The 56965-nt window shown below is 67.5% G+C and carries 48 protein-coding genes, 9 tRNA genes and 2 pseudogenes (2 of these 59 running past the window's edge); 23 read left to right on the top strand and 36 right to left on the bottom strand.

Annotation, left to right across the window (positions count from 1 at the left end):
• Nucleotides 1–82: the 3' portion of an energy transducer TonB gene (locus SAOR_RS04225; protein ID WP_123590699.1), read on the top strand. It extends 764 nt beyond the left edge of the window; the window shows 82 of its 846 coding nt (coding positions 765–846); the start codon falls outside the window, past its left edge; the stop codon is at nucleotides 80–82.
• Nucleotides 83–270: 188 nt separating this feature from the next.
• Here SAOR_RS04225 and SAOR_RS04220 read toward each other — a convergent pair whose 3' ends face one another.
• From SAOR_RS04220 to fadB, 3 genes are all read right to left on the bottom strand, one after another.
• A complete protein-coding gene (locus SAOR_RS04220) occupies nucleotides 271–1173 on the bottom strand; it encodes an OmpA family protein (protein ID WP_123590700.1) in 903 nt (300 codons plus the stop codon).
• 162 nt (nucleotides 1174–1335) lie between these two features.
• On the bottom strand, nucleotides 1336–2514 hold the full coding sequence (fadA, locus tag SAOR_RS04215; protein WP_123630349.1) for an acetyl-CoA C-acyltransferase FadA: 1179 nt from the start codon (nucleotides 2512–2514) through the stop codon (nucleotides 1336–1338).
• Nucleotides 2515–2598: 84 nt separating this feature from the next.
• Nucleotides 2599–4749, bottom strand: coding sequence for a fatty acid oxidation complex subunit alpha FadB (gene fadB / locus SAOR_RS04210; RefSeq protein WP_123630348.1), 2151 nt, complete (start codon nucleotides 4747–4749; stop codon nucleotides 2599–2601).
• 241 nt (nucleotides 4750–4990) lie between these two features.
• Here fadB and SAOR_RS04205 point away from each other — a divergent pair, with 241 nt between their 5' ends.
• From SAOR_RS04205 to SAOR_RS04145, 13 genes and pseudogenes are all read left to right on the top strand, one after another.
• Nucleotides 4991–6055: a phasin family protein gene (locus SAOR_RS04205; RefSeq protein ID WP_123630347.1), complete on the top strand. Its 1065-nt coding sequence runs from the start codon at nucleotides 4991–4993 to the stop codon at nucleotides 6053–6055.
• Nucleotides 6056–6156: 101 nt separating this feature from the next.
• On the top strand, nucleotides 6157–7089 hold the full coding sequence (locus SAOR_RS04200; RefSeq protein WP_123630346.1) for a metalloregulator ArsR/SmtB family transcription factor: 933 nt from the start codon (nucleotides 6157–6159) through the stop codon (nucleotides 7087–7089).
• The gene (locus SAOR_RS04195; protein WP_123630345.1) at nucleotides 7086–7814 is read left to right on the top strand and encodes a TVP38/TMEM64 family protein; all 729 of its coding nucleotides are present in this window, start codon (nucleotides 7086–7088) and stop codon (nucleotides 7812–7814) included. The genes SAOR_RS04200 and SAOR_RS04195 overlap by 4 nt, the downstream gene beginning before the upstream one ends.
• Nucleotides 7815–7867: 53 nt before the next feature.
• Nucleotides 7868–8377: a Na+/H+ antiporter subunit E gene (locus SAOR_RS04190; RefSeq protein ID WP_123630344.1), complete on the top strand. Its 510-nt coding sequence runs from the start codon at nucleotides 7868–7870 to the stop codon at nucleotides 8375–8377.
• 4 nt (nucleotides 8378–8381) lie between these two features.
• Nucleotides 8382–8669: an MrpF/PhaF family protein gene (locus SAOR_RS04185; protein WP_185015540.1), complete on the top strand. Its 288-nt coding sequence runs from the start codon at nucleotides 8382–8384 to the stop codon at nucleotides 8667–8669.
• Nucleotides 8670–8702: 33 nt separating this feature from the next.
• A complete protein-coding gene (gene mnhG / locus SAOR_RS04180; RefSeq protein WP_123630343.1) occupies nucleotides 8703–9038 on the top strand; it encodes a monovalent cation/H(+) antiporter subunit G in 336 nt (111 codons plus the stop codon).
• Nucleotides 9035–9598, top strand: coding sequence for a DUF4040 domain-containing protein (locus tag SAOR_RS04175; protein ID WP_185015539.1), 564 nt, complete (start codon nucleotides 9035–9037; stop codon nucleotides 9596–9598). The genes mnhG and SAOR_RS04175 overlap by 4 nt, the downstream gene beginning before the upstream one ends.
• A complete protein-coding gene (locus tag SAOR_RS04170; protein ID WP_123590708.1) occupies nucleotides 9598–10029 on the top strand; it encodes a Na(+)/H(+) antiporter subunit B in 432 nt (143 codons plus the stop codon). The genes SAOR_RS04175 and SAOR_RS04170 overlap by 1 nt, the downstream gene beginning before the upstream one ends.
• A pseudogene (locus SAOR_RS04165) lies at nucleotides 10026–10406 on the top strand (cation:proton antiporter subunit C); the annotation flags it as partial. The gene SAOR_RS04170 and the pseudogene SAOR_RS04165, both read left to right, overlap by 4 nt.
• Nucleotides 10407–10564: 158 nt before the next feature.
• Nucleotides 10565–12031 (top strand): monovalent cation/H+ antiporter subunit D family protein, encoded by a 1467-nt coding sequence (locus SAOR_RS04160; protein ID WP_123630363.1) that lies wholly within the window; start codon nucleotides 10565–10567, stop codon nucleotides 12029–12031.
• Entirely contained in the window at nucleotides 12028–13488 is a 1461-nt protein-coding gene (locus SAOR_RS04155; RefSeq protein ID WP_123630341.1) for a monovalent cation/H+ antiporter subunit D family protein, read from the top strand. The genes SAOR_RS04160 and SAOR_RS04155 overlap by 4 nt, the downstream gene beginning before the upstream one ends.
• Nucleotides 13489–13501: 13 nt before the next feature.
• The gene (locus tag SAOR_RS04150; protein WP_123590711.1) at nucleotides 13502–13765 is read left to right on the top strand and encodes a hypothetical protein; all 264 of its coding nucleotides are present in this window, start codon (nucleotides 13502–13504) and stop codon (nucleotides 13763–13765) included.
• A gap of 1 nt (nucleotide 13766) precedes the next feature.
• Complete coding sequence (locus tag SAOR_RS04145; RefSeq protein WP_245965388.1) at nucleotides 13767–15458, top strand: Na(+)/H(+) antiporter subunit D; 1692 nt, start codon at nucleotides 13767–13769, stop codon at nucleotides 15456–15458.
• Between the two features lie 114 nt (nucleotides 15459–15572).
• On the opposite strand, the gene dnaQ is transcribed toward SAOR_RS04145, so the two are convergent.
• The 3 genes from dnaQ to SAOR_RS04130 are packed head-to-tail and all read right to left on the bottom strand — an operon-like array spanning nucleotide 15573 to nucleotide 17404.
• Nucleotides 15573–16310 carry a DNA polymerase III subunit epsilon gene (gene dnaQ / locus SAOR_RS04140; protein WP_123630340.1) on the bottom strand — a complete coding sequence of 246 codons (738 nt, stop codon included), beginning with the start codon at nucleotides 16308–16310 and terminating at the stop codon, nucleotides 15573–15575.
• A 30-nt stretch (nucleotides 16311–16340) separates the two neighbouring features.
• Nucleotides 16341–16790, bottom strand: coding sequence for a ribonuclease HI (gene rnhA, locus SAOR_RS04135; RefSeq protein ID WP_123630339.1), 450 nt, complete (start codon nucleotides 16788–16790; stop codon nucleotides 16341–16343).
• Nucleotides 16787–17404, bottom strand: coding sequence for a class I SAM-dependent methyltransferase (locus tag SAOR_RS04130; protein ID WP_185015538.1), 618 nt, complete (start codon nucleotides 17402–17404; stop codon nucleotides 16787–16789). The genes rnhA and SAOR_RS04130 overlap by 4 nt, the downstream gene beginning before the upstream one ends.
• A gap of 167 nt (nucleotides 17405–17571) precedes the next feature.
• On the opposite strand from SAOR_RS04130, the gene gloB reads away from it, so the two are divergent.
• The 3 genes from gloB to SAOR_RS04115 all read left to right on the top strand — a co-directional run bounded on the left by gloB (nucleotide 17572) and on the right by SAOR_RS04115 (nucleotide 20854).
• Nucleotides 17572–18348 carry a hydroxyacylglutathione hydrolase gene (gene gloB, locus SAOR_RS04125; protein WP_123630337.1) on the top strand — a complete coding sequence of 259 codons (777 nt, stop codon included), beginning with the start codon at nucleotides 17572–17574 and terminating at the stop codon, nucleotides 18346–18348.
• A 166-nt stretch (nucleotides 18349–18514) separates the two neighbouring features.
• Entirely contained in the window at nucleotides 18515–20020 is a 1506-nt protein-coding gene (locus tag SAOR_RS04120; protein ID WP_185015537.1) for a LysM peptidoglycan-binding domain-containing protein, read from the top strand.
• A 39-nt stretch (nucleotides 20021–20059) separates the two neighbouring features.
• Nucleotides 20060–20854, top strand: coding sequence for an enoyl-ACP reductase FabI (locus tag SAOR_RS04115; RefSeq protein WP_123630335.1), 795 nt, complete (start codon nucleotides 20060–20062; stop codon nucleotides 20852–20854).
• Nucleotides 20855–20913: 59 nt separating this feature from the next.
• Here SAOR_RS04115 and SAOR_RS04110 read toward each other — a convergent pair whose 3' ends face one another.
• The 23 genes from SAOR_RS04110 to nadA form a co-directional block, all read right to left on the bottom strand.
• Nucleotides 20914–22800: a SurA N-terminal domain-containing protein gene (locus tag SAOR_RS04110; RefSeq protein ID WP_185015536.1), complete on the bottom strand. Its 1887-nt coding sequence runs from the start codon at nucleotides 22798–22800 to the stop codon at nucleotides 20914–20916.
• A 204-nt stretch (nucleotides 22801–23004) separates the two neighbouring features.
• A tRNA-Asp gene (locus tag SAOR_RS04105) sits at nucleotides 23005–23081 on the bottom strand.
• An 11-nt stretch (nucleotides 23082–23092) separates the two neighbouring features.
• Nucleotides 23093–23168, bottom strand: a tRNA-Val gene (locus SAOR_RS04100).
• A 43-nt stretch (nucleotides 23169–23211) separates the two neighbouring features.
• Nucleotides 23212–23484: an HU family DNA-binding protein gene (locus tag SAOR_RS04095; RefSeq protein WP_123590719.1), complete on the bottom strand. Its 273-nt coding sequence runs from the start codon at nucleotides 23482–23484 to the stop codon at nucleotides 23212–23214.
• A 212-nt stretch (nucleotides 23485–23696) separates the two neighbouring features.
• A complete protein-coding gene (lon, locus tag SAOR_RS04090) occupies nucleotides 23697–26084 on the bottom strand; it encodes an endopeptidase La (RefSeq protein ID WP_123630333.1) in 2388 nt (795 codons plus the stop codon).
• A 124-nt stretch (nucleotides 26085–26208) separates the two neighbouring features.
• Nucleotides 26209–27486 (bottom strand): ATP-dependent Clp protease ATP-binding subunit ClpX, encoded by a 1278-nt coding sequence (gene clpX, locus SAOR_RS04085; RefSeq protein WP_123590721.1) that lies wholly within the window; start codon nucleotides 27484–27486, stop codon nucleotides 26209–26211.
• A gap of 160 nt (nucleotides 27487–27646) precedes the next feature.
• Nucleotides 27647–28291: an ATP-dependent Clp endopeptidase proteolytic subunit ClpP gene (gene clpP / locus SAOR_RS04080; protein WP_123630332.1), complete on the bottom strand. Its 645-nt coding sequence runs from the start codon at nucleotides 28289–28291 to the stop codon at nucleotides 27647–27649.
• A 28-nt stretch (nucleotides 28292–28319) separates the two neighbouring features.
• Complete coding sequence (gene tig / locus SAOR_RS04075) at nucleotides 28320–29645, bottom strand: trigger factor (RefSeq protein ID WP_123630331.1); 1326 nt, start codon at nucleotides 29643–29645, stop codon at nucleotides 28320–28322.
• A gap of 117 nt (nucleotides 29646–29762) precedes the next feature.
• A complete protein-coding gene (locus SAOR_RS04070) occupies nucleotides 29763–30755 on the bottom strand; it encodes an aldo/keto reductase (protein WP_123630330.1) in 993 nt (330 codons plus the stop codon).
• Between the two features lie 94 nt (nucleotides 30756–30849).
• Nucleotides 30850–30924: transfer RNA gene (locus SAOR_RS04065), tRNA-Lys, on the bottom strand.
• A 38-nt stretch (nucleotides 30925–30962) separates the two neighbouring features.
• A tRNA-His gene (locus SAOR_RS04060) sits at nucleotides 30963–31038 on the bottom strand.
• 909 nt (nucleotides 31039–31947) lie between these two features.
• Nucleotides 31948–32023: transfer RNA gene (locus SAOR_RS04055), tRNA-Arg, on the bottom strand.
• An 86-nt stretch (nucleotides 32024–32109) separates the two neighbouring features.
• Nucleotides 32110–32186: transfer RNA gene (locus tag SAOR_RS04050), tRNA-Pro, on the bottom strand.
• Between the two features lie 124 nt (nucleotides 32187–32310).
• Nucleotides 32311–33711 carry a cysteine--tRNA ligase gene (gene cysS / locus SAOR_RS04045; RefSeq protein WP_123630329.1) on the bottom strand — a complete coding sequence of 467 codons (1401 nt, stop codon included), beginning with the start codon at nucleotides 33709–33711 and terminating at the stop codon, nucleotides 32311–32313.
• A gap of 601 nt (nucleotides 33712–34312) precedes the next feature.
• Nucleotides 34313–35290 carry a thiamine-phosphate kinase gene (gene thiL, locus SAOR_RS04040; protein ID WP_123630328.1) on the bottom strand — a complete coding sequence of 326 codons (978 nt, stop codon included), beginning with the start codon at nucleotides 35288–35290 and terminating at the stop codon, nucleotides 34313–34315.
• Nucleotides 35291–35303: 13 nt separating this feature from the next.
• On the bottom strand, nucleotides 35304–35816 hold the full coding sequence (gene nusB, locus SAOR_RS04035; protein ID WP_245965386.1) for a transcription antitermination factor NusB: 513 nt from the start codon (nucleotides 35814–35816) through the stop codon (nucleotides 35304–35306).
• A 7-nt stretch (nucleotides 35817–35823) separates the two neighbouring features.
• Nucleotides 35824–36306, bottom strand: a complete 483-nt coding sequence (ribH, locus tag SAOR_RS04030) for a 6,7-dimethyl-8-ribityllumazine synthase (protein WP_123630327.1) — start codon at nucleotides 36304–36306, stop codon at nucleotides 35824–35826.
• Nucleotides 36307–36372: 66 nt separating this feature from the next.
• On the bottom strand, nucleotides 36373–37506 hold the full coding sequence (gene ribBA / locus SAOR_RS04025; protein ID WP_123630326.1) for a bifunctional 3,4-dihydroxy-2-butanone-4-phosphate synthase/GTP cyclohydrolase II: 1134 nt from the start codon (nucleotides 37504–37506) through the stop codon (nucleotides 36373–36375).
• 103 nt (nucleotides 37507–37609) lie between these two features.
• Nucleotides 37610–38203: a riboflavin synthase gene (locus SAOR_RS04020; RefSeq protein ID WP_123630325.1), complete on the bottom strand. Its 594-nt coding sequence runs from the start codon at nucleotides 38201–38203 to the stop codon at nucleotides 37610–37612.
• A gap of 7 nt (nucleotides 38204–38210) precedes the next feature.
• Nucleotides 38211–39341: a bifunctional diaminohydroxyphosphoribosylaminopyrimidine deaminase/5-amino-6-(5-phosphoribosylamino)uracil reductase RibD gene (gene ribD, locus SAOR_RS04015; RefSeq protein ID WP_221179867.1), complete on the bottom strand. Its 1131-nt coding sequence runs from the start codon at nucleotides 39339–39341 to the stop codon at nucleotides 38211–38213.
• On the bottom strand, nucleotides 39338–39844 hold the full coding sequence (gene nrdR, locus SAOR_RS04010; protein ID WP_123591302.1) for a transcriptional regulator NrdR: 507 nt from the start codon (nucleotides 39842–39844) through the stop codon (nucleotides 39338–39340). The genes ribD and nrdR overlap by 4 nt, the downstream gene beginning before the upstream one ends.
• 24 nt (nucleotides 39845–39868) lie before the next feature.
• Nucleotides 39869–41146: a serine hydroxymethyltransferase gene (gene glyA, locus SAOR_RS04005; protein ID WP_185015535.1), complete on the bottom strand. Its 1278-nt coding sequence runs from the start codon at nucleotides 41144–41146 to the stop codon at nucleotides 39869–39871.
• Between the two features lie 170 nt (nucleotides 41147–41316).
• Nucleotides 41317–42417: a quinolinate synthase NadA gene (nadA, locus tag SAOR_RS04000; protein ID WP_123630323.1), complete on the bottom strand. Its 1101-nt coding sequence runs from the start codon at nucleotides 42415–42417 to the stop codon at nucleotides 41317–41319.
• 99 nt (nucleotides 42418–42516) lie between these two features.
• Between nadA and SAOR_RS03995 the strand changes: the two genes are divergently transcribed.
• On the top strand, nucleotides 42517–43356 hold the full coding sequence (locus SAOR_RS03995; RefSeq protein WP_123630322.1) for a DUF6502 family protein: 840 nt from the start codon (nucleotides 42517–42519) through the stop codon (nucleotides 43354–43356).
• Entirely contained in the window at nucleotides 43346–44779 is a 1434-nt protein-coding gene (locus SAOR_RS03990; RefSeq protein ID WP_123630321.1) for a DUF5666 domain-containing protein, read from the top strand. The genes SAOR_RS03995 and SAOR_RS03990 overlap by 11 nt, the downstream gene beginning before the upstream one ends.
• Before the next feature lie 1012 nt (nucleotides 44780–45791).
• Here the strand turns inward: SAOR_RS03990 and SAOR_RS03985 are convergent.
• The 5 genes from SAOR_RS03985 to SAOR_RS03965 form a co-directional block, all read right to left on the bottom strand.
• Nucleotides 45792–48794, bottom strand: a complete 3003-nt coding sequence (locus tag SAOR_RS03985) for a beta strand repeat-containing protein (RefSeq protein WP_123630320.1) — start codon at nucleotides 48792–48794, stop codon at nucleotides 45792–45794.
• A 209-nt stretch (nucleotides 48795–49003) separates the two neighbouring features.
• Nucleotides 49004–50788, bottom strand: a complete 1785-nt coding sequence (gene aspS, locus SAOR_RS03980; protein WP_123630359.1) for an aspartate--tRNA ligase — start codon at nucleotides 50786–50788, stop codon at nucleotides 49004–49006.
• Between the two features lie 105 nt (nucleotides 50789–50893).
• Nucleotides 50894–51298, bottom strand: coding sequence for an FmdB family zinc ribbon protein (locus tag SAOR_RS03975; RefSeq protein ID WP_123591308.1), 405 nt, complete (start codon nucleotides 51296–51298; stop codon nucleotides 50894–50896).
• A 36-nt stretch (nucleotides 51299–51334) separates the two neighbouring features.
• The gene (locus tag SAOR_RS03970; protein WP_123630319.1) at nucleotides 51335–52687 is read right to left on the bottom strand and encodes a UDP-glucose dehydrogenase family protein; all 1353 of its coding nucleotides are present in this window, start codon (nucleotides 52685–52687) and stop codon (nucleotides 51335–51337) included.
• 124 nt (nucleotides 52688–52811) lie between these two features.
• A tRNA-Val gene (locus SAOR_RS03965) sits at nucleotides 52812–52886 on the bottom strand.
• A 121-nt stretch (nucleotides 52887–53007) separates the two neighbouring features.
• On the opposite strand from SAOR_RS03965, the pseudogene SAOR_RS03960 reads away from it, so the two are divergent.
• The 3 genes and pseudogenes from SAOR_RS03960 to SAOR_RS03950 all read left to right on the top strand — a co-directional run.
• A pseudogene (locus SAOR_RS03960) lies at nucleotides 53008–54099 on the top strand (DegT/DnrJ/EryC1/StrS family aminotransferase); the annotation flags it as partial.
• A 62-nt stretch (nucleotides 54100–54161) separates the two neighbouring features.
• Nucleotides 54162–54237 (top strand) — tRNA-Ala (locus SAOR_RS03955).
• 1 nt (nucleotide 54238) lies between these two features.
• Nucleotides 54239–54314 (top strand) — tRNA-Glu (locus tag SAOR_RS03950).
• Nucleotides 54315–54749: 435 nt separating this feature from the next.
• Here the strand turns inward: SAOR_RS03950 and SAOR_RS03945 are convergent.
• Both SAOR_RS03945 and SAOR_RS03940 read right to left on the bottom strand, forming a co-directional pair.
• Nucleotides 54750–55967 (bottom strand): MFS transporter, encoded by a 1218-nt coding sequence (locus SAOR_RS03945; protein WP_123591311.1) that lies wholly within the window; start codon nucleotides 55965–55967, stop codon nucleotides 54750–54752.
• A 166-nt stretch (nucleotides 55968–56133) separates the two neighbouring features.
• Complete coding sequence (locus tag SAOR_RS03940) at nucleotides 56134–56751, bottom strand: TetR/AcrR family transcriptional regulator (protein WP_123630317.1); 618 nt, start codon at nucleotides 56749–56751, stop codon at nucleotides 56134–56136.
• Nucleotides 56752–56909: 158 nt separating this feature from the next.
• Here SAOR_RS03940 and putA point away from each other — a divergent pair, with 158 nt between their 5' ends.
• Nucleotides 56910–56965, top strand: partial view of a bifunctional proline dehydrogenase/L-glutamate gamma-semialdehyde dehydrogenase PutA gene (gene putA / locus SAOR_RS03935; protein WP_123630316.1) — the 5' end (the start) only. The gene runs 3172 nt beyond the window's last position; the window shows 56 of its 3228 coding nt (coding positions 1–56); its start codon is at nucleotides 56910–56912; its stop codon lies off the right edge, out of view.

Raw genomic sequence — 56965 nt, 5'->3', positions numbered from 1 at the left:
CCAGCCGTTGCCGAGCATGCCGCAGCGCATGCGGCGCAACCGGCTCGAGCTGATCGTGCCGGTGGTATTCTCATTGCGCTAGCCGGATGGCCGGGCGCGACGCGACCTGTTTGTCCGGGCACAGAACTGCCGGCGCAAGCGGTTCCGGTGTACAAGGTCCCTTCCGCGAGCGGCCGACACGGGCAAGGGTGCATCACCCGTGCGGCGCGGACTATTCGAACGAATCGCCCCGACGCGCGCTGACACGGCCCGGCGACGCGACGTCGCGGCCTACCAGGCGACCAGCTCCACGCGGCGATTCTTGGCCTGCCCTATATCGCTTTCGTTACTCGCCCGCGGCGCGGTGTAGCCCACGCCCCACGGCTTGAGCCGATCCGGATCGACCCCGTAGCGGGCGGTCAAGGCCTCCACGACCGCCTCGGCCCGCCGCTTGGACAGATCGATGTTGTAATCGAAACCGCCGCGGCTGTCGGTGTGGCCGACCACGAGCAGACGCCGATCCGGCTGTTCCGCCATGAGTTTGGCGATCTCGCCGAGCGTGGACTGAGACTCGGACTTGATCTGCGCACTGTCGGTATTGAAGAAGATGCCGTAGAGCGCCACCCGGCCCTTGGTGTCCAACTCATCGGCCATCTCGGCGGCGTTGACCGAGATGGCGCCGATCTCACGGGCCTGCACCTGCAGCGTATCCAGCTGAACGGCGACGACGCCGTTGCCGATCGGCGTCACTTGGACGGCCGCATAGACGTCGCCGCCACCGGCTGAGCGCCGGACCGCGCGATAGTACGACCCGCTACGGCGAGAAAAGAGATCGGCGGCGGCGCGGGCGCCCGGCGAGGCGCGCTCGAACATCGGCCCGCAGGCCTCGGCTTCGCACGCGTAGAGCGTGTCGAAGCCGGCGCGGGCGAGACGCGTCGCGTAGCCCTCGGCGATCGATTCCGCATCCGCGGCCTCGGCCAGCCGATAGGTACGGCGCGCGAGCGCGCCCTCGACCGTGCGTGTCGCCGATATATTGCCCTGAATACCGCCGCGTTGAACGATACGATCGGTGATCAACGGGTAGGTGGCGAACGCTTCCCGGGACTCGCCCACGATTTCGGCGCCCTCGGGCGGCGAGACGGCCGGCGCCACGTTCTGTGCAACGGCGGCCGGCGCCGCCATCAGCAACAGCAAAGACAGAAACCAACCGAGTCGGACAACGCATCGCATGCCGCGATAGTAACCGCGTCACCGCCTGCTGTCAGCGTTTACCGCGGGCAATCGATTGTCCCGCAAGACAAAGCGGGGCCGGCGACAGGCCGGCCCCGGAACGACTCGCGAGCGAGCGGCGAGCGCTCAGTCGACGCGTTCGATCACCGTGGCGATGCCCTGTCCCATGCCGATGCACATGGTCGCCAGGCCGAGCGTGGCGTCCTTGTCCTCGAGGATGTGCGTCAGCGCGCCGGTGATGCGCGCCCCCGAGGTGCCCAGCGGATGGCCCAGTGCGATCGCGCCGCCGCGGATGTTGATCGAGTCCTGGCGGTCCTCGATGCCCAGCTCCCTGAGCACGGCGAGGCTCTGGGCGGCAAAGGCCTCGTTGAGCTCGATATAGTCGATATCCGAGAGACTTACGCCTGCTCGTTCGAGTGCTTTCTTGCTCGCCGGCACGGGGCCGCGCCCCATCACCGACGGATCGCAGCCGGCCACGGCCATGCCGCGAATGCGGGCCATCGGCTCAAGGCCCAGCGCCTTGGCCTTGTCGGCGGACATGACGAGCACGGCGGCCGCGCCGTCGGAGATGGCCGACGAATTGCCGGCCGTGACCGTGCCACCGCGCGGATTGAAGGCCGGACGCAGCGCGCCGAGGCCTTCCATGCTCGCGTCGCCGCGCACGACTTCGTCGAAGTCGCACATGCGGGCATGGCCCTTCGCGTCGTGGCCCTTGACGGGCACGATCTCGTCGGCGAACTCGCCGTCGACGTTGGCGCGGTGCGCGCGCTGATGCGAGGCCAGCGCGAACTTGTCCTGGGCTTCACGATCGATGCCGTGGATGTTCGACAGCATCTCGGCGGTGAGGCCCATCATCGCCGCGGGCTTGGCGACGTATTTCGACAGCTGCGGGGCGATATCCACGTTGTAGTCCATCGGCACGTGGCCCATGTGCTCGACGCCGCCGCAGATGAAGACGCCGTCGATACCGGCCGCGATCTGGCCGACCGCGGTATGGATCGACTGCATGGACGAGCCGCACAGGCGGTTCACGGTCTGGCCGGCGACCGCATGCGGCAGGCCGGCGATCAGCGCGGCGTTGCGGCCGATGTTGAGCCCCTGTTCCTTGGTCTGCTGCACGCAGCCCCAGATCACGTCCTCGATGGTCTCGGGGTCGATCGCGGCATTGCGCTCCAGCAGCGCTTTCATCAGGGCCGCGGACAACTCTTCGGCGCGGGTGTTACGAAACATGCCGCCCTTCGAGCGGCCCATGGCGGTACGTACCGCGTCAACTATCACGACTTCGTTATTGCCGTTGGCTTGCATGATGTTCTCCGAAAGATCGGTGAGCCGATCGGTGGTCGCCGGCCCGCGCGGTCGCGCGCCGGCCGGCCATTCGCACCGATCGCCTTACTGTGCGTAGTAGGTTTCGCCGTTGGCGGCCATGTCGCGCATGCGCGCGGTGGGCTCATAGAGCGTGCCGAGATGGCTGTACCGGTCGGCCTTGTCGCAGACCGTGGCCAGCCCCTGCGCATCGGCGTACTTGAGCGCGCCGCCGCGGAACGGTGGAAAGCCCAGACCCATGATCAGGCCCATGTCGACCTCGTTGGGCGTTTCGGCGATGCCTTCCTCGAGCGCGCGCGCCGCTTCGATGATCATCGGGATCATCATGCGGTCGACGATCTCGTCGCCGTCGAAGTCCTTCTGGCCGTCCTTCTGGACCGTGGCCACGAGCTCGTAGGCCTTGTCGTCCTGCGTCTTGTTGGGACGGCCTTTCTTGTCCTTTTCGTACTTGTAGTAGCCGGCACCGGACTTCTGACCGAGACGGTCGTTCTCAACCATCACATCCAGCGAGGACTTGCCTTTGATCGACATGCGGTCGGGATAGCCCTCGGCGAGCACTTCCTCCACGTGCTGCGAGGTGTCCATGCCGACCACGTCCGACAGATAGGCCGGGCCCATCGGCCAGCCGAACTTCTCCATGACCTTGTCGATCTTGGCGAAGTCGGCGCCGTCGGTGATCAGCTGCTGGAAGCCGAAGAAGTACGGAAACAGAATCCGGTTGACCAGAAAGCCGGGGCAGTCGTTGACCACGATCGGTGTCTTGCCCAACCGATGGGCGTAATCGACGATGGTGGCGATCGCCTCTTCGGAGCTCTTCTCGCCCTTGATCACTTCCACCAGCGGCATCTTGTGCACGGGGTTGAAGAAGTGCATGCCGAGAAAATTCTGCGGGCGCTTGAGATCCGCGGCCAGCGTATTGATCGAGATGCTGGAGGTGTTCGAGGCCAGGATCGTGTTCTCGGACACCGCCTCTTCGGTCTCGGCGAGGACCGCCTTCTTGACCTTGGGATTCTCGACCACGGCCTCGATCACGGCGTCGACGTTGCCGAAGTCGCCGTAGTTCAACGTCGGGCGGATGCGCGACAGCCCTTCCGCCATCTTGCGCGCGTCCAGCTTGCCGCGCTCGACGCCCTTGGCGAAGTGCTTGGAGGCTTCGTCCAGCCCCTGCTCGATGGCCTCGTCCTTGATGTCCTTCATCAGGATGGGCACGCCCTTGGAGGCCGACTGGTAGGCGATACCGCCGCCCATGATGCCGGCGCCGAGCACGGCCGCCTGCTCGATGGTGTGGGCGATCTTGCCGTACTTCTTGCCCTTCTTCTTGATCAGCTGATCGTTGAGGAAGATCTGGATCAGCGCACGCGCCTCGGAGGTCTTGGCCAACTTGATGAAGCCTTCGGTCTCCTCGGCGATGGCCGCGTCACGTCCCATGCCGGCGGCCTTGGCCATGCGCTCGATGGCCTCGATCGGCGCCGGGTACTGGCCCTTGGTCTGGCCGAGCACATAGCCCTTCGACGTCTCGAAGGTCATCGCCGCTTCGGTCTGGTTGAGCTTGAGCGGCGCCGTCTTCTCGGCCTTGCGCGCCTTCCAGTCGAACTCCCCGGCGATGGCGCGATCGAGCAGATCGCGTGCGGCCGCCTCGAGTTCGTCTTCGGCCACGACCGCATCGACCATGCCTACTGCGAACGCCTTGTCGGCGCGACGCGGCTTGCCGTCGGCGATCCACTCGATGGCGTTGTCCGCCCCGATCAGGCGCGGCGCGCGCACGGTGCCGCCGAAGCCGGGATAGATGCCCAGCTGGGTCTCGGGGAAACCGATCTGGGCCTTCTCGCCCATCACGCGGTAATCGGTGGCCAGGCACATTTCGAGGCCACCGCCGAGCGCCATGCCGTTGATCGCAGTCACACTCGGAAAATCGAGATCCTCGATGGTGGAGAACATGCGGTTGGCATCGGCCATCCACCGCTTCATCTCGTCTTCGGGCGCCTTGAAGCGCTCGCCGAATTCCATGATGTCGGCGCCGACGATGAACGCCGGCTTGGCGGACTTGACCAGCAGGCCCTTCACATCGCTCGCCTCGGCCAGCGCTTTCGCAGCGGCGTTGAGATCGTCGATGGTGGCCTGGTCGAACTTGTTGACCGATCCGTCCCGTGCATCGAAGCACAGCACGGCGATCCCGTCGGTCACTTCGACCGACAGCCTGGATCCCTCATAAAGCATGGACGAACTCCACTGACATTGAATGATGCGCCCGGCCACGAGGGCCGGGGCAGTAAACTCGGCGCACAGTACGGTAGCGTACTGTGCAGGCCCGGACAACGCGGCAAAGGCCCGCGGCGCGGGCGCTCGGCGAAAATGATGCAGCGCAGCGCGCGAAGACCGTTTTCACGCACACCGTGTTTTGACAGCCCTCGGCGTGCATGGTTTTCTAACCCCACTGTTTCCGCACCGCGTGAATCCCATGACGAAATCGGACAATCGCATCACCCGGATCCGCAAGGACATCGACAAGCTCCGCCGCAATTACACCGGCGCCTTCGCGTCCGCCAACCGTGCGGTGTACGACGGCATCGAACAGCTCGCCGAGCACGAACTCGCGGCCATACGAACGCACTATGAAGAAGCGCTCGAGAATCTCAAGCAGCTGCGCCGGGGCGGCTCGCCGCGGGATCTCGCGGCCAGCCAGCTCGAACTGCTGCAGCAGACGGTCGACCGCATCCTCGACAACGCCCGCGAGAGCCTGACGATCCTCGATCAGACACGGCGCCAGATCAGCGTCGAGATCCGGCAGAACCTGGACGGCAGCGAGGCCGCGATGACGGATGCGGGCGAAAGGGCCGAGGCCGCGGCGCGCACCGCGGCCGGCAAGGCCCGCGACGAGGCCGAGCGCCGGGCCGGGGACGTCGAAGCCGAGACCCGGGCGGCCACACGCGAGGCACGCGACCGGGCCAAGGATGCCGTCGCGGAAACGGCCGACACGGTTGCGGCCGCGGCCGACACCACCGCCCGCAAGGCCGAGGCGGCCTCACCACGCTCGGCGTCGTCGACCTCCACGACCGCCAAACGCCGCAGCAGCTCGACCCGCAGTTCGGAGCGCACGTCGAAACAGTCGAAGGCGAGCGGCTCGAAGTCGGCCGGAAAGAGCGGCGGCGGGACGGGCGGTGGCAAGACCGCCAGTACGGCCAAGTCCAAGAGCTCTACCCGGACGAAACGAGCGAGCAGCTCGAAGAAATCGTCGACGAACGGCCGTTCGACCGCCAAGTCAAGCACGACAGGCAAGTCCGGCAGCACGACGAAGTCGACGACCAATCGCGCGGCCTCTGCCAGCAGCGGAGGCGCCAAGAAGACGTCGGGCACGAAGAAATCCGGGTCGGGCAGTTCGACCGGCCAATCGGGGCGCAAGGCGTCCTCTTCGGGCAGCGGCACGGCCGGCGGCTCGAGCGCCGGCAAGCGCGGGGGCTCGGGGGCGTCGAAAACCTCGTCCGCGCACGGATCGGACAAGACCGGCAGCGACTCGGATAGCTGAATAGGCTATCCTGTGCCCCAGCCGCTCGGGAACGGGCGGCTTTTTCGTTGGTGCAGCGCGGGTCCGAGGGCCGGCGCGTCGGTTTCTCGTTTCGAACCTGCATGCTCGACCTCGCCGCCAGCACCCAGATACTGCGACTGCTCGCCGAACCCACCCGGCTGCGGCTGCTCCTGCTGTTGATCGACGAACCCCTGACGGTCGCGGAGCTGACGGCCGTCACCGGGCTCATCCAGAGCCGCGTATCCAGCCACCTCGGGCGTCTGCGCGAGGCCGGCCTGGTACAGGACCGCGCCGCGGGCAACGCCAACTACTACGCCGTGGACACCGCCCGCTGGCAGCGCGACATCCAGCCGCTGTGGGGCGCGCTGATCGACCAGCTCGACGATACCCGCGTCCACCGCGACCGCGAGCGGGCCGCGGAGATCGTGCGCCGGCGCAGCACGCGCGGGGGCTGGGCGGAGTCGGTGGCCGGACGCATGGAGCGCCAGTATTCCCCCGGACGCACGTGGGAGGCCATGAGCCGTTCGCTCATCGAACTGCTGGACCTCGGCGACGTGCTGGATGTGGCCTCCGGCGACGGCGTGCTCGCCGAGCTGCTGTGCCGGCGCGCGCACAGCGTGACCTGCCTGGACATCAGCACACGGGTGCTCGAAGCGGCGCGCAGCCGTCTGAGCAGTCAGGACAACATCTTCTACAAGAACGGTGACATGCATGGTCTGCCCTTCGAGTCCAACGCCTTCGATCAGGTGTTCGTGCTGCACGCGCTGAGCTACACGCGGACACCGGAGGCGGTGCTGGCCGAGAGCGCGCGGGTGCTGCGTTCCGGCGGCCGTCTGATCGTGGCGACCATCGCCCGGCACGACCACGAAGCGACCGTCGCCGCCTACGATCACGTCAACCTCGGCTTCGAGGTCGAGCAGATCGCGGCCTGGCTGCGCGAATCGGAGCTTTCGGTGACCGATTGCGCCGAGCGCGCTCGTGAGCCGCACCCGCCGTATTTCCGCCTGATCACCGCCAGCGCGTGCAAGCCATGAATGCCGAGACGCGGGGCCGCAACGTCCGCATCGTCGCCGGGCTGATCTGGGGGCTGGCACTCGCGGCGGCCGCCGGCTGGATTTACGCCCAAGGGCTGTCGATACGCGAGATCACGGGCCTGGTCTACGACTATGTGGTCGACAACCCGATCGCCCCGATCATCTACATCATCATCTACAGCCTGCGCTCGTTCACCTTTTTCCCGGCCATGTGGCTGACCATCGCGGCCGGCAGTCTGTTCGGTTTCCTGCCGGGCCTGGTCTACGCCCTGATCGGCGAGAACCTGTCGGCCAACATCGCCTATGCCCTGGCCCGCTTCTTCCGGCGCGAAGGCGACATGCGCGAGGCCCGCAATCCGCGCATCGCCGCCTTCCGCCGACTGCTGGTCGAGCAGGCGTTTCCGACCACGGTCGTGCTGCGCGCCTCGTTTCTGCCCTTCGATCTGGTGAACTACGCCTGCGGCCTGCTTCGGGTCCCCTGGCTGCCCTACGCCCTGGCCAGCATCGTCGGCATGCTGCCGCCGATGATCACCTTCGTGAGCTTCGGGGCGACGGTCAATCTGCCGGAGCTGCTGGCGCAGCAGTCGTTCTCGCCGGAGCAGCTCATCGACTCGCGGCAGCTGCTCATATCGGCCGGTCTGCTCGTGGCCAGCGCCATCATCGCCTGGCTCGCACATCGCCGGCGCAAGCGCCTGGCCGCCCGCGCCGGCGAACGCTCGGATTGACGGGGTGAACCCCGCTTTGTAGCCTCTCGGTTGGCACTGCTTCCGGGGGCGACGTGCGCTACCTGCTCGGGTTGATCGTGGGCCTAGCAGCCCTCTGGCTGCTTCTGTCGGGCCACTACTCGCCGCTGTTCTACGCCTTCGGCACCGGATCCTGCCTGCTGACGGCCTGGATCTGCTGGCGGATGCGGATCGTGGACAACGAAACCGTGCCGCTTCATCTGCTGGCGCACGCGCCGGTGTATATCGCCTGGCTGGGCTGGGAGATCGCCAAATCCAACGGGGACGTGGCGCGCCGCATCCTGTCGCCGGGCCGTTCGATATCGCCGACCATGACCACGCGCCGCGTCGGCCCGGCCACCGATCTGGGCCGCACGATCTACGCCAATTCGGTCACGCTCACGCCCGGCACGGTGACCGTGGGGCTGCGTGACGGCCTCGCCGAGGTGCACGCCCTGACCGACGCCAACGCCCGGGACATCGAGGAAGGTGATATGGATCGACGGGTACAGGCATTCGAGCGGCGCGGCGGCGTGCGCGACGACCACAGCCACGACGGGGGTTGAACCCGTGTTTCTTGCCGCGATCATCGGCGTGGCCGTGACCATGCTGCTCATCCTCATCCGGGCGCTGCTCGGGCCGTCAGCCTACGACCGCATCCTGGCGCTGAATCTGTTCGGCACGAAAACCGTGCTGTTCGTGTCCGTGCTCGGCTTTCTCAACGGCCGGCCGGAATTTCTCGACCTCGGGCTCGTCTACGCCCTGATCAACTTCACCGGGACCATCGCGGTGCTTAAGTTCATGCAGTACGGCGACCTCGGCTGGGACGAAGCCAGCAAGGACAAGCCCGATGTATAGCCCCCGGCGAGCACGCGCGGCGACGGAGAACGCATGACGGCCCTCATCGACATGGCGAGCTGGGTGCTGCTGGCGGGCGGCGCCGTGTTCAGCGTCATCGGCGGCATCGGCATCCTCCGCATGCCCGATTTCTACACCCGCATGCACGCGGCCTCGATCACCGACACGGCCGGCATGGCGCTCATGCTCGCCGGCCTGATGCTCCAGGCCGGCCTCACGCTGGTCACCGCGAAGCTGGTGTTCATCATGGTCTTTCTGATCATCACCAGCCCGACCGCCACCCATGCGCTGGCGCGGGCGGCGCTGCATGACGGAGTGCGCCCCCAGCTCGACCACGATCGTCGTCGACACACGGAGATCGAGCCGTGACCGTGGATATCGCGCTCAACGTCCTGCTGCTGAGTTTTCTTGCGATCACCGGCCTGGCGATCGCCCGTGTGCGCAATCTGTTTCCGGTGGCGATGCTGACCGGCCTGTACAGTCTGCTTTCCGCCAGCCTGTTCCAGCTGCTCGACGCCGTCGACGTGGCCCTCACGGAAGCCGCCGTGGGCGCCGGCGTGATGACGGTCCTGTTCCTGGCGACCTTCGGCCTGACCCGGGCGCGGGAGAAGTCGGTGCCGCGGTCACGCACGGCCATCGGCCTGGTGGTGACCGGGCTGACGGGCGCAGCGCTGTTCTACGCCAGCCTCGACATGCCCCACTTCGGCGCCGCGGACACCCCCGTTCAGGAGCATCCGCTGCGCGAGCGCTATCTGGAGACGGTGCGCGAGGAGATCGACGTGCCCAACGCCGTCACCGCCGTGCTGGCCAGCTATCGCGGCTACGACACCCTCGGCGAGGTGACCGTGGTGCTCACCGCCGGGGTGGGCGTGCTCATGCTGCTGGGCGTGAGCCGCCGCGGCCGCCACGACGACGACAAGGAGCCCTGATGCGCGAGCACACCGTCCTGCGCGTCGTGGTGAAGCTGCTCATCGCGCCGATTCTCATCTTCGCGCTCTACGTGCAGTTCCACGGCGACTACAGCCCCGGCGGCGGCTTCCAGGCCGGCGTGATATTCGCGGCGGCGATCATTCTCTACGCCCTGATCTTCGGCCTGGCCGAGGCCCGCCGGGCGGTGCCGCCGGGCGTGCTGCGCGTGATCGGCGCCCTGGGCGTGCTGCTGTACGCGGGCACCGGCGTCTACGCCATGCTTAGCGGCGGCAATTTCCTCGACTACGACTATCTCGCCCACGACGCCGTTCACGGTCAGCACTACGGCCTGTTGCTGGTCGAGTTCGGCGTCGGTCTGACCGTAAGTTCGGTGATCACCAGCGTCTTCTACGTCTTTGCCGGCCGCGGCCGGCGGCGGGAGCAGTCATGAGCCTGGCCACGATCGCCGACGCGTTCTTCGGCCTGTTCAACTACTGGATCGTCATCGTGCTGATGATGATCGGCTTCTACATCGTCATCTCGCACGACAACCTGGTGAAGAAGCTGATCGGCCTGAACCTGTTCCAGACCTCGGTGTTCATCTTCTACATCAGCATGGGCAAGATCGCGGGATCGACGGCGCCGATCCTCACCGAAGGCGACGATGCCGTCTACGCCCATCCCCTGCCGCACGTGCTGATCCTCACCGCCATCGTGGTCGGGGTGGCGACCATGGCCCTCGGCCTGGCGCTGGTGGTGCGCATCCACGAGGCCTACGGCTCGATCGAGGAGGACGACGTTCTGGCCGCGGATTTCGAAACCCAGGACAGCGAGGCGGCGACCGAGCGCGCCCGGCAGCGGTCGGCCGAGGCACGACAGCAAGCCGGCGCCCGCGACGATGCCGATGACGGCCACCGGGCCGGCGGCGAACGCGCGGACGACGGCCACGGGGACGAGCGCACGTGATCACGCAGTTTCTCTCCCAGATGCCGGTGCTGCTCGTGGTGCTGCCGCTGCTGGCGGCGCCCGTGTGCGTGATCGTCCACCGTGCAGCGCCCGCCTGGTTCATCTATGCGCTGATCTCCTGGGCCTGCTTCGCGATCGCCTTCCTGCTGTTCGTGCAGGTCCGCATCGGCGGTCCGATCAGCTACATCCTGGGCGGCTGGCCGCCGCCCTTCGGCATCGAGCTGCGGCTGGACGCGCTGAACATGCTCGTCGTCCTGCTGGTGACGGGCATCGCCGCGATCGCCTCGATCTATGCACGCGCGAGCATCGCCGCCGAGATCCCGCGCGAGCGGGCCTACCTGTTCTATGCCGCGCTGCTGCTCTGTCTTTGCGGGCTGCTCGGCATCAGCATCACGGGCGACGCGTTCAATCTGTTCGTCTTTCTCGAGATCTCGTCTCTGTCCTCGTACAGCCTGATCGCGATGGGGGCGAAGCGGCGGGCGCTGCTGTCGGCGTTCCAGTATCTGATCATGGGGACGATCGGCGGCACCTTCCTGCTGATCGGCATCGGTTTCCTCTACATGATGACCGGCAGCCTTAACATGGCCGACATCGCCGATCGCCTGCCCGCGGTCTCGGACACGCGCACCGTCGAGGCGGGCCTGGCGTTCATCGTCATCGGCCTGAGCCTGAAGTTCGCTCTGTTTCCGCTGCACATCTGGCTGCCCAACGCCTACACCTACGCGCCGTCGGCGGTCAGCGCGTTCATCGCCGCAACCGCCACCAAGGTCGCGGTCTACGCGCTGATCCGGTTCCTGTTCACGGTCTTCGGCGCGGCCTACGCCTTCGGTCAGCTGCCGCTCGGCGAGGTGCTGATGGTGCTGGCCGTCGTGGCGATGCTCTCGGGATCGGTGGCGGCGATCTTCCAGACCGATGTCAAGCGGCTACTGGCCTGGTCGAGCGTGGCCCAGATGGGCTACATCGTGCTCGGACTGTCGATGGCCAGCGCCACCGGCCTGACCGCCGCACTCGCCCACATCGTCAATCACGGCATCATCAAGGGCGCGCTGTTCATGGCGGCCGGCGCGCTGTTCTGGCGCATGCGCGCGATCTCGATCAACGACGTGGCCGGTCTCGGCCGGCGCATGCCCCTGACCGCGGCGGCCTTCGTGGTCGCCGGACTCGCCCTGATCGGGGTGCCCGCCACCGGCGGCTTCATCAGCAAGTGGCTCCTGCTCGAGGCGGTCATGGAGGACGCGCACTACGGCCTGGCGGCGGCCATTCTGGTCAGCTCGCTGCTGTCGGTCATCTACATCGGGCGCGTGGTCGAGGCCCTGTATTTCCGCGATCCCGCCGATAATGACGGCAAGACCGCCGAAGCGCCGGTGTCGATGGTGGCCGCCACGTGGGTGCTGGTCGGCGCGAGCGTGGCACTCGGCCTGTACGCCTCACCACTGGTGGAAACCGCCGAACGCGCCGCAGCCGGGCTGCTCGGGAGCGGGGCATGAACGCGCTCTGGCTTCCCCTGCTGGTCGCGCTGCCGGCCGTGATGAGTCTCGTGGTCGCCATCAGCGGCCGCTGGCCGAACCTGCGCGAGGGCGTGAGCGTGGCCACCGCACTCGCGCTGCTGGCCGGAATCGCCGGGTTCATCGGCGACGTCACGGCCGGCGGGCGACCGAGCTTCACCCTGTTCGAGATCCTGCCCGGCGCCAGCCTGACCTTCACGCTGGAGCCGATCGGCCTGCTGTTCGCGATGATCGCCTCGGGGCTGTGGTCGCTGACCACCGTCTACGCCGCCGGCTACATGCGCGGCAACGCCGAACATGCGCAGACGCGTTTCTTCGTCTGCTTCGCGCTGGCGATTTCGGCGGCCATCGGCATCGCCTTCGCGGGCAATCTGATGACGCTGTTCATCTTCTACGAGATGCTCACGCTGTCGACCTATCCGCTGGTCACCCACCACGGCGACGCCGAGTCTCGCGACGGCGGGCGGGTGTATCTCGGCATCCTGCTCACGACCTCGATCGGCTTCTTCCTGCCGGCGATCGTGGCCACGTGGCTGCTCACCGGCAGCATCACCTTCACCGACGGCGGGCTGATGGCCGGCTCGGGCCTCGGCGCGCTCGGAGCCGGCCTGCTGTACGCCCTGTTCCTGTACGGGACCGGCAAGGCAGCGCTGATGCCGTTCCACCGCTGGCTGCCGGCGGCGATGGTCGCCCCCACCCCGGTCTCCGCGCTGCTGCACGCCGTGGCCGTGGTCAAGGCCGGCGTGTTCATCGTGCTCAAGCTGACGGTGTATGTCTTCGGCGTCGACTTCCTCGCCGAGACCGGCGCCTCGCAGCCGATGATGTGGATCGCCACGATCACGGTACTGGGCGCCTCGCTGATCGCGATGACGAAGGACAATCTCAAGGCAAGGCTGGCGTATTCCACCGTCAGCCAGCTGTCCTACATCGTGCTCGGCGCCACCATGGCCTCGAGCCTGGGCATTCTCGGCGGCTCCATGCACATCGCCATGCACGCCTTCGCCAAGATCACGCTGTTCTTCTGTGCCGGCGCCATCTACACCGCCACGCATCGCAAGAACGTCAGCGACCTCGACGGCCTCGGCTATGCGATGCCGATCACCTTCTCGGCGTTCTTCATCGCCTCGCTGTCGCTGATCGGCATTCCGCCGATGGGCGGGATCTGGAGCAAGTGGTATCTGATGGAGGGCGCCGCGGACGCGGGCCACATCGCGATCATTCTGGTGCTGTCGCTGAGCTCGCTGCTCAACATCGTCTATCTCCTGGAGATTCCGACCCGCGCGTTCTTCCACAATCCGCGCCCGGACACGCCGCGCAACTGGCAGGAGGCGCCCTGGGCCTGCGTGATCCCGCTGTCGATCACGGCGGCCGGCTGCATCGTCTGGTTCCTGTATCCCCTGCCGTTCACGGCGCTGCTCTCGCCGTGGGCGCCCCAGTGATCCGAGGTTGGTCATGCTGATCGAACGCAATCCGCAGTCGCTGCGCCGCCCGAGTACGCCGGCGCGTCGGCGCGCCGCCTGGCTGCTGTACGCGGTCTGCGCGCTGACGCTGGTACCGAGCCTGTTCATTCACCCGCACGCCAAGTTCGGATTCGCCGAGCTGCCGGCGTTCCACGCCCTGCTGGCCTTCGTCACCGGCTGCGTGCTGGTGCTGGCCGCGATCATCCTGCGACGGCTGATCATCCGCGGCGAGGACTATTACGAGCATCGGACCTGACATGCCCGCATGGCTGAACAATCCCGGCATGCTGCTGATCATCGCCGGCTGCATCATCCCCCTGCTGCCCTATCGCGCGCGCATGGTGGTGCTGCTCGGCGCCCCGGCCGCCGGGCTGGCCTGGCTGTGGCAGATTCCGCTGGGCACCACCACGCAGATGGCGCTGCTGGAATACACCCTCACGCCTCTGCGGGTCGACGGGCTCGCGTTCACGTTCGGCGTGATCTTCCACATCGCCGCCTTTCTGGCGGGTGTCTACATGTGGCACACGCGCAGCCGGCTGGAGCCGGCCGCGGCGCTGATCTATGCCGGTTCGGCCATCGGGGCGGTGCTGGCGGGCGATCTGATCACGTTGTTCATGTTCTGGGAGGTGACCGCGATCGCCTCGGCGCTGCTGCTGGTCATCCGCGGCCTGCGCGACGCCATGATCGTGGCCCGGCGCTATCTACTGGTGCAGATCGGCTCCGGCCTGTTCCTGATGGGCGGCGCCGCGATCCACATTCACGCCACGGGCGACGTCGCCTTCACCCACCTCGGCCTCGATGCCCCGGGCGGCTGGCTGATTCTGTTCGCATTCGGCATCAAGGCCGCCTTCCCCCTACTGCACAACTGGCTGCAGGACGCCTACCCTTCGGCCAGCCCGACCGGCACGGTGGTGCTGTCGGCCTTCACCACCAAGATGGCCATCTACGCGCTCGCACGCGGCTACGCGGGCACCGAGCTACTCATTCCGATCGGCGCGGTGATGACGATCTTCCCGATCGTCTATGCCATGCTCGCCAACGATCTGCGCCGCGTGCTCTCCTACAGCCTCAACGTGCAGCTGGGTTTCATGGTGGTGGCCGTGGGGATCGGCACCGAACTGGCGATCAACGGCGCCGCGGCCCATGCCGTGACCCACATCCTTTACAAGGCGCTGCTGTTCATGTCGATCGGGGCGGTACTGCATCAGACCGGGCACGTCCGGGCGACCGAACTCGGGGGGCTGGCCCGTCAGATGCCCTGGACGGCCGCGTTCTGCGTCATCGGCGCGGCCTCGATCAGCGCCTTCCCGCTGATGGCCGGGTTCGTGAGCAAGTCGCTCATCCTGTCCGCCGTGGCCGAGGAGAAATGGGCCGCCACCTGGGTGACGCTGACCGCCGCTTCGGCCGGCGCGCTGCTCTATGTCGGGATCAAGATCCCCTACTTCGCCTTCTTCGCGCCGAACGACCAGATCAAGGCCGATCCCGCGCCGCGCAACATGCAGATCGCCATGGGGCTGACCGCGACGGCCTGCATCGCGCTCGGCCTGGCGCCCGGGCTGTTGTATTCGATCCTGCCCTACCCCGTGGACTATCAGCCCTGCACGGTCGATCACGTGGTGACCCAGATGCAGCTGCTCGCCTTCTCCGGGCTGGCGTTCTGGCTGGCCTGGCGGGCGGGGCTCTACCCGCGCCCGATGCGCGCGGTCCATCTGGACACGGACTGGCTCTATCGTCGCGTTCTGCCGGCGCTGGGTCATGTCGGCGAACGGCTGTTCCAGACCGCGAACCGCCGCTTCAGAGCCGGCGCCGGCTCGCTTGCGGACACCGCCATGACGCGGCTGCGCGTGCGCTACGGGGCGACCGGGGTACTCTCGCGCACCTGGAGCACGGGCTGGATGGCGCTCTGGGTGGCGATTCTGCTCATCGTCTATCTGGCGCTTTACTACTAGCGTCATCCAACGCCGGTGCGAGCGTCGCACCGGCCAGATCGACGACATCAAAGCCTGGCGCGGCCTCTCGCCGCGATCAAGCCGTGACCGACCGCGCATGGGGCGCTATCGCGCTCAGCCGTTCGTCTGCGCGGCTTCCATCGCCTGCCAGAGACAGGGCTGGCCACTGGCCTCTGACAACATCTCCAGATAGCGCCGGTGCGCCGCCTGCTCCACCTCACTGGCGCGCGTCACACGCGGCCGGCGGCCTGCGCCGGCCAGGTGCTCGGCCAGACCCGCGGTCGCCACGGCCGCCGCCCCGGCCTCCGATTCCGCGGCCAGCGCGATGTCGATCTGACCGCCGGTCATCGATAGATACACGTCCGCCAGCAGCTGGGCGTCGAGCAGCGCGCCGTGCAGTTCGCGGTTGGAGTTGTCGATCTCGAAGCGCTTGCACAGGGCATCCAGGCTGTTGCGCTGGCCGGGATAGGCCTGGCGGGCCTCCACCAGGGTATCGATCACCGACTGTCGCTCCTCGAGCGCGGTATGCCCGGCATCGACCAGACGGAGTTCGTGGTTGAGAAAGGCCAGATCGAAGGGCGCGTTGTGGATGATCAGCTCCGCCCCGGCCAGGTAATCGGTCAGGGTTTCCGCGATTTCATGAAAGCGCGGCTTGTCGTCTAGAAACTCGAGCGTGATCCCGTGCACGTCGATCGCGCCCTGATCGATATCGCGATCCGGGTGGATGTACAGATGCAGGTCGTTGCCCGTCAGCCGGCGATCGGCCAGTTCCACGCAGCCGATCTCGATGATGCGGTGACCCTGGGCCGGCTCGAGGCCGGTGGTTTCGGTGTCCAGCACGATCTGACGCATGCTCGGTTTCTCCTGGCCTGTGGCCGGCGATCAGCCGCGCGCGCGCGGCAGTTCGTCGATACCGCGGTTGGCGAGCGCATCCGCGGCTTCGTTGCCGTCGTTGCCGCTGTGTCCCTTGACCCAGTGCCACTCGATCTCGTGGCGTTCGCAGGCGGCGTCGAGGGCCCGCCACAGATCGGCGTTCTTGACGGGCTTTTTCGCCGCGGTCTTCCAGCCGTTGCGCTTCCAGTTGGCCAGCCACGACATGATGCCCTGACGCACGTAGGTGGAATCGGTGTGCAGCTCCACCCGGCAGCCGCGCTTGAGCGCGGACAATGCCTCGATAGCGGCGGTGAGCTCCATCCGGTTGTTGGTGGTCTCGCGCTCGCCGCCGAACAGTTCGCGCGTGCGCCCGTCGCAGCTCAGCAGCGCGCCCCAGCCGCCGGGGCCAGGATTACCGCGGCAGGCGCCGTCCGTATAGATCACAACCGTTTTCGTCATCGTCGATATGGTAGCCCACCGGTGCCGGTGCGCGCCAAGGCGGCGGGTGCTGCGGCCCGGCTGCGCGCGGTTCGCCCGTGCTCCCGGTTGCGCGATACCACCTGCCGCCGCGCCAGCACGGCATACGCCTGCGCGGCACATGCCAGCGGTTCCAGCCAGCGCTTGCCGCTGCCCACGGCATAGCGGCCACCGAACAGCGGAAAGCCGAGACCGTAGCGCCAGAGCAGATCCGGCTCGAACTCGAGCAACCGCAGCCAATCAAACAGCCGGCCGGCGCTGGGCGGCGCTGCGCACGGCGTGAAGCGCGGTGCGCGCCGTCCGGGCATGCCCTGCCACAGCGCCCAGAGCGACCACGGATTGAACACGAGCACGATCAACTGGCCGCGCGCGCTCAGTACCCGCGCGCATTCACGCAACAACGCGTGCGGCGCCGCAACCTGCTCCAGGCTGTGCGCCAGCACGAGCGCATCAACACTGCCGGAGGCCAGCGGCAGATGCTGGCCGTCGAACAGGGCGTCGGCATCCGTGCCCGCCGACCAGGCGAGCCGCCACTGGCGAAGTGTACCGGCATGATCGAGCAAGGCGCGATCGATGCCCCAGCGGCCGACCTGCACGCAGCGATACCCGGTGAGCCTTGGCAGCAGCTCACGCAGTAGTCGTTGCTCGTACTGCAGGAAAAGACGTGCTCTTGGGGTCTCGAGCCAGTCCCGCGATTCCGTGTACCGTGCAGGTAGAAAGCGTAACAATTGATTTTGGCTCAGGCCGTTGGCAACATCTTCCGATGATCGACATTAAACCGCTATCGGCACTGTCCGACAACTACGTATGGGTTCTCGGCCGCGAGGGGGACGATCGCGTCGCGATCGTCGATCCGGGCGAGGCCGCGCCGGTGCAACGTTTTCTGGCCGAACAGGGCAAACGCGTGGGCGCCTACCTGATCACGCATCACCACGGCGATCACATCGGCGGCCTCGATGCGCTGCTCGCCGAGCACGACGCCCCGGTCTACGGGCCGCGCGCGGAGGCGGCGACGATCAAGCGGCTGACGCATCCGCTGGCCGGGGGAGACCGCTTCACCCTCGACTGTCTCGACACCGAATTCGAAGTCTTCGACGTACCGGGCCATACCCTCGGTCACATCGCCTATCTCGCGCCGGGTGAACTGCTGGCCGGCGACACCCTGTTCCGCGGCGGCTGCGGCCGCGTGTTCGAGGGCACGGCCGCGCAGATGCAGGCTTCGCTGGCCACGCTGCGGGCACTGCCGGCCGATACACGCGTCTATGCCGGACACGAATACACGCAGAAGAATCTCGCCTTCGCCCGCATGGTGGAGCCCGACAACACGGCGGTAATAGACGCCGTGGCGGCCGTCACCGCCCTGCGGGATGACGACCGGCCGAGCCTGCCCGGCACCCTGGCCGAAGAGTTCGAGATCAACCCGTTCCTACGCTGGGACCAACCGACAGTCATCGCCGCTGCCAGCGATCGCGCCGGTCGCGACCTGACGGACCCGGCCGAGATTTTCGCCACACTGCGCGAATGGAAGAATGCCTCCTAGGCGCCGTCGCCACGCCGGCGCAGCCGCGGTCCTGGCGCTGCTGTTGGCCGGCTGCGCCACCGAACCGCCCCAAACGACTCGTACCACCAACCCGCCATCCGCCCCGTCGGTCGAACGGCCTTCGCCCAAGCCGGTGCAGCCCTCCGACACTCCCGCTGAAACGTCCGTGGCGCGTCAGGACTACCAGCCGCAATCCTGGCGCGATCCGTCGGAGGATCTGTGGGCGCAGGTACGCGACGAACTGAGCCTCGACCCGCACGCACAGCGTCGCGAGGTGCGCGAGTGGACGCAATACTACGCCACGCATCAGGGGCATGTGGACGCCTCGCTGGAACGCGCGCAGCCCTACCTCTGGCATGTGGTCCGGGAAGTCGACGCGCGCGACCTGCCGGGCGAGCTGGCGCTGCTGCCCATCGTCGAGAGCGGCTACAACGCCGCCGCCCGCTCCTATGTCGGCGCCAGCGGCCTGTGGCAGTTCATGCCGGGGACTGCGGACCACGTCGGCCTGGCGCGCGACTGGTGGTATGACGGCCGGAACGACGTCATCGCTTCCACCGACGCCGCGCTCGACTACCTCGAGATGCTGGTATCGCGCTATGACGGCGACTGGCTGCTGGCGCTGGCGGCCTATAATGCCGGGCCCGGGCGCGTCGATGCGGCCCTCGAACGCGCCACCGCCGAGGGTATCCCGGCCGACTACTGGCATCTGGAGCTACCGCGCGAGACCACGGAATACGTCCCCAAGCTGCTCGCCATACGGCGCATTCTTGTCTCCCCGCGTCGCTTCGGAATGACCTGGCCGTCGCTGGACAACGAAGCCCGCACGCGTGCGGTGACCCTGTCGAAGCAGGTCGAACTCGCGGTCGCCGCCGACATGCTGGACATGTCCGAGGCCGCGCTGCGACGCCTCAATCCCGGCATGCGCCGCTGGGCGAGCACCCCGGACGGCGGTCGCACGCTGCTTGTACCCGCGGACAAGGCGGCCGCCTTCAGCCGGCAGCTCGCCGCCGCCGAACCCTCTGAACTGGTTCATCGCCGCACCCACACCGTGCGCCGCGGCGAAATCCTGGGCCGGATCGCCAACGCTTACGGCGTGAGCGTCTCGGCCCTGCGCCAGGCCAATCATCTGGCCGGCGATCGCATCCGCGCGGGGCAGACGCTGCAAATCCCGCGGGGCGGCAAGGCGCCCCCGGCGGAGCCAACCCGGCGCTACGTGGTCCAGTCGGGCGATACGCTCTGGGACATCGCGCATCGCTATAACGTGGCCGTGGACGCGCTGCAGCGCGCCAACGCCGACGTTGACACCCTTCGACCGGGCGCTTCGCTCACCATTCCGGGCGCCGCGACACCGCCGGCGCCGACCACGCATGTCGTCCAACGCGGCGAGTCGCTGTGGTCGATCGCCGACGCCAACGACGTCGCCATCGCCGACCTGCGGCGCTGGAATCGGCTCGAGCCGGGCGCAACGCTGCAGCCGGGTCGGGAGCTGGCCGTCGACGGGCCCGCGCCGTTGCCGGACTTCTACGAGGTCGAGTCCGGCGATTCGCTCTGGTCCATCGCGAGTCGTTTCTCGATGCAGGTGACGACGCTGCGCAGCTTGAACGACATGAGTTCCAACAGCACTATTCAGCCCGGCCAGCGGTTACGGCTGCAGCCGGCTGTGTCCGGCTAACAAGGCCGTTCCCACGGCAGACGCATTCCAGGAGACGACATGGGATTTCTAGACGGCAAGAAGGCGCTGATCACCGGCCTGGCCAGTGAGCGCTCGATCGCGTACGGCATCGCCCAGGCGATGCGCGACCAGGGCGCGGAACTCGCGCTGACCTATCAGGGCGACAAGCTCAAGGCACGCGTGGAGAAGATGGGCGCCGCGCTCGGCACCGATATCGTGCTGCCGCTGGACGTCGCCGAGGACGAGCAGATCGACGGACTGTTCGAGCAGCTCGGCCGACACTGGGATCAGCTCGATGTCCTGGTCCATGCCATCGGCTATGCGCCGCGCGAAGCGCTGGCCGGCGGTTACCTCGACAGCCTGACGCGCGAGGCCGCCCACGTGTCGCACGACATCAGTGCCTACAGCTTCGCGGCGCTGGCCAAGGCCGGTCGCGGCATGTTCTCGGACAACGCGTCGCTGATCACCCTCACCTATCTCGGCGCCGACCGCGCCATGCCGGGCTACAACATCATGGGTCCGGCCAAGGCCAGCCTCGAGTCGAGCATGCGTTTCATCGCCTATGACCTCGGACCGCGCGGCATTCGCGCCAACGCGATCTCGGCCGGTCCGATCAAGACGCTGGCCGCGGCGGGCATCCGCGGCTTTCGCTCCATGCTGAGCCACGCCGCGGCCGGCTCCCCCCTGCAGCGCAACGTAACCCAGACCGAAGTCGGCAACGCCGCGGCCTTTCTCGCCTCGGACCTGGCCTCGGGCATCACCGGCGAAGTGCTCTATGTGGATGCCGGATACCGGATCATGGGCATGACCCCGGGCGCGGAGTCGGACGACTAGACCCGCGTCTCAATAACGCGCACACGGCGGCCGGGGCGACCCGGCCGCCTTTTTTTCGTTCAGTCGATGCGGTTCTCGTTGATCTCGACGTCGGCCTGGTTACGCAGATACGCGTTCAGCGCGCCGTATTCCTGGCGTGCCACGTACTGGCGCTGCTGCTCGGCGAACTGCTCGCGCGGCGTGGCGCTATCGCTGTCGTCACCGGCCCGCACGCCGTCGACCACCACAAGGGCGACACGCCCGTCGGCGGTCGCGGTCACGTCGAGGCGCCGCGTGTCATTCTCGGGGCTCGGCAGGCTGAACGCCGCCTCGCGCACGCGCGGGTCGACCTCGCGGTCGGAACGGCGGATGAAGCCGGGCGACTCCAGCGTCGGCCCGTCCTCGCCGGTCAGCGATTGCAGCGACTCACCCGCTTCGAGGGCAGTCATCGCCTCGCGCGCCGACTCCCGCGCGCGGTCCTCGGCCTTCTGCCGCGCCACGCGCTCGCGCACGGTGTCGCGCACCTCGTCGAGCGGCCGGCGCTCGGCCGTCTGATGCGACTCCACCCGCAGCACCACCCGGCGGTCAGACCCGAGCTGTATCGGCGTGCTGTTGAGTTCGTCCTGCAGCACCGAATCCGAGAAGGCGGCCTTGCGTATCGCGTCGTATTGGCCGATGCCGTCGCCGCCCTCGCGGGTGATCCACCCGGTGTCCTGTATCTCGAGATTCAGCTCGTCAGCCAGCGTTTGCAGGTCGTTCGGCGCCTCGTAGGCCAGCGTCTCCATCCGATCGCTCTTGTCGCTGTAGGCGGTGACCTCGCGCTGCGCCGAAGCGATCGCTTTCAGCTGGGACTGGACTTCCGGATCATCGAACGACGGCGTGCTCGCCTGCGTGACATCGCTGAGACGCAGCAGATACCAGGCTTGCTCACCGCGCACCGGGGACGACGTCTCGCCGGTATCGAGCTCGAACAGCGTCTCGGCAACGGCGTCGGGCAGGTCGCCGGGTGCGGCGCCGTCAATGCGGCTGTATTCGGCACCATCCACCGATCCGGCGGCCGCCTCCAGATCCGCGTCCTGCGCCGCAGAGGCAAGCTGCTGGATGCGATCGCGCGCCGCGTCGCCGTCCCCCTCGATCGGCACGCGCACCTGTACACCCCTGCGTCGCTCCGGTTCGCCGAACTGGGCCTTGTTCTGCTCGTAGAGTTCGCGCAGTGCCGCCTCGTCCGGAGCGGCATCGCCGGCCGCGGCATTGCTGCGGGACAAGGAGACGTAGGAGAGCTTCACACGCTCGGGCCGCTGGAACTGATCCGCATGATCCTCGTAGTACGACTCGAGCTCGGCATCGCTGACATCGACATCGTCGATATAGCGCTGGGCATCGTAGGCGAGATAGCGCACGCGACGCTCCTGGTTGACCAGACGATAGGCCTGATCGACCTCGGCCGGCGACGCGAACGCACTCGTGGTCACGTCACGGCGCAGCTGCTGGCTCTTGAGATCCTCGCGCAGGCGCGCCTCATACCGGCCGGCGGGAATCCCGGCCTGCGAAAGCAGGCTGCGATAGCGCTCGGGCGAGAACTGGCCGTCGACCTGGAACTGCTCGTTGCTGCGCAGGGCCGCCAGCAGCCGCGCGTCGGTCACGCGATAACCGGCCTCGTCGGCGTACTGCGTGAGCACCGCTTCGTTGATGAGGCCCTGCAGAACCGTACGGCGCAGTTGCTCCGGCGGGAACATGTCGGCGTCAAAACTATCGCCCATGGCCTGACGCAGGCGCTGATAGCGCTGATTGTAGGACTGCTGGAGCTGATAGCGCGTGATCTCGGTGCCGCCGACGCTGGCGACCACCGGGTCCGACGACGGCGTGAAATAGGAACCGATGCCCCAGACACCGAAAACCACCGCGATGACCGCCACCACCACATAGGCAAGCGGTCCGCTCGCGTTATCGCGAATTTTCTGCAGCATTGATCTCGCTCCCGCGTCCCTCAGTCCTTGAATGCGATGACCGGCGCGGCCGTTGGGCCGGCACCGACCGCCCATTGTGCCGCATGGGCGTTCGCGCGGCAGCCTTCGACTGCATCACGCAGTGGTTGCACGCATAAAAAAAGGGCGCCCGAAGTGCGCCCTTTTCTCGATATGTGCCGATCGTGGCGATCGGCATCCATCGTATGGCGGAGCGGACGGGACTCGAACCCGCGACCTCCGGCGTGACAGGCCGGCATTCTAACCAGCTGAACTACCGCTCCGAAAACTTTTTTGGTGGGTGCTGACGGATTCGAACCGCCGACATTCGCCTTGTAAGGGCGACGCTCTACCAACTGAGCTAAGCACCCTGCCCGGCGTGTCGGCTTTCGCCGTTCACCCAGCGAAGGCGCGCTAGTTTACAGCGTCTTTGAGTGCTTTACCAGCCTTGAAGCCAGGAGTTTTTCCGGAAGGGATCGTGATCGACTGACCGGTCTTCGGATTGCGGCCCTGACGGGCGGCACGTTCACGAACGGAGAACACGCCAAAGCCGACCAGCGATACCTTGTCGCCCTTCTTCAGTGCATCGGTGACCGAATCGATCATGGCGTCTACCGCCCGGGAGGCGTCCGCCTTCGACAGGTCCGCATCGGCGGCGACCGCATCGACAAGTTCGGTTTTGTTCATAACTAAATCCCCTGAGGAGTGAATACGATTTTGAACCCGCGGGACCGGGCCTTCAAGCAACGCTCGATCGCGAACGCATCGCCGACCATGCGCGTCCGCGCCGCCTCGATCAAGCCGGGCGGCGCGGGCATAAGCGGCTGTTATACCAAGCGCCTCTTTGCAGCGTCAACAAAGGCTTTCGCCGACTCGCGCATCGCCCGGCCCGGTCGTGATCAGTGCGCACGCACGCCCGCCGGATCGTTCTTGCCCGTCGCCTCGGCACCGGCGCTGTCCTCGGCCAGCGGCTGGGGCTGGCGCGTCAGCGCGATCTCGAGCACTTCGTCGATCTTGCGGACCGGCCGGATATCGAGCCGATTCTTGATGTTGGCCGGAATCTCGGCCAGATCCTTCGTGTTCTCGTGCGGAATGACCACGATCTTGATTCCGCCGCGATGCGCCGCCAGCAGCTTCTCCTTGAGCCCGCCAATCGGCAACACATCGCCCCGCAGCGTGATCTCGCCGGTCATGGCGACATCCGCCCGAACCGGGATCTGGGTCAGGGCCGAGACCATGGCCGTGCACATCCCGATGCCCGCACTGGGCCCGTCCTTGGGCGTCGCGCCCTCGGGCACGTGGACGTGCATGTCGACCTTCTGCATGAAGTCGCGCTCGATGCCGAGCGCCGTCACGCGCGAGCGGATGACCGTGAGCGCGGCCTGGATCGACTCCTGCATGACGTCGCCGAGCGAGCCGGTGTGCAGGGGCTTGCCCTTGCCCGGCACGACCGCGGATTCGATCGACAGCAGTTCGCCGCCGACCTCGGTCCAGGCCAGACCGGTCGCCTGACCGACGCTGTCCTGCTCCTCCGCGCGACCGTAGCGATACTTCGGCACGCCCAGATACTTGTCCAGATTGCGCTTGGTCACCTGCGCGGTGCCCTGTTTCTCTTCGCTGATCAGCTCCTTGACCACCTTGCGGCAGATCTTGCTGATGTCGCGCTCGAGATTGCGCACACCGGCCTCGCGCGTGTAGCGGCGGATGATGTCGGTCAGGGCGTTGTCGGAGACGGACAGTTCCGCTTCCTTCAGCCCGTTCTCCTTCATCGCCTTCGGCAGCAGGTAGCGCTCACCGATGTTGACCTTTTCGTCCTCGGTATAGCCCGACAGCCGGATGACCTCCATGCGGTCGAGCAGCGGCTCCGGGATGTTCATGGTGTTGGCCGTGCACACGAACATCACCTGCGACAGATCGTAGTCGACCTCCAGGTAATGATCGCCGAAGGTGTTGTTCTGCTCCGGATCCAGGACTTCGAGCAGCGCGGACGCCGGGTCGCCCCGGAAATCCATCGCCATCTTGTCCACCTCGTCGAGCAGGAACAGCGGGTTACGCACGCCGACCTTGGCCATGTTTTGGATGATCTTGCCTGGCAGCGAGCCGATGTAGGTGCGCCGATGGCCGCGGATCTCGGCCTCGTCGCGCACGCCGCCCAGGCTCATGCGCACGAACTCGCGATTGGTCGCGCGCGCGATCGAGCGCCCCAGCGAGGTCTTGCCCACGCCCGGCGGACCGACCAGGCACAGGATCGGCCCCTTGATCTTCTTGACGCGGCTCTGCACCGCGAGATTCTCGATGATGCGCTCCTTGATCCGCTCGAGGCCGTAGTGGTCGGTGTCGAGCGTCTCCTGCGCCTTGGCGAGGTCGATCTTGGTGCGGCTGCGCTTCTTCCACGGGATGTCGACCATCCAGTCGAGATAGTTGCGCACCACCGTCGCCTCGGCCGACATCGGCGACATGCTCTTGAGCTTGTTGAACTCGTTGGTGACCTTCTTCTTCACCTCCTTGGGCATGCCGGCCTTCTCGATCTTGTCCTCGAGTTCATCCAGATCGTTGGGCGCGTCGTCGATCTCGCCCAGTTCCTTCTGGATGGCCTTCATCTGCTCGTTGAGGTAGTACTCGCGCTGAGACTTCTCCATCTGCTGCTTCACGCGGCCGCGGATCTTCTTCTCGATCTGCAGCACCTCGATCTCGGCGTCGGTCTTGGCCACGACGTGCTCGAGCCGGGACTGGGCATCGGCGATCTCGAGCACGTCCTGGCGCTCGTCGAGCTTGAGGTTGAGATGGGCGGCGATGGTGTCGGCCAGCCGGCCGGGCGAGTCCATGCTGGAAAGCGACGGCAGCAGTTCCGCCGGCACTTTCTTGTTGAGCTTCACGTACGATTCGAAGGTCGACACCGCCGAGCGCATGAGCGCGTCGATTTCGGCGTTGTCCTCTTCGGCATCCTCGATGATCGCGTAACCGGCCGCGAGGCTGCCCTCGTGCTCTTCGAGACCGGACAGACGGGCGCGGTCGGCGCCTTCGACCAGCACCTTCACCGTGCCGTCCGGCAGCTTCAAGAGCTGCAGGATGGACGCGAGCGTGCCGACTTCGTAGATATCGTCGGCGCCCGGGTCGTCGATGTCTGCGGCCTTCTGCGCGACCAGGAGGATCTTCTTGTCCTCGGCCATGGCCGCCTCGAGGGCGTTGATCGATTTCTCGCGGCCGACGAACAGGGGAATGGCCATGTGCGGGAAGACAACGACGTCCCGCAACGGAAGAACCGGCACCTGGGCATTCTCTGCCATTGGAAGCCTCGCGTAAAAAGCGGCCGGCATTGCGCCGGCCCCTGTGAATTTGCTTGAAAAATGCGGGCGCCGGGGCCGATTTCAATCGACGCCGGCGCCGCCCGGCCGCGACCGGGCCTTCGGGTCACGCCCCCGCGCGGCTGGCGTCGGCGTTCTCGTAGACGATATAGGGCTGAGCATCGCCTTTGACCACCGCCTCGTCGACGACCACCTTGGAGACGTTCTCCATCGCCGGCAGTTCGTACATCACGTCGAGCAGGATCGATTCCAGGATCGTGCGCAGGCCGCGGGCGCCGGTCTTGCGTTCCATCGCGCGGTGTGCGATCGCCCGGAGCGCATCCTCGCGCAGCTCGAGCTCGCAGTTCTCCATTTCGAAGAGCTTCGCATACTGCTTGGTCAGCGCATTCTTGGGCTCGCGCAGGATCGAGATGAGCGCGGTCTCGTCCAGCTCCTCGAGCGTGGCCACGACCGGCAGCCGACCGACGAACTCGGGAATCAGCCCGTACTTGACCAGATCCTCCGGCTCCACGGTGGCCAGCATCTCGCCCAGCGAGCGTTTTTCGGACGCGCCCTTGACCTCGGCCGAGAAGCCGATGCCGGAGCGCCCTTCGCGAGTCTGGATCGTCTGATCCAGGCCGGCGAACGCGCCGCCCACGATGAACAGGATGCCCGAGGTATCGACCTGCAGGAACTCCTGCTGCGGGTGCTTGCGCCCGCCCTGCGGCGGGATCGAGGCCGTGGTGCCCTCGATCAGCTTGAGCAGGGCCTGCTGCACGCCCTCGCCCGACACGTCGCGGGTGATGGACGGGTTCTCCGACTTGCGCGAGATCTTGTCGATCTCGTCGATGTAGACGATGCCGCGCTGGGCCTTGTCGACATCGTAGTCGCACTTCTGCAGCAGCTTCTGGATGATGTTCTCGACGTCCTCACCGACGTAGCCCGCTTCCGTGAGCGTGGTGGCGTCGGCGATTGCGAAGGGCACGTCCAGCAGCCGGGCCAGGGTCTCGGCGAGCAGCGTCTTGCCGCAGCCGGTCGGCCCGATCATCAGGATGTTGGACTTCTGCAGCTCGACGTCGTCCTCGGCGGCCTCGGCGTTCAGGCGCTTGTAGTGGTTGTACACGGCGACGGCCAGAATCTTCTTGGCCGGCTCCTGGCCGATGACGTAGTCGTCGAGGACGCGCCGGATCTCCTGCGGGCTCGGCAGGCCCTGCTTGGCCGGCTTGCTCGCAAGCTCCTCGCGCATGATGTCGTTGCACAGATCGACGCACTCGTCGCAGATGAATACCGACGGGCCGGCAATCAGCTTGCGCACCTCGTGTTCGGACTTGCCGCAGAAGGAGCAGTAGAGCGTGCGCCCCGAGTTGCCGTTGGAGCCGCTGTTGCCGTTGGATTCTTCTGCCATGGTCTGGGACCTCTCAAAAAACAGGCGGTCGATATACCCTGTATGGCATATCGCGCGAACGCTTGTCACGAAGTTTCAACCGTCAAACCCCGCATCGCGCTGCGGCACAGCCGATCGATCGTCGGCCGTGCCGCGGGCGTGCCGAATGAACGGCAAGTGACTACTTGGACTTCTCCGCAAGCGCCGCACGCGAGGTGAGCACATCGTCCATGACGCCGTATTCGGTGGCGTCCTTCGCGCTCATGAAGTAGTCGCGCTCGGTGTCACGCTTGATCCGGTCGAGCGGCTGGCCGGTGTGATGCGCCAGCACCTCGTTGAGGCGCTCGCGCGCATGCAGGATCTCGCGCGCGTGGATTTCGATGTCCGTGGCCTGACCCTGGAAGCCGCCCAGCGGCTGATGGATCATCACGCGCGAGTTGGGCAGGCCGTAGCGCTTGCCCTGGGCGCCGCCGGCCAGCAGCACCGCCCCCATGCTCGCGGCCTGGCCGAGACACATCGTGGCCACGTCCGGTTTGATGAACTGCATGGTGTCGTAGATCGACATACCGGCCGTGATCACGCCGCCCGGCGAGTTGATGTAGAGCTGGATGTCCTTGTCCGGATTGTCGGACTCCAGGAACAGCAGCTGCGCGACAATCAGATTGGCCATGTGGTCGTCGATGGGACCGACCACGAAGATGACGCGCTCCTTGAGCAGGCGCGAATAGATGTCGAACGAGCGCTCGCCGCGGGCGGTCTGCTCGATGACCATGGGGATGAGGCCCAGATTCTGGGCCGGCACGTTGTCGTCGTTGCGATCTGCCATAACCGTTGCTTCCTCGATCGCGCGGCGGTTAGCCGTCCTCGCGATTGGCGTTGAGTAGTTCGTCGAGCTCGACCGTTTTCTCGGTCACGGTCGCGCCCTCCAGCAGCTTGTCGATGACCTGCTCTTCCATGACCATGGCCTGCAGGCCCTGCATCAGCTGCGGATTCTGCTGATAGTACTGCTTGACCTGCTCGGCCTGGTCGCCGTAGCCGGCGGCCACCTCTTCCATCTTGGCGTTGACGCGCTCCTGATCGAGCTCCAGCTCCTTTTCCGAGATGACCTCGGCGATCAGCAGACCCAGCGCCACGCGGCGTTCGGCCTGCTCGCGCAGCGCCTCGTCGGGCAGCAGCTGCTTGGCCTGCTCCTCGTCCTGCTGCATCTGCTCGGGCATGCGCTGCATCGCTTCCTTGCGCATGCGCTCGATTTCCTGCGCCACCATGGACTCGGGCACGTCGATCGGATTGGCGCCGTGCAGGGCGTCCATGGTCTGGGTCTTCACGCGCGTGTCGGCGGCGTGGCGCGCCTCCTGCTCCAGCGACTCGCGGACCTTGGACTTGAGCTCGTCCACGCCGCCCTCTTCGATGCCCATCTGCTGCAGGAAGGCCTCATCGATCTCGGCCGGCTTGGGCTCCTTGATGTCCTTGACGGTGACCTCGAAGTTGGCGGTCTTGCCGGCCAGATCCTTGGCCCCGTAGTCGTCGGGGAAGCTCACGTCGACGTCGAATTCCTCACCGGCCTTGCGCCCGACCAGCGCGCGCTCGAGATCCGGCAGGAACTGCTGCTCGCCGAGATTGACCTCGATATCCTCGCCCGAGCCGCCCTCGAACGCCTCGCCGTCGATCCGGCCGACGTAGTCGACCACGGCCTGATCGCCGTCACGGGATTCACGCTCGACGCTCTCCCAGGTCTTGTTCTGATCGCGGATGCGTTCGATCGTCTTGTCGACGTCGGCATCCGTGACTTCGGCCACAGGCTTTTCGACCGCGATATCGTCCAGGCCCTTGAGCTCGATCTCGGGATAGACGTCGAAGGTCGCGGTGAACTCGAGGGGTTCGTGCTCCTTGACTTCACCGAGTTCGATCTGCGGCTGGCCCGCAGGCTTGAGCTCGCTCTGCTCGATGGCTTCTGGATAGACGCTCTGCACGAGCTCGCCGGCGGCCTCCTGGCGCGCCTGCGCCCCATAGCGCTGATACAGCACCTTGGTCGGCACCTTGCCCGGACGAAAACCCGGGATCTTGGCGTGTTCGCCCACGCGCCGAACCTTGGCGTCGACCGCCTCGGTCACGCGCTCCGCCGGGATCTGCACCTTGAGCCGACGGGCCAGGCCACCGGGGTTTTCTACGGAAACGTCCATCAATTACCTCGAATTATCCAGTATCTGCGTTGAATCAAGCCGACCGGACGGCGGCGGCGCGCGCGTCGATCAACCTACGAGTATATCAAGCGTGGGGAAGGCCATTATTCCGGGCCATCACCCGCGCGTCGGCGGTGCCATGAATTCCGGCCCCACCGGATCGGTCACATGCGTGTCCACGATGCGCTCGATCTCGCCGCGGGCATCGTCGTCCAGGTGCCAATCCCAGACGCCGTCGACCGGATCGAGCTGCGTGGGCTGGCGCGCGCCCCACAGGGCCACGCTCCGCGGGTACTGGTCGAGCACCCAGCGGATGGCCAGCTCCAGCACGTGCTTGCCGAACTGCTCCTGGGCGAAGGTCTCGAGCGCGTCGACCGCGGCGAGATACTGACCGAAGCGCGGCTGCTCGAATTTCGGATCGGCATTGCGCAGGTCATCGCCCGGGAACTCGCGATCGGCGTGCATGCGCCCCGACAGCAGGCCGCGGCACAGCGCCCCGTAGGCGAGCAGTCGAGTGTCGTGTTCGCGGATCCACGACAGCACGTCGGCGTCGATCTGGCGCTCGAACAAATTGTAGGGATTCTGCGCGACATCCACCGGCGCGATCTCGCTGAACGCATCCAGCTGCTCGGGCGAGAAATTCGAGACGCCGATCGCGCGGATCTTGCCGGCTTCGCGCAGCTCCGCCATGGCTTCCGCGGTCTCGCGCACGTCCACCTGCGGGTCGGGCCAGTGCACCTGCAGCAGATCGATGACGTCGGTCTGCAGCCGGCGCAGGGAATCCTCGGCCTCCTTGACGATGCGCTTGCGGCTGGCGTTGCGCGCGACGCGCTCCTTGGCGTCCCATTCCAGCGCGCATTTGGTCGCGAGCACGACCCGATCGCGCATGCCGCCCTGTTTCACGGCCTTGCCGACCAGTTCCTCGGAGGCGCCGAAACCGTAGACCGGCGCGGTATCGATCAGCGTCACCCCGTGATCGGGCGCGCTCTGAATGGTGCGGATGGATTCGGCTTCATCGGTGCCACCCCACATCCAGCCGCCGATCGCCCAGGTGCCCAGGCCGATGCGCGACGCCGTCAGACCGTTGCCGTCGAGATCCAGCGTTTCCATGCGTGACTCCTTGATCCGATACACCCGGGAGATGGGATCAAGCGGCACGCATTCAACCGCAGCCCGGCGGCCGAGCGGCAATCGGGCGGGAAAATGGTGGGCCGCCGAGGACTCGAACCTCGAACCAATTGATTAAGAGTCAACTGCTCTACCATTGAGCTAGCGGCCCGACCGTCAAGGACAAGCGATGCCCTTGTCGCACAGAGATGGGGTGGACGATGGGACTCGAACCCACGACGACCGGAATCACAATCCGGGGCTCTACCAACTGAGCTACGCCCACCATCGACATCTGTCCGCGCTGCCGCACTGCTGCGCGACAGGCGGCGTATTCTAGCCATCTTCGCGCACGATGCCAACCTTCCGGCATCACTGACGTATGCCCGACATGATGGCGGGCGCCGAATCGCACCGCGTTATGCCGAACGCCGCCACACTCCAAACGGTGCGCAGCCATGCCCAGGAACTTGCGCCATACGGTGGATCCGGACGCGCCCTGCCGCTCACGTCGTTCCTGCGGCTGTTGTCGCAGCACGAGACGGGAGCCCGGAACCCACAGCGCAAGGTACGCTGGATCCGAACGGATGGGCAGACAGGTGTCACCGTCGCCGAGTCTTCCCGCCGGCGCCGGCGATCGGACGGCTCTAAACGCCGCGAATTCGGGCGCGGACCGCGATCGTCGCGTCGACACCCTGCGCTTGACGGTGGCCCGTCGCGATGCCACCGAATCGATGCCCGGCCGATGCGCTCGCGACCGGCGCTTCGCATCATGCCCCCAGGCCGAGCGCACCCCGCACCGTGAGGAAGAAAGTATTCGCCAACGCGACAGGTTCAGCGCCGGGAAGCTCCGTGGCAAGCCGCGCGGCCGTCGCGACAGCCGGTCTCGACGACGCATGACCGACATGGGACCGCATCGCGCGTCTCGCCGCCGCGCTCGCTGACGCGTCCTTCTAACAAGCCACGAGTTTCCGCCAACCCGGCTCTTTTCGTTGCTCCTCAAAGCCCACTGAAAGACTGCGCCCGGCTGGATCACTCGCGGCTGCGCCGCTCACCCTTCGGGCCAGTGCGGCTCAAGCCGCACTGCTCGGATGCGCCTGCGCGCATCCGTCGAACCATGCTCATTATCCGTCGCTGGTTCGAATGCTGACTGGAAAAGCCATTGCCAGAGCACGCCTGCGGCGCACTCTGGCAATGGCGCGCCCGGCTGGATTCGAACCAGCGACCAATGGCTTAGAAGGCCATTGCTCTATCCCCTGAGCTACGGGCGCCGAGGCGGCGAATGATGGGCCGGATGCCGGTGACCGATCAACGCCATGGCTGATCCGGCCCGGGCTGACCCGGTGCATTCTGGAATTGGTCGGGGCAACAGGATTCGAACCTGTGACCTTCTGCTCCCAAAGCAGACGCGCTACCAGGCTGCGCTATGCCCCGTCGATCGTCGCAGACTCTAGCGCGGTTGCATGCTCGTGGCCATCCTTTCTCCAATCAGAGCGCCATCCGTTACCGCGCCGAGCGGTATACCGGCACATCGCAACGCCGGCAATCCACGGCGCACTCAGCCACGCCGCCAGCGGGTGCCGTCCGCGCCGTCCTCCAGCAGGATGCCGTTGGCCTGGAGCTCGTCGCGGATGCGATCGGCCGTGTCGAAATCCCGCGCCGCACGGGCGTCGCGCCGCTGGCGGAGCATGGCCTCGATGGTTTCCGCGTCGTAGGTCTCGTCACCCGCGCGGCCCGTGCCACCCTGCAGATAGCGCGAAGCATCCTGCTGCAGTAGACCGATCCAGCCGCCAAGGTCGCGCAGCCCGGCGGCGATATCGGCCGCCACAGCCGGCGCCTCTTCGCGCTGCCGATTGCATTCACGCGCCATCTCGAACAGCACGGCGATCGCCGCGGGCGTGTTCAGGTCGTCCGCCATGGCCTCGGCATAGCGCGAGCGATAGCGCTGCACCGCCTCGGATCCCGGGTCGCCGTCGCCGGCGGTATCGCGCAGCGCTGTGTAGAGCCGGGCGAGCGCGCTGGCCGCCGCGCTCATGGCATCCGCGTTGTAGGCCAGCGGGCTGCGGTAGTGCGTCGAGAGCACGAAGTAGCGCACCGTCTCCGCGTCGAAGGTGTCCAGAACGTCGCGAATGGTCAGGAAGTTGCCGAGCGATTTCGACATCTTCTCGTCGTCCACGGTCACGAAGCCGTTGTGCATCCACAGCGTCGCGAAACGCTTGCCGGTGGCGGCCTCGCTCTGCGCGATCTCGTTCTCGTGGTGGGGGAACTGCAGATCCAGCCCGCCGCCGTGGATATCGAAGCTCTCGCCCAGGCAATGCGTCGACATCGCGGAGCATTCGATATGCCAGCCCGGCCGCCCCGGGCCCCACGGCGAGTCCCAGCTCGGCTCGTCGGCCTTGGCTGCCTTCCAGAGCACGAAATCGAGCGGATCCGTCTTGGCCTCGTTGACGGCGATGCGCGCGCCCGCCCGCAGATCCTCGGTTCGCCGTTTCGACAACGCGCCGTAGTCGTCGAAGGTGCTCACGTCGTAATAAACGTCGCCGTTGTCGCCGACATAGGCGTGACCGTTGTCGACCAGACGCTCGATCATGGCCAGGATCTGTTCGACGTGTGCGGTCGCCCGCGGTTCGTGGTCCGGCGCGATCAGCCCGAGCGCGGCCTCATCCTCGCTCATCGCGGCGGCAAAGCGCTCGGCGATGGCCTCCGGCGCGGCGCCGGTCTCCGCGGCACGGTTGATGATCTTGTCGTCGATGTCGGTGACGTTTCGAACGAAGGTCACCCGCCAGCCGGTCGCGCGCAGATAGCGCACGAACATGTCGAACACGATCATCACCCGGGCGTGCCCGAGATGACAGTAGTCGTAGACCGTGACCCCGCAGACGTAAAGACGCACGTGGCCGGGTTCGAGCGTGACCAGCGCCTGGCGCGCGCCGGTGAGACTGTCGTGCAGTTGCAGCATGCGGCTACGACGGATCGGTGGCAAAGCGCGATATTCTATACGTGCGCGCGTCTTCGGGTCTCGCCGATAGCCTTCGCGCCTGGATCATGATGACGGCACGCGCGGGATTACGGTCATCATCGCGGTCGCCGCGACTGCGGTATTGGCCACGCTCGCGGTGGCGCCGCCTTTGGACGCCCGCCGTGCGATCGAGCGGCTGCGCGACCACGCCCGCCGGACACGCCGGCTGGCCCCGTGTCCCCTATGCCGCCGCGCGCGGCGATTTCGGAGTCGTCGAATCGGCCCTGGCCGCCGGCGCGTCCGGGGATGCGCCGATCCGGCGCGGGCAGGCGCCGGCACGCAGGCGCAGCCCGACCTCATCGACGCGCTGCGGATCGACACGGCCAACCACGGACGCCCACGAGACCCTGGCCCGGCTCCATGTCGACGGGGACGACTACGCCGACGCAGGCCCGGCCCCGCAGCGCCCGCTGACGGCTCGGCCCGACAACGCGCGGGCGTGGCATCTGCCTGGCGAGAACCATCAAGGCCCGGACGAGACCGAGACGACGACCGTCGGTTTCGCCCATGCTCGCGGCCCGGGGTTTGGCCCCGCCTGCCGCTAGACCGCGCCGCGGCCGCCGAAATGGTCCCAGCCCGCGGCGTCCGACTCGAACGGCGGACAGCGTCGACCATGGGCATCGACCACGCGCAGACCGGGCTCGGACTCGATCACGCCGACGACCGTGAGTCCGCAGTCCAGCCGCGCCCGCGCGGCGTCGACGCTCGCGGCCGGCAGAGTCAGACACAGCTCGTAGTCGTCGCCGCCCCGCCACTGCAGATCGCGACGCTCCTCGTCGGTCGCCGCCCGGCGTCGCAGCGCCTCCGAGGCCGGCAGCGCCGCGAGCTCGATGCGTGCGCCCACACCGCTGGCCGCCAGCACGTGGCCCAGATCGGCGCCGAAGCCGTCGGACACGTCGATGCCCGCATGCGCCAGTGCCCGAACGGCGGCGCCGTTTCGCCACTGCGGCCGGGCCAGGCGTCGGAGCAGAAACGCGGTGTCCGGATCGCCGCCCGTGTCCGCGCGCGCGGGCCACAGCCCCAGCCCCTTCGCGGCGTCGCCGAGCGTTCCGGTCACGGCCACCACGTCCCCGGGGACGGCACCGGCGCGCGTCAGCGCCGCACCCGCGGGCAGCATGCCGATCGCGGTCACGGTGATCGACAGCGGACCGCGCGTCGTGTCGCCGCCCACGATATCCACGGCCGCGTCGCCGATGGCAGCCAGCGCGCCGTCGACGAAATCATCGCACCAGGGCCCATCCAGCACGGGCGTCGACAGCGCCACGGTCAGCCACGCCGGCGCCGCGCCCATGGCGGCCAGATCGCTCAGATTGACCGCGATCGCCTTCCAGCCGATATCGAAGGCCGGCGTGTCGTCCGGGAAATGACGACCGCTGATCAGGGTGTCGGTGGTGATCGCCAGAACCTGGCCCGGCGCGGGCGCGACAACCGCGGCGTCGTCGCCGATGGTCAGCTGCGTATCGGCGCGGCGCGCGGCCAGGCGAGCGGCGAGCCGGTCGATCAGCTGGAACTCGCGCACGCGGGCGGTCGTGTCAGTCGCCGGCCGGCGTCTCGCGGGCGCGCAGATCGCGCGCGGTGGCGTCCAGCACGCCGTTGACGAAGCGATGGCCGTCGGTCGCGCCGAACACCTTGGCGAGATTGGTCGCCTCGTTGATGACCGCAGCGAACGGAATCTCGACGCGATCGCGCAGTTCGTAGGTCGCCAGCAGCAGGATGGCGTGCTCCACCGGGTCCAGCTGTGCAGCCGGTCGGCTCAGATGCGCGTCGAAGATCGCTTCCAGCGCTTCGGCGTCGTAGGCCACGCCGCGCAGGAGCGTCTCGAAATACTCACGATCGAGCGCACTCAGACGCCCGGCCTGGGCGAACTGCAGCACCAGCGCGCCGAGCTCGGTGCCGGTCATGCGCCACTGGTAGAGCGCCTGCACGGCGGCCATGCGCGCACGGATGCGGGCGCCGCCCGCCATCCGCGGCGGCAGTTCCGGCAGGCGATCGTCGTCGTCCGATGAGTCGGCGGCGTCGCCCAGGGATTGGTTCTCGATCGGCACTGCGTTGTCAGTCCTCGATGGAGCGCAGCAACGTGATCATCTCCACGACCGCGCTGGCCGCCTCGGCGCCCTTGTTGTGGTCCTCGTCGGCCTGCGCCCGCGCATCGGCCTGCTCTGCGGTGTCGGCGGTGATCACGCCGAAGCCCACGGGCAGACCGTATTCCAGCGCCGTCGCCGACAGCCCCTTGGCGCATTCGGTGCAGATGTAGTCGAAGTGCGGCGTCTCGCCGCGGATCACCGCACCCAGCGCCACGATGCCGTCGAGGCCGCCGTCCTCGGCGTAGCGATCGGCGAGACGATCCGCCACCAGCGGCAGCTCGAAGGCGCCCGGCACTCGCACGAGCGTGATGTCATCGTCGTCAACACCGCAGTCGCTGAGCACATCCATGGCGCCGTCGACCAGCCGATCGACGACGTCGTCGTTCCAGCGGGTGCACAGCACCGCGATCTTCAGACCACTGCCGTCGAATTCCCCTTGCAGCGTGCGCATGGCGCGTCCTCGCTTGAGCGTTGGCCCATTATCGCACGCGCGGCGTGCGCGGCCACGCGGAATGAATCAGTCGCCGTCGTCGCCCTGCACGTACTCGACGACCTCGAGCCCGAAGCCCGAGATCGCCTGCAGCCGCATGGGCGCCGAGAGCACGCGCATCCGGCGCACGCCGAGATCGGTCAGAATCTGGGCGCCGACGCCGTAGGTGCGCAGAATACGGCTTTCGTCGCCGCCCGGATCGCCGCCGTCCGGCGCCGCAGCAGCCTCCGCGCCCTCGACCAGACGGATGCGTTCGATGAGTTCGCGCGCGGATTCGGGCTTGCGCAGCACGACCACCACGCCGCAGCCCTCCGCGGCCACCCGCGCCAGCGTGTCGCGCAGCGGCCAGCCGAAATCGCCGTGGCGCACGCCCAGCACGTCGGAGAGCGTGTTGCGCACGTGCACGCGCACCAGCGTCGGCGTCTCGGGGTCGATCGCGCCGCGCACCATCGCGAAATGCACGACCTTGTCGACCTCGTCCTCGTAGGAGACCAGCGTGAACGGACCGAACTCGGTCTCGACCTCGGACTCGGTCACGCGCACGACCGTGCGCTCGTTCTCGATGCGATAGCGAATGAGATCGGCGATGGTGCCGAGCCGGATGTCGTGCTCGGCGGCGAAGGCCTCCAGATCCGGCAGCCGCGCCATGGTGCCGTCCTCGTTGAGGATCTCCACGATCACCGAGGCCGGCTCCAGGCCGGCCAGACGGGCGAGATCGCAGCCGGCTTCGGTATGGCCCGCGCGCGCCAGCGTGCCGCCCGGCTGCGACATCAGCGGGAAGATGTGACCGGGCTGGACCAGATCCGACGGCCGGGCGTCCTTCTGCACCGCCGCGCGCACCGTCTGGGCGCGATCGTGCGCGGAGATGCCGGTGGTCACCCCTTCCGCGGCCTCGATCGAGAGCGTGAAGTTGGTCGATTGCTCGGCGTCGCTGGCCGCGACCATCAGTGGCAGGTGCAACTGCCGACAGCGCTCCCGCGTCAGCGTCAGACAGATCAGCCCGCGCCCGTAGCGGGCCATGAAGTTGATGTCCTCGGGCCGCACGCATTCGGCGGCCATGATGAGATCGCCTTCGTTCTCGCGGTTGGCGTCGTCGAGCATGATGACCATGCGCCCGGCGCGCATGTCCGCAACGACATCCTCGATGGGGCTGATGGGCATGGTGTGTCCTTGATCGATTGGCCGCCGCGAGAGCTGCGGCGGCGGCGCGCATTCTAGCACCGCGTTCCGGCCTCGGGCGTGGGCCCCGCCGGGTGCCGGCGCCTCAGCGGGCGTCAACCAGACGCGCGAGATAGCGCGCGATGACGTCGATCTCGAGGTTGACCCGGTCGCCGACCTCGCGCTCACCCAGCGTGGTGTGCGCCATGGTGTGCGGCACGATGTTGACGCCGAAGCGGTCGTCGGCGACTTCGTTCACCGTCAGGCTGATGCCGTCGACACAGACCGAGCCCTTGGCGGCGAAAAAGCGCGACAGGGCCGCCGGCACCGAAAAGACCAGCCGCCAGGAACGCGCATCCGCCGTCTTCTCGGCCAGGGTCCCGAAGCCGTCGACGTGGCCGGACACGAGATGTCCGCCCAGCGGTTCACCGGCGCGCAGGGCCGCCTCCAGGTTCACGTGCGAGCCGACCGCGAGTGCGCCCAGTGTCGTCAGCGACAGCGTTTCCTGGGAGACGTCGGCGGCGAAGCGCCGGCCGTCGAGCGCGGTGGCGGTCAGGCACACGCCGGATACGGCGATGCTGTCGCCGAGGGCGATCGGGCCGAGATCGGCGTCGCCGGTGTCGATGACCAGACGGGTGTCGCCGCCCACGGGCTCGATCTCGGCCACGGTGCCGATGCCCTTGATGATTCCGGTGAACATGCGTTTTTCAGTTCCTGTTGTCGGCCGCCGCGGGGCGAGCCCGAATGCGCCAGTCGGATCCGACCGGCTCGACCGCGATGATCTCGAGCGGCCGCGCATCGGCGAGGCGGTTCGCGCCGGGCAGATGCACCAGCCCACGGCCGGTGTCGCCGATGAGCATCGGCGCCATGTAGAGGAGGTACTCGTCGACGCAGCCGGCCTCGGCCAGCGAACCGGCCAGCGTCGGTCCGGCTTCGACGAGTACGTCGTTGATCTCCTGCGCGCCGAGGCTGTCGAGCACGGCCGGCAGATCCAGACCCTCGCCGGCCAGGGCGACGCGCTCGACCGCGGCACCGGCCCGTTCGAGCGCATCGATGCGGGCGTCGTCCGCGCTGGCGGTGAAGATGCGCACGGCGCCGGGTGGCTCGAGCATCCGTGCGGCCGGCGTGATCTCGAGGTGGGTGTCGACCACCACGCGCAGCGGCTGCGGCCACTCGCCGTCGAGGCGTACCGTCAGCGACGGATCGTCGGCCTGGCGCGTGCCTCGGCCGACCAGCACGGCGCCGGATTCGGCGCGCAGCCGGTGCACGTCCGCGCGCGCCGCCTCGCCGGTGATCCACTGGCTCTCGCCGTTGGCCGCGGCCGTGCGGCCGTCGAGGCTCATGGCGAGCTTGACGCGCACCCGCGGCCGGCCGCTGGTCATTCGCCGGTTGAAGCCCGGGTTCAACTCACGACAGCGATCGGCGAGCACGCCGGTGACGACGTCGATGCCGGCCGCGCGCAGCGCCGAAACGCCGCGACCGTCCACCGCCGGATTCGGGTCGCCCGCGCCGATCACCACCCGCGACACGCCGGCCTCGATGAGCGCCTCGGTGCAGGGCGCCGTGCGGCCGACATGGCTGCAGGGCTCGAGCGTGACGTAGGCGGTGGCGCCGCGCGTGGCGTGCCCGCGGCCGGCGGCGTCGTCGAGGGCGCGCCGCTCGGCGTGTCCCTCGCCGGCCCGTTCGTGCCAGCCCTCGCCGATGATCCGCTCGTCCGCGACCAGGATGCAGCCGACGCGGGGGTTCGGGCGCGTGGTGTACCAGCCGCGCCGGGCCAGCTCGATCGCACCCTGCATAAAGTAGCGGTGCACGGCCTCGCGCACGCCGGGCGCGCTCACCGGTCCTTTCCGCCGGCGTCGATCAGCGACAGCTGGCCGCTGTCCGGGTCGGGCGCCGCCTCGAGCCGTTCGATCTCCTCGCGAAAGGCGTTGACGTCCTCGAAACGGCGATACACCGAGGCGAAGCGGACGTAGGCCACCTGGTCGAGTTCGCGCAGTTCCGCCATCACCCACTCACCGAGTTGACGCGAGGCGACCTCGCGCTCGGCGTCCGTACGCAGGCGCTGGAGTATGTGGATGATCGCGGTGTCGATGGCCTCGGCCGCCACCGGGCGCTTGTAGAGCGCCCGTTCGATCCCCTGGCGCAGCTTGTTTTCGTCGAAGGGCTCGGGCGTACCGTCGCTCTTGACGATGCGTGGCAGCACCAGCTCCGCGGTCTCGAAGGTGGTGAAGCGGGCGCTGCACGCCGGACATTCGCGCCGACGCCGCACCTGGCTGCCTTCCGCGGCCAGGCGCGAGTCGACCACGCGCGTGGCGCGCTCGTCGCAGAACGGACACTGCACGGCGAACCCCGCGGACGGCGCAGCCTAGGCGGCGCCCTTCTCGGCCGCGCGATACACCGCGTGCCGGGCGCACAGCTCGGTGACCGCCGTGCGCACCCGGGCGACCATGGCGTCGACATCGCCGCCATCGGCCAGCGTGTCGAGCACGTCGCAGATCCAGCCGGCGACCTGGCGCATTTCGTTCTCGTCGAAACCGCGCGTGGTGGCCGCGGGCGTACCGATGCGCAGCCCGGAGGTGACGAAGGGCGAGCGCGGGTCGCCGGGCACGGCGTTCTTGTTCGCGGTGATGTGCGCCTTGCCGAGCAGCGCTTCCGCATCCTTGCCGGTGATGTCCTGGCGCACCAGGCTGACCAGCATCAGGTGGTTGTCCGTGCCGCCGGACACGACCTCGTAATTGCGGTCCATGAAGACCTGCGCCATCGCCCGGGCATTGGCCACGACCTGGCGCGAATAGGTCTGGAACTCGGGTTCGAGCGCTTCCTTGAACGCGACCGCCTTGCCGGCGATGACGTGCATGAGCGGGCCGCCCTGCGTACCCGGGAACACCGCGGAATTCAGCTTTTTGTAGAGGGCCTCGTCGCCGTGAGCGGACAGGATCAGCCCCCCGCGCGGGCCGCGCAGGGTCTTGTGGGTCGTGGTCGTGACCACGTGCGCGTGCGGCAGCGGGCTCGGGTATTCACCCGCAGCCACGAGACCGGCGACGTGCGCCATGTCCACGAGCAGCCAGGCACCCACCGAGTCCGCGATCTGACGCATCCGCGCCCAGTCGATCCGGCGGGAATAGGCCGAGAAGCCGCCGATGAGCATCTTCGGCCGGTGTTCGTCGGCCAGCCGCTGGATCTCGTCGTAATCGAGCTCGCCGGTCTGCTCGTTGAGGCCGTACTGCACCGCGTTGTAATTGCGACCGGAGAAGTTCGGCGCCGCGCCGTGGGTCAGATGGCCGCCGGCGTCCAGGCTCATGCCCAGAATCGTGTCGCCGGGCTTGACCAGCGCGAGATAGACCGCGGCGTTGGCCTGGGCACCCGAATGCGGCTGCACGTTGGCATAGTCGCATTCGAACAGCCGGCAGGCGCGATCGATCGCCAGCTGCTCGGCCACATCGACGTATTCGCAGCCGCCGTAGAAGCGCTTGCCCGGATAACCTTCCGCGTACTTGTTGGTCAGCAGCGATCCCTGGGCTTCCATCACCCGAGGACTGGTGTAGTTCTCCGAGGCGATCAGCTCGATGTGATCTTCCTGGCGCTGGTCCTCGTCGGCGATGGCCGACGCCAGCTCGGGGTCGAAATCGACAATGCGTTGCATGGCATCAAACATGGGCAAATGATCTGTCTGTAAAACGAAGAAGCCGTAGCGTCGCCGCCTGCGGGCGCGGGCGTCGACGCGTTGTCTGATCCGGTAAGGCCGCATAGTGTAGCGCAGACGCGGCGCACGCTCAGGCGTGGCGCCCGGCGCGTGCCGCTCGCTGCCGCGGCCTAGGCCGTGATCTCGAGCATGAGATCGAGCGTCGCCTTGGCTTCGCGCGCCTCGTCGGCCGGCACCTGAATACGGTTGACGACCTCGCCCTCGACCAGATTGTCCAGAACCCAGGCCAGATGCTGGGGATCGGTGCGGAACATGGTCGAGCACATGCACACGACCGGCGACATGAACTGCACCTTCACGCCCTTGTCGGCCATCTCGTGGTGCAGGCGATTGACCAGATTGAGTTCGGTGCCCACCAGCCAGTGCGTGCCCGGTTCGCTGGCACGCACGTGCCGGAGAATGGTCTCGGTGGAACCGACCACGTCGGAGGCCTGACAGACCTCGAAGGCATTCTCGGGATGGGAGATCACCCGGCCTTCCGGATGTTCCTCCCGGAACTTGTGGATGTGATTGGGGTGGAACATCTGGTGGACCGAGCAGAATCCCTTCCAGAGGATGATGCGCGCGCCGCGGATCTCGTCCGCGGTGAGCCCGCCCATCGGCTTCGAGAAATCCCAGACGACCATCTCGTCCAGCGGGATGCCCATGTCGTGGCCGGTATTGCGCCCCAGGTGCTGATCGGGGAAGAACAGCACCTTCTCGCGACGCGAGAACGACCAGTCGAGCACGCCGCGGGCGTTGGACGAAGTACACACGATGCCGCCGTGGCGGCCGCAGAACGCCTTCAGATCGGCCGCCGAGTTGATGTAGGTGACCGGCGTGACCTGCTCGTCGGGCTCGAGCACTTCGGAGAGCTCGCGCCAGGCGCGCTCGACGTTGCGCAGGTTGGCCATGTCCGCCATCGAGCAACCGGCGGCCATATCCGGCAGGATCACCTGCTGGTCGGGCCGCGACAGGATGTCGGCGACTTCGGCCATGAAGTGCACGCCACAGAAGACGATGTATTCGGCGTCGGAATTCGCTGCCAGCTTCGACAGCTTCAGCGAGTCGCCGGTGTAATCGGCGTGTGCGAAGACCTCGTCGCGCTGGTAGTGGTGACCGAGAATCGCGCAGCGCGAGCCGAGTGCGGCCTTGGCGGCCCGAATGCGCTCGTCGCAGGTCGCATCGTCGTAGAAGGAGTAATCCTGCAGGGCGAATGCGTTCGCAGTCATGATGATTGCAGGCGGATATTGTCCTTAGAATGTATCACAGTCCGCCGGCGCCGCTCCCCGCCACAAGCCGCGAGCCGCGTATGTCTATATAATTCACGAATGAAAGACGACGCCCGCCAATGGCTGGCACGGGCCTGCCGCCGCCTGCTTCGCCCGGTCGTGCGCATCCTGCTGCAGCACGGGATCGCATACCGGGATTTTGCCGAGATCGCACGCGGCGTGTATGTCGACGTCGCCCGCGAGGCGAGCGACGCCCGCGGCCGACCGCCGACCGACTCACGCGTCGCCGTGGTCACCGGCCTGACCCGCAAGGAAGTGCGGCGCCTGCGCGAGGCTGGCGATCAGGATTACGTCGATCCCACCTGGGGCGGTGCCAACCGGGCCACCCGCGTGCTGGCGGGCTGGCACCGCGACCCGGACTTCAACGACGATCGCGGCCATCCCCGGGTGCTCGATTTCGGCGACGCCGACAGCGGCTTCACCGCACTCGTACGTCGATACAGCGGCGACATTCCGGTCAACGCCGTATTCGAGGAGCTCGAGCGCGTCGGCGCGGTCGACATCGACGATCGCGATCAGGTCAGCGTGCTCGGCCGCGCCTATGTGCCCATGGCCAGCGACCCCGAGAGTCTGCGCATGCTGGGCACCGCCAGCCACGATCTGCTGGCCACGATCGCCCACAACATCGGCCGGCATGCGGACACCCCGGCTCGTTTCCAGCGCACGGTGTTCAATGCCCGCGTCGACGTGCGCGCCCTGCCGGTGTTCCACCGGCTAGCCTCGGAACACGGCCAGCAGCTGCTGGAGACGCTCGACGACTGGCTGGAACGCCATGAGATCGACGAACAGGACACCGAGACCCCGGTCGTGCGAACCGGCGTCGGCATCTATTATTTTCAGGATGCACCCCGGTCCGAGGAGAACAAGAATGACGACTGACCGACGATTCGTTCGCTCGCTTCGCCGCGGCATCGCCCTGCTGACGTGCGTCGCCCTGGCCGCCTGCGGCGGCGGCGACGACGGCGGCGGACAGATCGCCGGCATCGAGGGCACCGGTATCGTCTCCGGGTTCGGCAGCGTCTGGATCAACGGCATCGAGTTCGAGACCGACGACGCCGAGATCGTGTTCAACGGCGAACCGGTCGGCGAGGACGCGCTGCGTGTCGGCGACATCGTCACGGTTCGCGGCACGATCGAGGACGATCGCGCCGAGGCCGATCGGATCGTGTTCGACCGCGTGCTCGACGGGCCGATCAGCCGGATCGAGGTCCGCAACGGCGTCGGCCGGCTCGTGGCGCTGGGCGAGACCGTGCATATCGACACCGATACGCGCCTCATCAACACGCCCGCGGACGAACTGGCCGCAGGCGATCTCATCGCCGTCAGCGGCGTCGCCGCGGACGACGGCGATCTGCGCGCGACCTCGATCGAACAGGGCCCCACCTATCGGCCGGACAGCACGCGCATCGACATCGAGGGCCGCGTCCGGGATCTGGCGGCCGACCGCTTCTACATCGGTCCGCTGGAGATCGACTACGGCGGCGCCACCGTCGACCCCGCCGCGGGCGAACTCAAGGACGGCGCCTTCGTCCAGGTCTTCGGCACCCAGGGCGCGGCGGCGGATGCCCCGCTGGTCGCCGACAGCGTGATCGTGCGCTCGCGCGGGCCGGCATCGGATAGCGGGCACGTCTTTCGCACCGGCCGTATCGAGAACTTCGACGGCCCGGGCGACTTCACCATCGCCGGCCAACGCATCGACGCCGAGGATGCCAGCCGCAACGACGACGCCTCGATCGATCCGGCAGAGGGCGTGTTCGCCTGGGTATACGGGACGATGCGCGACAATGTGCTCGTCGCCGATACCCTGACCGTTCGCCCCGCCCCCAACGTGGTGATCGAGGCCCGGATCCGGGACATCGACGAGGCGAACGACGCGCTGACCCTACTGAGCGTCGACGTCCGGACCCGCTCGGACACGCTCTACGTGGACGAGCGCGACGCGGCCGACCGCCGGCTTCGCTTCGACGGGCTCGCCCGCGGCAATTCGGTGCGTATCTCCGGCTACGCCACCGACACCGGCGTGACCGCGACCCGGGTCACGCGCGTCGATTCGGCGACGACCCGCACGCGCGGGCCGGTCGCGCGCGTATCGGGGAGCGGCGACGCGCTGTCACTGGAAGTCGCCGGCATCCCGGTCATCGCCCGCGACGACGTCACCGAGTTCGAAGACGCCGACGGCGAGCGCCTCGACGCCGCCGCGTTCCGCACCCGGGCGGAAGACGGCGCGATCGTGGAGGCCACGGGCCCCGACAACGACGGTCGCATCGATACAGCCCGCACGCTGCGCCTGATCGAGCGCTGACGCCATCTCGGCCCGGCGGCAGCGCGCCGCCGGGTCGCTCCACGACAGCCGGAATACGCCGGTCCCGCGATCGACGACCGCCCTGCGATACCGCCTCGCACGCGCGCCCATCAGTCTGCAGGCAGTGACAACCGACGATGCGCGGGCACCCCCGGCCGGACCGAGATCGGCCGCCCCCTCGGCATCGCCCGCTAAGCACGTACCGCCATTGCCGGCGACGCGCGTTGCGCGCCGGACACACTCGACTTACGCGATCCCGTCGACAGCCTGCGCCGCGCCCCCGTGTGAACGGTGCAACGGGGCGCGATGGCCCCACGCTCGGCAGCGGTCGCCGGCAGGCCGATGGCTTTAGCAAAGTCCTGCCACTACGCCCAGTCCCGGCATGCGGCGCAATAGCGCAACGCGGCCGGATGAGGCGCGATGCCCCACTGCAGGGCCGAGGCGCGGCACAAGCGCCCGGACGGGCCGGCGCGCCCCATGTCCACGACGGCCTCGCCGAGTGTCGGCCAGTCGATCCACTACACCGCTCCTGCACGGTCTTTGCAGGACGCGCCGCGGGGCCCGGGTGCGGTGTCCCTGACAGGTGAGCGGGAGCTGGCACCAGGCCAATGAGCGCAGGTTTGCCACCACTCCTCTTTTCATTCCTACGATCGCCTGACAGGCACTTGGGCCATATCGGCCCGCGGCATCGGCGCGGCGGCGGCGGTCGGTCGACCTTCCCAACGGACGAACGATCGGTGATGCGCCTGCCGCGGCCAAGACTAGCGTGGGCTCGACGGCCGAAATGGATACCTCGGCCCGCCGACACCTGGGCGACAGCGCAATGGCGCCGCGAGCGAGCGAACCGAATGTCACCAAGCCGACCTACGGCGAGAGCCGCCATATCGACATCGCCGACGGCGATCGCAGGTCCGGACCACGCGAGTCGCAAAACGGCTCGATCTCGGCCGGAGACGAAAAAGGCCGGACCGGGTCACCCCGATCCGGCCCAAGGGCCATGCCAAACGCGCGACTAGCGCATATCGTCCGACGCCGAGGCCGACTGTTCGACCTCGAACGCGACCGTCGCCCCGCGCACCGGCAGGCCGTCACCCACGACGAGGTCCGTTTCGTCAGCACCGTCGGTAGTATCGAGCGACTGCAGCACGAATCGCAGCTGGCCCATGCCCATGACGTCGTCGTCCATGTCGTCATTCATGTCGCCGTTATCTCCCGGCTGTCCGAGATCGACGCCGTCGCCATCACTGTCGCTGCACGCGGTGAGCGTGAGCGCGATCACGGCCACGACCAGCAGGAGCTGGGTACGACGACGCATGCCGCCGACCGAGAGCAGACCGACCAGGCCCAGCAGCGCCCCACCGGCATACAGCACACCGGCATTCGTGCCCGAGCCGCCGAGGTCCATCAGGCCAATCATCGCCTCGGAGTCCGCATCGTCGTCGCCGTCGTCCGCCACCAGCAGATAGGTCACGCTGTCGTTGGCGGGAATCGACACGCCGGCGCCGTCGGCGAAGGTCACGCTGAACGTGGTGCCGTTGTCGGCCACCGAACCGCTGCCGACCGCCATGTCACCGCCGGCGTCGAAGCGACCGTTGTCGTTGCCGTCGACATAGACCGTGAGGTCGAGGTCGGCCGGATCCACGTCCTCGGGCAGCATGTCGTCGCGCTCGAGATAGCCGGAAAAGCCACCGACGTTGACGCTGTCGTCACTGTCGTTGCTCAGCGTCACGCCCAGCACGGCGACCGAGTCGGCCTCGTCGTCCGCCTCGATCACGACGTCGTCCAGATCGACGGCGGTCGCGGTGAGGACCGGGTCGTCGGTCAGCTCGAAGGCGCCGGCATCGCAGTCGCCGGCATCCGAGTCGCCGGCGTCGAAGCCGCGATCGGCACCGCGCTGATCGACGTCCATGTCGTCGCAGTCGGCGTTGCTGTCGAGCGCGGCACTGCCCGTCGCCAGCGGCTGCGTCGGCGTGGTGCCACCGAACAGGCGATAGGCGCCGTCCAGCGCCACGTCGCCGGTGACGTTGCCGTCATCCGCCTCGGCCGCGATTCCGGAACCCAGATCGGTATCATTCCCCGAGATCAGGCTGTTTCGGATCGCGATCGACCCGCCGGCCTCTTCCGCGGCGTCGACGCCGGTGCCCGCGTTGTCGGTGACCGTGACATAGTCCAGCGTGATGCTGCCGCCGGCGCCGTCGAGATAGACGCCCGCACCAGTGTCCGCACTGTTGTTCGACACCGTGACGTTGTCCAGATCGAGCGTACCGGCGCCCGAGTTCCAGAGTCCGCCGCCTTCGACCGCGCTGTTGTAGCCCACGCTGGAGCGCTCGATGGTCACGGACCCGGCGCCGCCGATGTGCAGCCCGCCGCCGTTGCCCGGATTCGCACTCGGGTCGATGGCGTTGCCCAGCGCCGAGGACGCGCCGCCGAGGGTGACCCGCAGCATCGTGACCGTACCGTCGGCCACTTCGATGCCGGCGCCGGCGCGGTTCGCACGGTTGCCCTCGATGCGGCTGTCGGTGATCTCGGCCGTTGCCCCCGGGCTCACGAGCAGAGCGCCCCCGGAACCGGCATCGCCGGTGGCGCGATTCGTCGCGATCCGGCTGTTGCGGATGGTCACCATGCCGCTGCCTTCGCCTTCATTGGCTTCGGCTTCGGCGAAGATGCCGCCGCCGCCCTGATCGGCGCCGTCTCCGGTGGCTTCGTTGTTCACGATCGACACGCCGTCGAAGTGCATGTCGCCCTGATTGTTCCAGAACGCGCCACCTTCGACGGCCGTGTTGCGGGCGAAGATGCCGCCGTCGACGTCCACATCGCCATCGCCGGTGACGTGCACCACGCCGCCATTGCCGGGATTCATGCCGGCGTCGTTGCCGGTGGCGGTCACGTTGTCCAGCATGGTGTCGGTCCCCGCGAGGACCTCGATCGCCCCGCCGGCGCGGCGCGCGGCGTTCATGCGGAAGCTGGAGTCGTGAACGCGCAGCGTCGTGCCGGACGACGCCAGGATGGCGCCGCCGGAGCTGGCGCTGTCCGCGCCGTCCATCTGATCACTGTCGTCGGCGCCCGCGCGATTCTCCACGAAGCGTGAGTCATCAATGATCAGCGTACCGCCGTTGCTCTCGGCGTAGATGGCGCCGCCACCCTGGTCCGCCGCGGGTCCGGTCGCGGTATTGCCGCTGAATGCGACGCCGTCGACGTGCATGGTGCCGCCGTTGTTCCACAGCGCACCGCCCTCGACCGCGATATTGTCGCTGAACGCACCGCCGTCGATCCGGATGTCGCCGCCGCCGGTCACGTGGAGCGCACCGCCGTTACCCGGGTTCATGCCGGCGTCGTTGCCGGAGAATTCGACGCCGTTGAGCGTGACACGCACGTTGTCGAGCGAATCGTCGTCGTCATCGTCGTCGATCGACACGCCCGAGGCTTCCTCGATCGCGCCGCCGGCACGGTCGGCGGTGTTGTCGCGCATGGCACCGCCGTTGACCGTGAGCACGCCGCCGTCGTCGTTCAGAATCGCGCCGCCCGAACGGTCGTCGGCTCCGGCGTCGCCGCCGGCCGTCATGCCGTTGATCAGCACCAGGTGATTGAGCGTGAGCTGGCCCTGGTTGGTGAAGATGCGGCTCTGCCCGTTCGCATCGATGGTCACACCATCCGCGTCCTCATCCGAGTCGCCGCCATCGCCGTCGGCCGCGCCGATGGTGAGCGTAGAGCCACCCTCGATCGTCGGCAGGGCTTCGCCGGCCAGCATGATCGTGCCGCCGGCCACGCCGTCGGCGAAGACGATGGTGTCGTTGTTGTCGTCGCCGGCGGCACAGCCACCGACGGTCGCGTTGTCGTTGGCCGCCATGATGGCGCTGCGCAGCGTGCAGCCGTCGCCGCCACTCATGTCGCCGCCGCTGTCGACCATGATCGTCGCGGCCATGGCGCCCGGCGCCGCCGCCACCAGTACCGATCCGGCGATCGCGGCCCGCACCTGACGGTGCAGGCGGCCGACGCCGTTGCGATTGATAGACATAACGTTTCGTCCCCTGTGACACGGCGCGAAGGGCGCGCCACCCTTTTTGGGATTTTTGTCCCAAATTTGTGTCGCTCACTTTCCAGCACCCGCCGGGAAACGTCAAAACAAGGTGGCTAATACAACAAGGCCAGCGCCCGCTGTCGCAGGCGCCGGCCCTTTCAGTTCACGGAAAAGCCGCGATCAAGCGGCCGCGGCCGCAGCTCGGTTCAGCCCTCGGCCTTCCCGGTCGTGCGCAATCGAATCCCGAGTTCGCGAAGCTGGGCGTTGTCCGCCAGCCCCGGGGCCCCGGTCAGCAGATCGGTCGCGGTCTGGGTCTTGGGGAAGGCGATGACCTCGCGAATCGAATCCGCGCCGGCCATGAGCATGACCAGCCGATCCAGGCCGAAGGCGATGCCGGCGTGCGGTGGCGCGCCGTACTTGAGCGCCTCGAGCAGGAAGCCGAACTTCTCTTCGGCCGCCTCACGCGGTACACCGAGGACGTCGAAGGCCGCCTGCTGCATCTCGGGGGTATGGATACGCACCGAGCCGCCCCCGACTTCGGTACCGTTGAGCACCATGTCATAGGCCTGTGACAGCGCGCTCTCCGGATCCGCTCGCAGCGCCTCGGGGTCGTCGACCGCAGGCGCGGTGAACGGATGATGCAGGGCCTCCCAGCGCTTGGCGTCGGGGTCGTACTCGAACATCGGCCAGTCCACGACCCACAGCGGCGCCCATTCGCCGGCAACACGGCCGAGATCGTGGCCGAGTCGCACCCGAAGCGCGCCCAGCGCGTCGTTGACCACGGTGGCGCGGTCGGCGCCGAAGAACAGCAGGTCGCCGTCGGCGGCACCGCTGCGCGCCATGATGCCGTCCACGGCCTCGTCCGACAGGAACTTGAGGATCGGCGAGGCGAGGCCGTCGCGGCCGGCAGCCGCGTCGTTGACCTTCACATAGGCCAGGCCCCGGGCGCCGTAGCGGCCGACGAAGTCGGTGTAGTCGTCGATCTGCTTGCGCGTCAGGCTCGCGCCACCCGGCACGCGCAGCACCGCCACGCGTCCGCTGTCGCTGTTGGCCGGTCCGGAAAAGACCTTGAACTCGGCATCCGCGACCAGATCGGCGATGTCGACGAGTTCCAGGTCGATGCGCAGGTCGGGCTTGTCGGAGCCGAAGCGGCGCATCGCCTCCGCATAGCTCATGCGCGGGAACGGGTCGGGCAACGCGACGCCGAGCACGTCCGCGAACAGCGCGCGGATCATGGTCTCGTTGATGGCCATGATGTCGTCAGCGTCGACGAACGACGCCTCGATGTCGATCTGGGTGAACTCGGGCTGGCGGTCGGCGCGCAGGTCCTCGTCACGGAAGCACCGGGCGATCTGGTAATAGCGGTCCATCCCGGAGACCATCAGCAGCTGCTTGAACAGCTGCGGCGACTGCGGCAGCGCGAAGAAGTGGCCCGGCTGCGTGCGGCTCGGCACCAGGTAGTCGCGCGCGCCCTCGGGGGTGGCGCGTGTGAGAATCGGCGTCTCGATATCGAGAAACCCCTGGTCGTCCAGCGCCTTGCGCACGGCCCGCGTGACCTGGGCGCGCAGCTGCATGTGCCGCTGCATGCGCGGCTTGCGCAGCTCCACATAGCGATAGCGCAGACGCGCGGCATCGCCGACGTTCTCGGTCTCGTCGAGCTGCAGCGGCGGCGTCTCGGAGGCGTTGAGCACGGTCAGCTCGGTGGTGTAGATCTCGACCTCACCCGAGGCGAGACTGGCATTGACCGTGCCTTGCGGGCGATGGCGCACGCGGCCGGTGACCTGGATCACGTACTCGCTGCGCAGATCCTCGGCCACCGCGAAGATGTCCGGCTCGTCCGGGTCGAAGACGACCTGTACGAGACCGCTGCGATCACGCAGATCGATGAAGATGACTCCGCCGTGATCGCGACGGCGGTGGACCCACCCGCAGACCGTGATGTCGGTGTCGATGGTCGCGGCGGTTACGTCGCCGCTGTAGTGGGATCGCATCATGACTCGCGTGTCGCCCTGTCAAAAGAGCGCGAGTCTAGCAACTCCGGCCGCCGCGCCGGTAGCCCGTCGTCGACGAGCCCCCGGCGCGCCGGTCCGCCGGCGTCAGCCGCTGTCGCCGGATGCGCTCTTGCGGCTGCTCTTGTCGCCGCTTTCACGCGCCGGCTTGGCGGCGTCGGTCTTGCCGCTGCCCTTGTCCGGCGCGGCCTTGCCCGCGCCCTCCTTGGGTTTGGCGGCAGAGGCGCCGTCGCCGTCCTTCTTGCCGGCGCCATTGGTCTCGGACGACTTCGCGCTGTCGCTCTTGTCCCCGGACAGGTTGCGCTGCCCCTCGGACTTGAAGTCGGTCTCGTACCAGCCGCCGCCGGCCAGCCGGAAGCCGGCCGCCGAGACCTTGCGCTTGAGGGCGGCCTCCCCGCAGTCGGGGCATTCGGTCAGCGGATCATCGGACAGGCGCTGGAGACGTTCCAGCTCATGGCCGCAGTCACGGCACACATATTCATAGATGGGCATGTCGCTTGCCTCGCAACATCGGTGAAGACGCCTATTCTATCCAAGCGTCGTGCGGGCGCCAGAGGCGGCCGAACGACCGATTCCGTAGTATGCAAACCCGGCCTGCGCGACGTACGACGGTTTGTAGATGTTGCGGCCGTCGACCAGCACCGGCGTGTTCATCAGCCCCGCCAGGGCATCGAAGTCCGGCGTGCGAAAGATATGCCATTCGGTGACCAGCACGAGCGCATCCGCGCCGGTGGCCGCCGTCTCGCCGTCCGTGCACAGGGTCAGGTCGTCGCGCTCGCCGTAGATGCGTCGCGTCTCGCCCATGGCCTCGGGGTCGTAGGCGCGCACCCGCGCGCCCGCCGCCCAGAGCGACTCCATGAGCGTGCACGCCGGGGCCTCGCGCATGTCGTCGGTGTTCGGCTTGAAGGCCAGCCCCCACAGCGCGATGGTCTTGCCGGTCAGGTCGCCGCCGAAGTGGTAGCGGAGCTTGTCGAACAGCACGCTCTTCTGGCGATTGTTGACGCGCTCGACCGAGTTGATGATCTCCGCCTCGTAGCCCAGCTCCGCCGCGGTCTGGCCGAGCGCCCGCACATCCTTGGGGAAACAGGAGCCGCCGAAACCGCAGCCCGGGTAGATGAAATGGTAGCCGATGCGATGATCGGCACCGATCGCCCGCCGGACCTGCTCGATATCGGCGTCGACCCGGTCGGCGACCTGCGAGAGCTCGTTCATGAGACTGATCTTGGTCGCCAGCATCACGTTGGCGGCGTACTTGGTCAGCTCCGCAGAGCGGATGTCCATGACGATCGTACGGTCGTGCTGGCGATTGAAGGGCGCGTAGAGCGCGCGCAGATGCTCGGCCGCGCGCTCGTTGTCGACGCCGACGACCACGCGGTCGGGCTTCATGAAATCGTCGATCGCCGCGCCTTCCTTGAGGAACTCGGGGTTGGAGGCGACATCGAATTCGACGTCGACGCCGCGCTCGGCCACGGCCGATGCGAGCTGGGCGCGCACTTTGTCGGATGTCCCGACCGGCACCGTCGACTTGGTGATCACCAGACGATAGTCGTTCATGTGCTCGCCGATGGTCTGGGCGACCTTGAGCACATACTTGAGGTCGGCGCTGCCGTCCTCGTCCGGCGGCGTGCCCACGGCGATGAACTGCAGCGTGCCGTGTGCCACGGCATCGGCGGCGTCGGTGGTGAAGCGCAGCCGGCCGGAGGCGACGCTCTCGTGCACGATCTGCTCGAGCCCGGGCTCGTAGATCGGGATCTCCCCGCGCGTCAGGCGCGCGATCTTGTCCTCGTCGATATCCACGCAGACCACGTGATTGCCGCTATGTGCCAGACAGGCACCCGTGACCAGGCCGACGTAGCCGGTTCCGAAGATCGTGATGCGCACCGCTGCTTCCCTGTCCGTTGGAAAAACCCGACCGCGGATTATGCGCACGCACAACGACGGATGCGAGGACACGCACGCTGCGGCCATAAAAAAGGCCAGGCAATCCGCCTGGCCTCGTCATGTCTGGTGGGCGGTGCTAGGTTCGAACTAGCGACCCCTGCCGTGTGAAGACAGTGCTCTACCGCTGAGCTAACCGCCCGATCGCAAGACGCGGGAGTGTATGCGTCCGCCGCGCGCCGGTCAACGTAAACATGGCCGCGCCACCCCTTGGCCGATGCTAGAATCCCCGCCACACGAGCGCCCGACCCAACGCCGCGACAGGAGCGTGCATGCAACTCATCGATCTCCAGGCCCAGTATCAGCGCATCAAGCCGGATGTCGATGCGCGCATTCAGGCGGTCCTCGATCACGGCCGCTACGTCATGGGGCCGGAGATCGAGGCGCTGGAAAGCCGGCTCGCCGATTACGCGGGCATCGAGCACTGTGTGGCCCTGTCCAGCGGCACCGACGCGCTGCTGGTCACCATGATGGCGCTGGACATCGGCCCGGGCGACGAGGTCATCACATCGCCGTTCACCTTCATCGCCACCGGCGAGATGATCGGCCTGCTCGGCGCCACGCCGGTGTTCGTCGACATCGATCCGGCGACCTACAACATCGACGCGACCCAGATCGAGGCCCACGTCAGTGAACGCACCAAGGCGATCATGCCGGTCAGCCTGTTCGGCCAGATGCCGGATATGGACGCGATCAACACCATCGGCGAGCGCAACGGCATCCCGGTGATCGAGGACGCCGCCCAGAGCTTCGGCGCGACCTACAGCGGCCGGCGCTCCTGCGGCGCATCGAAGCTGGCGGCGACGTCGTTCTTCCCCGCGAAGCCGCTGGGCTGCTACGGCGACGGCGGCGCCGCGTTCACTTCCGACGCCGATCTCGCCCAGCGCATGCGCGAACTGCGCAATCACGGCCAGGACGCGCCGTACCACCATCCGCGGCTGGGCATCAACGGTCGCCTCGACACCATCCAGGCCGCGGTTCTGCTGGCGAAGATGGAGGTCTTCGACGACGAGGTCGCACGCCGGGCCGAAGTCGGCGCGCGCTACGACAACAAACTCGCCGGGCTGGCCAAGACGCCCGTCGTCGCCGACGGCTGCACGAGCGTCTACGCCCAGTACACGATCGAGGTCGAGGACCGCGATCGCGTGCGCGCGGCACTCAACGAGGCCGGCATCCCGAGCGCGGTCTACTACCCGGTCCCGCTCAATCGCCAGCCCCCGCTGTATTCAGACGTCGCCATTCCGCAGTCGGAGGCGGCCGCGGCGCGCGTGCTGAGCCTGCCCATGCATCCCTACCTCGACGAGGCGGATCAGGACCGGGTCGCGCACGCACTGGCGGAAGCTGTCGGAAAATAATTTCGGAAGAGACTTGGCACGGCGCAACCAAGTCTCTATAATTCGCGCCTCGCAACGGTTACGGGGCCATAGCTCAGCTGGGAGAGCGCAACACTGGCAGTGTTGAGGTCGGCGGTTCGATTCCGCCTGGCTCCACCAAGTCCCCATCGTCTAGAGGCCTAGGACACTGCCCTTTCACGGCAGCGACAGGGGTTCGAATCCCCTTGGGGACGCCATTGTTGCATAGGGCGCTACCCAGCCCTCCTTCGCGGCACCGCGTCGAACTCGATCCTCTAGACTCCGCTGCAGTCGCTGCAATGTCGCCGGCTCGCGCGACCAGGACCGCTCCGTCTACGATATGAGACAGCGGGCGACAAGCTATTCGGCTGAGCCGGCAAGATTCCTCCCCGAGACGCGCCCGCTGCAGGCGAACCATAGCCGCCATGGTGTCTCGACTGTCTCTCGACAGCTCCCGCGGACATGTCATTCCCGCTATCTCGCCAATCTGCGTATTTCTCCGGAGAGACGGCTCAATAGCGGACAATTATTCTATACTCGCTTCCTTGGTGCAGGAATCTAGTGCGTGCTCTTGCCCCGCCTCCCCTGGCCTGCATCTCGGAAGCACCTTCTTTCGCCGACCGCCGCAGCGGCGGTCGGCTTCCTCGCCCGGCTCATGACGACGCGCGTTCGATACGGCGCAGTCGCTGCATCGCCAGCGTGCCGATCAACGGTCCGACGGCCAGCAGGGCGAATGCCGGCAGCCAGCCCCAGGCGGCGTGCACCATCGGGATCAGCCAGAGCGCGGGCACGGTCAGCAGGTAGCCGATCGCCAGCTGGAGCGTCAGCGCGGTGCCCACATAGGCCTGGTTGCCGAGCTCCGTAATGACGGTCGAGAACTGCGCCGAGTCCGCGACCACCCAGAATCCCCAGACGAGCCCGACGACGAGCACCACCGGCCAGGGCAGCCACTGAACCAGGCCGATGAGCACGGCGCAGCCGCCGGATATGATCATCGCCACCATCGTCGCCGTGCCACGGCCCCAGGCGTCGCCGAGCACGCCGCCGATCCAGCAGCCGACGGCCCCGATGCCGATCACCGCGAAGGTCGCGATCGCGCTGCCGACCAGCGGCGCCGCGACCTCCTGCCGCGTGAGCACGTCGCCGAAGAACACGCCGAACCACGCCCACATGGCGTACAGCTCCCACATGTGTCCAAAGTAGCCGATACAGGCCAGGCGCACAGGTCGGTCCGAGAACACCCGCCACGCCTGACGCGGGTCGAAGGGCGCGCGCGGAAAATCGAACGGGCCGTCGCTGCCGACGTACTCGGCGATCACGCCGCCCGCCAGCGTCAGCGCGGACGTCAAAGCGATCACGACGCGCCAGTCCAGACCGCCCAGACCGTTGACCAGATGCGGCGCGGCCGACCCCAGGGTCAGCGCGCCCACCATGATGCCCAGCGCGGTGCCGCGCTTGACCTTGAACCAGGTCGCCATGGCTTTCATCGCCGGCGGGTAGACGCTGGCCAGCGCAAAGCCGGTGATCGCGCGCAGGGCGATGGCCGCGGCGACACCGGGCTCCACGAGCAGCAGGGCATTCGCCAGGGCCGCGATAGCGCCGCCGTAGAGCATCAGCCGACGCGGAGCGATGCGGTCGGCGACGTTGAATACGGCGGAGGCGAGCGCGCCGGCGACGAAACCCACCTGCACCGCGATCGTCAGCCACGCCGCCTGCCCGGCCGACAGCGCCCAGGCGTCACGCAGCTGCGGTACGACCGCGGTCGCCGAAAACCACGTGGTCATGCCGCAGAGCATCGCCAGGGCCAGCACGATCAGCGCGGACCAGCGGCCGGGCGGATCCACCGGCGCTGCGGTTGCATCAGTCGTCATATCGCCCGCACACCGGCCGAACCGCCGCGCGCCTGCGGATGATTCCCGAATCGCCTGCCGTCATCATGGGTCATGACTCCTCCGTGGCATCTGTGGTGTCAGCCGCGGCGGGCGCGGCGTCCCGATTGACTGTACTGATCGGTCCAGCCGAATGCGAGCGCCGATGCTATCCGGCGGCCGGCGAGGAGGGATTCGACGGTTCGTCCCACCCCCGCAAACCGTCGAGGAGCATGTCGCAGAAGGCATCCGCGATCGCCTCGGGCGTTTGCGCCCCGTCCGGGCGCAGCCAGAGATAGCCATAGTGATGCATGCCGAGCACGGCCTTGACGGTGAGCGTATCGACATCGCGAAAGACGTCCGCCGCCGCACCGGCGCTCAGAATGCGCGCCCAGACGCGTTCGTAGTCGCGGTGCAGCGCCAGCAGCGTGCGCCGATTGTCTCCGGTCACCGCGTGCATCTCCCGAAAGCAGACGGTGAGTTCGTCCCGATCGTCGGCCACGCTGCGCATCACGACCCGGGAAAAGCGTCGCAGCCGTGTCTCGGGCGCCATGGGCACATCGAGCAGCGCGCGCCCCTCGACGACCAGGGCCCGCAGGTAGCGGGTCGTGATCTCGAAGAGCAGTTCCTCCTTGTTGCGAAAATAATGATAGAGCGAACTCCGCCCGAGCCCGGTGGCCCGTTCCAGGTCGGCCATGCCGGTGGCGTGGTAGCCCTGCTGGGCGAACAGCCGCGCCGCCACGGCCAGCAGATAAGCGCGGTTGTCACGTCCGGCGGCGGTATTCATGCCTGTTGACCCGGTGCGGGGCGCCGCGATGCAGCGCCGTTTGACGATGCGGCGAGTCTATCGCAGAGGCCGCACCTGACGGTCACGGGCAATCAGAGGTCGACAGGCCGACATACGCCGCGCTAGCGTAAATGCCAACCCTTCAACACGGCCCACCCATGGACTACTCCCGACCGAGTCAGGTCGACGAAGACGCCTATCGCGGCGTACTCGA

The sequence above is a fragment of the Salinisphaera orenii subsp. orenii MK-B5 genome (assembly GCF_003788635.1).
Classification (GTDB): Bacteria; Pseudomonadota; Gammaproteobacteria; order Nevskiales; family Salinisphaeraceae; genus Salinisphaera; species Salinisphaera orenii.
The sequence above is the reverse complement of the archived record's forward strand: the minus strand, read 5'-3'. Positions and strand labels throughout refer to the sequence as shown.

What these genes read in the sequence shown, in the direction of transcription:
- SAOR_RS04200 (WP_123630346.1), top strand. Translation starts at nt 6,157, where the DNA reads ATGCTCGACCTCGCCGCCAGCACCCAGATACTGCGACTGCTCGCCGAA.
- gloB (WP_123630337.1), top strand. Translation starts at nt 17,572, where the DNA reads ATGATCGACATTAAACCGCTATCGGCACTGTCCGACAACTACGTATGG.
- SAOR_RS03990 (WP_123630321.1), top strand. Translation starts at nt 43,346, where the DNA reads ATGACGACTGACCGACGATTCGTTCGCTCGCTTCGCCGCGGCATCGCC.
- SAOR_RS04160 (WP_123630363.1), top strand. Translation starts at nt 10,565, where the DNA reads ATGCCGGTGCTGCTCGTGGTGCTGCCGCTGCTGGCGGCGCCCGTGTGC.
- mnhG (WP_123630343.1), top strand. Translation starts at nt 8,703, where the DNA reads ATGACGGCCCTCATCGACATGGCGAGCTGGGTGCTGCTGGCGGGCGGC.
- SAOR_RS04155 (WP_123630341.1), top strand. Translation starts at nt 12,028, where the DNA reads ATGAACGCGCTCTGGCTTCCCCTGCTGGTCGCGCTGCCGGCCGTGATG.
- ribH (WP_123630327.1), bottom strand. Translation starts at nt 36,306, where the DNA reads ATGCGCACGCTGCAAGGGGAATTCGACGGCAGTGGTCTGAAGATCGCG.
- dnaQ (WP_123630340.1), bottom strand. Translation starts at nt 16,310, where the DNA reads ATGCGTCAGATCGTGCTGGACACCGAAACCACCGGCCTCGAGCCGGCC.
- SAOR_RS04115 (WP_123630335.1), top strand. Translation starts at nt 20,060, where the DNA reads ATGGGATTTCTAGACGGCAAGAAGGCGCTGATCACCGGCCTGGCCAGT.
- SAOR_RS03940 (WP_123630317.1), bottom strand. Translation starts at nt 56,751, where the DNA reads ATGAATACCGCCGCCGGACGTGACAACCGCGCTTATCTGCTGGCCGTG.
- cysS (WP_123630329.1), bottom strand. Translation starts at nt 33,711, where the DNA reads ATGCTGCAACTGCACGACAGTCTCACCGGCGCGCGCCAGGCGCTGGTC.
- aspS (WP_123630359.1), bottom strand. Translation starts at nt 50,788, where the DNA reads ATGCGATCCCACTACAGCGGCGACGTAACCGCCGCGACCATCGACACC.
- SAOR_RS04020 (WP_123630325.1), bottom strand. Translation starts at nt 38,203, where the DNA reads ATGTTCACCGGAATCATCAAGGGCATCGGCACCGTGGCCGAGATCGAG.
- clpP (WP_123630332.1), bottom strand. Translation starts at nt 28,291, where the DNA reads ATGGCAGATCGCAACGACGACAACGTGCCGGCCCAGAATCTGGGCCTC.
- clpX (WP_123590721.1), bottom strand. Translation starts at nt 27,486, where the DNA reads ATGGCAGAAGAATCCAACGGCAACAGCGGCTCCAACGGCAACTCGGGG.
- ribBA (WP_123630326.1), bottom strand. Translation starts at nt 37,506, where the DNA reads ATGCCCATCAGCCCCATCGAGGATGTCGTTGCGGACATGCGCGCCGGG.
- SAOR_RS04195 (WP_123630345.1), top strand. Translation starts at nt 7,086, where the DNA reads ATGAATGCCGAGACGCGGGGCCGCAACGTCCGCATCGTCGCCGGGCTG.
- SAOR_RS04205 (WP_123630347.1), top strand. Translation starts at nt 4,991, where the DNA reads ATGACGAAATCGGACAATCGCATCACCCGGATCCGCAAGGACATCGAC.
- tig (WP_123630331.1), bottom strand. Translation starts at nt 29,645, where the DNA reads ATGGACGTTTCCGTAGAAAACCCCGGTGGCCTGGCCCGTCGGCTCAAG.
- glyA (WP_185015535.1), bottom strand. Translation starts at nt 41,146, where the DNA reads ATGCAACGCATTGTCGATTTCGACCCCGAGCTGGCGTCGGCCATCGCC.
- SAOR_RS04150 (WP_123590711.1), top strand. Translation starts at nt 13,502, where the DNA reads ATGCTGATCGAACGCAATCCGCAGTCGCTGCGCCGCCCGAGTACGCCG.
- SAOR_RS04110 (WP_185015536.1), bottom strand. Translation starts at nt 22,800, where the DNA reads ATGCTGCAGAAAATTCGCGATAACGCGAGCGGACCGCTTGCCTATGTG.
- rnhA (WP_123630339.1), bottom strand. Translation starts at nt 16,790, where the DNA reads ATGACGAAAACGGTTGTGATCTATACGGACGGCGCCTGCCGCGGTAAT.
- SAOR_RS04070 (WP_123630330.1), bottom strand. Translation starts at nt 30,755, where the DNA reads ATGGAAACGCTGGATCTCGACGGCAACGGTCTGACGGCGTCGCGCATC.
- SAOR_RS04145 (WP_245965388.1), top strand. Translation starts at nt 13,767, where the DNA reads ATGCCCGCATGGCTGAACAATCCCGGCATGCTGCTGATCATCGCCGGC.
- SAOR_RS04095 (WP_123590719.1), bottom strand. Translation starts at nt 23,484, where the DNA reads ATGAACAAAACCGAACTTGTCGATGCGGTCGCCGCCGATGCGGACCTG.
- SAOR_RS03995 (WP_123630322.1), top strand. Translation starts at nt 42,517, where the DNA reads ATGAAAGACGACGCCCGCCAATGGCTGGCACGGGCCTGCCGCCGCCTG.
- SAOR_RS03985 (WP_123630320.1), bottom strand. Translation starts at nt 48,794, where the DNA reads ATGTCTATCAATCGCAACGGCGTCGGCCGCCTGCACCGTCAGGTGCGG.
- SAOR_RS03975 (WP_123591308.1), bottom strand. Translation starts at nt 51,298, where the DNA reads ATGCCCATCTATGAATATGTGTGCCGTGACTGCGGCCATGAGCTGGAA.
- nadA (WP_123630323.1), bottom strand. Translation starts at nt 42,417, where the DNA reads ATGACTGCGAACGCATTCGCCCTGCAGGATTACTCCTTCTACGACGAT.
- fadA (WP_123630349.1), bottom strand. Translation starts at nt 2,514, where the DNA reads ATGCAAGCCAACGGCAATAACGAAGTCGTGATAGTTGACGCGGTACGT.
- lon (WP_123630333.1), bottom strand. Translation starts at nt 26,084, where the DNA reads ATGGCAGAGAATGCCCAGGTGCCGGTTCTTCCGTTGCGGGACGTCGTT.
- fadB (WP_123630348.1), bottom strand. Translation starts at nt 4,749, where the DNA reads ATGCTTTATGAGGGATCCAGGCTGTCGGTCGAAGTGACCGACGGGATC.
- SAOR_RS04170 (WP_123590708.1), top strand. Translation starts at nt 9,598, where the DNA reads ATGCGCGAGCACACCGTCCTGCGCGTCGTGGTGAAGCTGCTCATCGCG.
- SAOR_RS03945 (WP_123591311.1), bottom strand. Translation starts at nt 55,967, where the DNA reads ATGACGACTGATGCAACCGCAGCGCCGGTGGATCCGCCCGGCCGCTGG.